Annotated in this window: 50 protein-coding genes and 1 pseudogene (1 of these 51 cut by a window edge); 27 read left to right on the forward strand and 24 right to left on the reverse strand. The window is 68.6% G+C overall.

Annotated elements, in window-relative coordinates; translation table 11 throughout:
- Window positions 1–199 (forward strand): hypothetical protein (locus tag ACO2Q2_RS10180; RefSeq protein WP_423255652.1); only part of this gene is annotated, 199 nt, incomplete at its 5' end.
- An 88-nt stretch (window positions 200–287) separates the two neighbouring features.
- On the opposite strand, the gene gorA is transcribed toward ACO2Q2_RS10180, so the two are convergent.
- The gene (gorA, locus tag ACO2Q2_RS10185; protein WP_423255653.1) at window positions 288–1634 is read right to left on the reverse strand and encodes a glutathione-disulfide reductase; all 1347 of its coding nucleotides are present in this window, start codon (window positions 1632–1634) and stop codon (window positions 288–290) included.
- A 149-nt stretch (window positions 1635–1783) separates the two neighbouring features.
- On the opposite strand from gorA, the gene ACO2Q2_RS10190 reads away from it, so the two are divergent.
- The 3 genes from ACO2Q2_RS10190 to ACO2Q2_RS10200 all read left to right on the forward strand — a co-directional run bounded on the left by ACO2Q2_RS10190 (window position 1784) and on the right by ACO2Q2_RS10200 (window position 4052).
- Window positions 1784–2170, forward strand: coding sequence for a BlaI/MecI/CopY family transcriptional regulator (locus ACO2Q2_RS10190; RefSeq protein WP_423255654.1), 387 nt, complete (start codon window positions 1784–1786; stop codon window positions 2168–2170).
- 1 nt (window position 2171) lies between these two features.
- Entirely contained in the window at window positions 2172–3422 is a 1251-nt protein-coding gene (locus tag ACO2Q2_RS10195; protein ID WP_423255655.1) for a TonB family protein, read from the forward strand.
- Window positions 3423–3521: 99 nt separating this feature from the next.
- Window positions 3522–4052, forward strand: a complete 531-nt coding sequence (locus tag ACO2Q2_RS10200; protein WP_423255656.1) for a C40 family peptidase — start codon at window positions 3522–3524, stop codon at window positions 4050–4052.
- Between the two features lie 88 nt (window positions 4053–4140).
- Here the strand turns inward: ACO2Q2_RS10200 and ACO2Q2_RS10205 are convergent.
- From ACO2Q2_RS10205 to miaA, 8 genes and pseudogenes are all read right to left on the reverse strand, one after another.
- Window positions 4141–4275 (reverse strand): annotated as a pseudogene (locus tag ACO2Q2_RS10205) (group II intron maturase-specific domain-containing protein); the annotation flags it as partial.
- 44 nt (window positions 4276–4319) lie between these two features.
- Entirely contained in the window at window positions 4320–4508 is a 189-nt protein-coding gene (locus ACO2Q2_RS10210) for a hypothetical protein (RefSeq protein WP_423255657.1), read from the reverse strand.
- 141 nt (window positions 4509–4649) lie between these two features.
- The gene (locus ACO2Q2_RS10215) at window positions 4650–5942 is read right to left on the reverse strand and encodes an adenylosuccinate synthase (RefSeq protein ID WP_423255658.1); all 1293 of its coding nucleotides are present in this window, start codon (window positions 5940–5942) and stop codon (window positions 4650–4652) included.
- A gap of 250 nt (window positions 5943–6192) precedes the next feature.
- Entirely contained in the window at window positions 6193–7059 is an 867-nt protein-coding gene (hflC, locus tag ACO2Q2_RS10220; RefSeq protein WP_423255659.1) for a protease modulator HflC, read from the reverse strand.
- The gene (gene hflK / locus ACO2Q2_RS10225; protein WP_423255660.1) at window positions 7056–8225 is read right to left on the reverse strand and encodes an FtsH protease activity modulator HflK; all 1170 of its coding nucleotides are present in this window, start codon (window positions 8223–8225) and stop codon (window positions 7056–7058) included. The genes hflC and hflK overlap by 4 nt, the downstream gene beginning before the upstream one ends.
- Before the next feature lie 168 nt (window positions 8226–8393).
- The gene (gene hflX, locus ACO2Q2_RS10230) at window positions 8394–9707 is read right to left on the reverse strand and encodes a ribosome rescue GTPase HflX (RefSeq protein WP_423255661.1); all 1314 of its coding nucleotides are present in this window, start codon (window positions 9705–9707) and stop codon (window positions 8394–8396) included.
- A gap of 87 nt (window positions 9708–9794) precedes the next feature.
- Entirely contained in the window at window positions 9795–10064 is a 270-nt protein-coding gene (gene hfq, locus ACO2Q2_RS10235) for an RNA chaperone Hfq (RefSeq protein ID WP_423255662.1), read from the reverse strand.
- Between the two features lie 152 nt (window positions 10065–10216).
- A complete protein-coding gene (miaA, locus tag ACO2Q2_RS10240; protein ID WP_423255663.1) occupies window positions 10217–11179 on the reverse strand; it encodes a tRNA (adenosine(37)-N6)-dimethylallyltransferase MiaA in 963 nt (320 codons plus the stop codon).
- A gap of 144 nt (window positions 11180–11323) precedes the next feature.
- On the opposite strand from miaA, the gene tdh reads away from it, so the two are divergent.
- Both tdh and kbl read left to right on the forward strand, forming a co-directional pair.
- Complete coding sequence (gene tdh / locus ACO2Q2_RS10245; RefSeq protein ID WP_423255664.1) at window positions 11324–12358, forward strand: L-threonine 3-dehydrogenase; 1035 nt, start codon at window positions 11324–11326, stop codon at window positions 12356–12358.
- Window positions 12359–12521: 163 nt separating this feature from the next.
- Window positions 12522–13718, forward strand: a complete 1197-nt coding sequence (kbl, locus tag ACO2Q2_RS10250; protein WP_423255665.1) for a glycine C-acetyltransferase — start codon at window positions 12522–12524, stop codon at window positions 13716–13718.
- 374 nt (window positions 13719–14092) lie between these two features.
- Here the strand turns inward: kbl and ACO2Q2_RS10255 are convergent, their stop codons facing one another.
- Window positions 14093–14440 carry a restriction endonuclease gene (locus ACO2Q2_RS10255; protein WP_423255666.1) on the reverse strand — a complete coding sequence of 116 codons (348 nt, stop codon included), beginning with the start codon at window positions 14438–14440 and terminating at the stop codon, window positions 14093–14095.
- 44 nt (window positions 14441–14484) lie between these two features.
- On the opposite strand from ACO2Q2_RS10255, the gene ACO2Q2_RS10260 reads away from it, so the two are divergent.
- Window positions 14485–15240 (forward strand): zinc-dependent peptidase, encoded by a 756-nt coding sequence (locus ACO2Q2_RS10260; RefSeq protein WP_423255667.1) that lies wholly within the window; start codon window positions 14485–14487, stop codon window positions 15238–15240.
- A 166-nt stretch (window positions 15241–15406) separates the two neighbouring features.
- Entirely contained in the window at window positions 15407–16000 is a 594-nt protein-coding gene (gene trmY / locus ACO2Q2_RS10265) for a tRNA (pseudouridine(54)-N(1))-methyltransferase TrmY (protein ID WP_423255668.1), read from the forward strand.
- 12 nt (window positions 16001–16012) lie between these two features.
- On the opposite strand, the gene ACO2Q2_RS10270 is transcribed toward trmY, so the two are convergent.
- The 4 genes from ACO2Q2_RS10270 to ACO2Q2_RS10285 all read right to left on the reverse strand — a co-directional run bounded on the left by ACO2Q2_RS10270 (window position 16013) and on the right by ACO2Q2_RS10285 (window position 22984).
- Window positions 16013–16597 carry a hypothetical protein gene (locus ACO2Q2_RS10270; RefSeq protein WP_423255669.1) on the reverse strand — a complete coding sequence of 195 codons (585 nt, stop codon included), beginning with the start codon at window positions 16595–16597 and terminating at the stop codon, window positions 16013–16015.
- Between the two features lie 315 nt (window positions 16598–16912).
- Window positions 16913–18610, reverse strand: coding sequence for a M28 family metallopeptidase (locus tag ACO2Q2_RS10275; protein WP_423255670.1), 1698 nt, complete (start codon window positions 18608–18610; stop codon window positions 16913–16915).
- Window positions 18568–18858 (reverse strand): hypothetical protein, encoded by a 291-nt coding sequence (locus ACO2Q2_RS10280; protein ID WP_423255671.1) that lies wholly within the window; start codon window positions 18856–18858, stop codon window positions 18568–18570. Before ACO2Q2_RS10280 ends, ACO2Q2_RS10275 begins: the two co-directional genes overlap by 43 nt.
- 376 nt (window positions 18859–19234) lie before the next feature.
- Window positions 19235–22984, reverse strand: a complete 3750-nt coding sequence (locus ACO2Q2_RS10285) for a methylmalonyl-CoA mutase family protein (RefSeq protein WP_423255672.1) — start codon at window positions 22982–22984, stop codon at window positions 19235–19237.
- Between the two features lie 214 nt (window positions 22985–23198).
- Here ACO2Q2_RS10285 and ACO2Q2_RS10290 point away from each other — a divergent pair, with 214 nt between their 5' ends.
- From ACO2Q2_RS10290 to ACO2Q2_RS10310, 5 genes are all read left to right on the forward strand, one after another.
- A complete protein-coding gene (locus ACO2Q2_RS10290; RefSeq protein WP_423255673.1) occupies window positions 23199–23996 on the forward strand; it encodes a M48 family metallopeptidase in 798 nt (265 codons plus the stop codon).
- 326 nt (window positions 23997–24322) lie between these two features.
- Complete coding sequence (locus ACO2Q2_RS10295) at window positions 24323–24658, forward strand: hypothetical protein (protein WP_423255674.1); 336 nt, start codon at window positions 24323–24325, stop codon at window positions 24656–24658.
- A gap of 225 nt (window positions 24659–24883) precedes the next feature.
- Window positions 24884–25987 (forward strand): Glu/Leu/Phe/Val dehydrogenase dimerization domain-containing protein, encoded by a 1104-nt coding sequence (locus ACO2Q2_RS10300; RefSeq protein WP_423255675.1) that lies wholly within the window; start codon window positions 24884–24886, stop codon window positions 25985–25987.
- 299 nt (window positions 25988–26286) lie between these two features.
- Window positions 26287–28434 carry a YccS family putative transporter gene (gene yccS / locus ACO2Q2_RS10305; protein WP_423255676.1) on the forward strand — a complete coding sequence of 716 codons (2148 nt, stop codon included), beginning with the start codon at window positions 26287–26289 and terminating at the stop codon, window positions 28432–28434.
- Between the two features lie 100 nt (window positions 28435–28534).
- Complete coding sequence (locus ACO2Q2_RS10310) at window positions 28535–29692, forward strand: isovaleryl-CoA dehydrogenase (protein ID WP_423255677.1); 1158 nt, start codon at window positions 28535–28537, stop codon at window positions 29690–29692.
- A gap of 80 nt (window positions 29693–29772) precedes the next feature.
- Here the strand turns inward: ACO2Q2_RS10310 and ACO2Q2_RS10315 are convergent, their stop codons facing one another.
- On the reverse strand, window positions 29773–32577 hold the full coding sequence (locus tag ACO2Q2_RS10315) for a S8 family serine peptidase (RefSeq protein ID WP_423255766.1): 2805 nt from the start codon (window positions 32575–32577) through the stop codon (window positions 29773–29775).
- A gap of 205 nt (window positions 32578–32782) precedes the next feature.
- Between ACO2Q2_RS10315 and ACO2Q2_RS10320 the strand changes: the two genes are divergently transcribed.
- The gene (locus ACO2Q2_RS10320; protein ID WP_423255678.1) at window positions 32783–33967 is read left to right on the forward strand and encodes a thiolase family protein; all 1185 of its coding nucleotides are present in this window, start codon (window positions 32783–32785) and stop codon (window positions 33965–33967) included.
- A gap of 162 nt (window positions 33968–34129) precedes the next feature.
- On the forward strand, window positions 34130–34537 hold the full coding sequence (locus ACO2Q2_RS10325) for a hypothetical protein (protein WP_423255679.1): 408 nt from the start codon (window positions 34130–34132) through the stop codon (window positions 34535–34537).
- Between the two features lie 169 nt (window positions 34538–34706).
- Here the strand turns inward: ACO2Q2_RS10325 and ACO2Q2_RS10330 are convergent, their stop codons facing one another.
- Together ACO2Q2_RS10330 and ACO2Q2_RS10335 are read right to left on the reverse strand one after the other, a co-directional pair.
- Window positions 34707–37127, reverse strand: a complete 2421-nt coding sequence (locus ACO2Q2_RS10330) for a TonB-dependent receptor (protein ID WP_423255680.1) — start codon at window positions 37125–37127, stop codon at window positions 34707–34709.
- A gap of 89 nt (window positions 37128–37216) precedes the next feature.
- On the reverse strand, window positions 37217–39259 hold the full coding sequence (locus ACO2Q2_RS10335) for a tetratricopeptide repeat-containing sulfotransferase family protein (protein ID WP_423255681.1): 2043 nt from the start codon (window positions 39257–39259) through the stop codon (window positions 37217–37219).
- Window positions 39260–39596: 337 nt separating this feature from the next.
- On the opposite strand from ACO2Q2_RS10335, the gene ACO2Q2_RS10340 reads away from it, so the two are divergent.
- Entirely contained in the window at window positions 39597–41204 is a 1608-nt protein-coding gene (locus ACO2Q2_RS10340) for a carboxyl transferase domain-containing protein (protein WP_423255682.1), read from the forward strand.
- Window positions 41205–41243: 39 nt separating this feature from the next.
- Here ACO2Q2_RS10340 and ACO2Q2_RS10345 read toward each other — a convergent pair whose 3' ends face one another.
- The 6 genes from ACO2Q2_RS10345 to ACO2Q2_RS10370 all read right to left on the reverse strand — a co-directional run bounded on the left by ACO2Q2_RS10345 (window position 41244) and on the right by ACO2Q2_RS10370 (window position 46094).
- The gene (locus ACO2Q2_RS10345; RefSeq protein ID WP_423255683.1) at window positions 41244–42032 is read right to left on the reverse strand and encodes a hypothetical protein; all 789 of its coding nucleotides are present in this window, start codon (window positions 42030–42032) and stop codon (window positions 41244–41246) included.
- Between the two features lie 298 nt (window positions 42033–42330).
- Window positions 42331–43194: an FTR1 family iron permease gene (locus ACO2Q2_RS10350; RefSeq protein ID WP_423255684.1), complete on the reverse strand. Its 864-nt coding sequence runs from the start codon at window positions 43192–43194 to the stop codon at window positions 42331–42333.
- A gap of 4 nt (window positions 43195–43198) precedes the next feature.
- A complete protein-coding gene (locus ACO2Q2_RS10355; RefSeq protein ID WP_423255685.1) occupies window positions 43199–43534 on the reverse strand; it encodes a cupredoxin domain-containing protein in 336 nt (111 codons plus the stop codon).
- A 165-nt stretch (window positions 43535–43699) separates the two neighbouring features.
- Window positions 43700–44005, reverse strand: coding sequence for a DUF6587 family protein (locus tag ACO2Q2_RS10360; RefSeq protein ID WP_423255686.1), 306 nt, complete (start codon window positions 44003–44005; stop codon window positions 43700–43702).
- Window positions 44002–45852 (reverse strand): ferrous iron transporter B, encoded by a 1851-nt coding sequence (gene feoB, locus ACO2Q2_RS10365; protein WP_423255687.1) that lies wholly within the window; start codon window positions 45850–45852, stop codon window positions 44002–44004. Before feoB ends, ACO2Q2_RS10360 begins: the two co-directional genes overlap by 4 nt.
- Window positions 45849–46094, reverse strand: coding sequence for a FeoA family protein (locus tag ACO2Q2_RS10370; protein WP_423255688.1), 246 nt, complete (start codon window positions 46092–46094; stop codon window positions 45849–45851). Before ACO2Q2_RS10370 ends, feoB begins: the two co-directional genes overlap by 4 nt.
- A 119-nt stretch (window positions 46095–46213) precedes the next feature.
- On the opposite strand from ACO2Q2_RS10370, the gene ACO2Q2_RS10375 reads away from it, so the two are divergent.
- The 8 genes from ACO2Q2_RS10375 to ACO2Q2_RS10410 all read left to right on the forward strand — a co-directional run bounded on the left by ACO2Q2_RS10375 (window position 46214) and on the right by ACO2Q2_RS10410 (window position 54136).
- Window positions 46214–47002 carry an enoyl-CoA hydratase-related protein gene (locus tag ACO2Q2_RS10375; protein WP_423255689.1) on the forward strand — a complete coding sequence of 263 codons (789 nt, stop codon included), beginning with the start codon at window positions 46214–46216 and terminating at the stop codon, window positions 47000–47002.
- Window positions 47003–47258: 256 nt separating this feature from the next.
- Entirely contained in the window at window positions 47259–49256 is a 1998-nt protein-coding gene (locus ACO2Q2_RS10380; RefSeq protein ID WP_423255690.1) for an acetyl/propionyl/methylcrotonyl-CoA carboxylase subunit alpha, read from the forward strand.
- A 266-nt stretch (window positions 49257–49522) separates the two neighbouring features.
- Entirely contained in the window at window positions 49523–50422 is a 900-nt protein-coding gene (locus ACO2Q2_RS10385; RefSeq protein ID WP_423255691.1) for a hydroxymethylglutaryl-CoA lyase, read from the forward strand.
- Window positions 50423–50661: 239 nt separating this feature from the next.
- Entirely contained in the window at window positions 50662–51999 is a 1338-nt protein-coding gene (locus ACO2Q2_RS10390) for an amidohydrolase family protein (protein WP_423255692.1), read from the forward strand.
- Window positions 51996–52493: a GNAT family N-acetyltransferase gene (locus tag ACO2Q2_RS10395; RefSeq protein ID WP_423255693.1), complete on the forward strand. Its 498-nt coding sequence runs from the start codon at window positions 51996–51998 to the stop codon at window positions 52491–52493. Before ACO2Q2_RS10390 ends, ACO2Q2_RS10395 begins: the two co-directional genes overlap by 4 nt.
- 13 nt (window positions 52494–52506) lie before the next feature.
- Window positions 52507–53094 (forward strand): YdeI/OmpD-associated family protein, encoded by a 588-nt coding sequence (locus ACO2Q2_RS10400; protein ID WP_423255694.1) that lies wholly within the window; start codon window positions 52507–52509, stop codon window positions 53092–53094.
- Window positions 53091–53570: a GNAT family N-acetyltransferase gene (locus ACO2Q2_RS10405; protein WP_423255695.1), complete on the forward strand. Its 480-nt coding sequence runs from the start codon at window positions 53091–53093 to the stop codon at window positions 53568–53570. Before ACO2Q2_RS10400 ends, ACO2Q2_RS10405 begins: the two co-directional genes overlap by 4 nt.
- Complete coding sequence (locus tag ACO2Q2_RS10410) at window positions 53567–54136, forward strand: GNAT family N-acetyltransferase (protein ID WP_423255696.1); 570 nt, start codon at window positions 53567–53569, stop codon at window positions 54134–54136. Before ACO2Q2_RS10405 ends, ACO2Q2_RS10410 begins: the two co-directional genes overlap by 4 nt.
- 80 nt (window positions 54137–54216) lie before the next feature.
- On the opposite strand, the gene ACO2Q2_RS10415 is transcribed toward ACO2Q2_RS10410, so the two are convergent.
- Window positions 54217–54327: an RcnB family protein gene (locus ACO2Q2_RS10415; RefSeq protein WP_423255697.1), complete on the reverse strand. Its 111-nt coding sequence runs from the start codon at window positions 54325–54327 to the stop codon at window positions 54217–54219.
- A gap of 199 nt (window positions 54328–54526) precedes the next feature.
- Between ACO2Q2_RS10415 and ACO2Q2_RS10420 the strand changes: the two genes are divergently transcribed.
- The 3 genes from ACO2Q2_RS10420 to ACO2Q2_RS10430 form a co-directional block, all read left to right on the forward strand.
- Window positions 54527–55294 carry an SDR family oxidoreductase gene (locus ACO2Q2_RS10420; protein WP_423255698.1) on the forward strand — a complete coding sequence of 256 codons (768 nt, stop codon included), beginning with the start codon at window positions 54527–54529 and terminating at the stop codon, window positions 55292–55294.
- A 136-nt stretch (window positions 55295–55430) separates the two neighbouring features.
- A complete protein-coding gene (gene yeiP / locus ACO2Q2_RS10425) occupies window positions 55431–55994 on the forward strand; it encodes an elongation factor P-like protein YeiP (protein ID WP_423255699.1) in 564 nt (187 codons plus the stop codon).
- A gap of 113 nt (window positions 55995–56107) precedes the next feature.
- Window positions 56108–56731, forward strand: the 5' end (the start) of a protein-coding gene (locus ACO2Q2_RS10430; RefSeq protein WP_423255700.1) for an FUSC family protein. It continues 1491 nt past the right edge of the window; only the first 624 of its 2115 coding nucleotides appear in the window; it begins with the start codon at window positions 56108–56110; its stop codon lies beyond the right edge, outside the window.

Consider the following 56731-nt stretch of genomic DNA (forward strand, 5'->3'; position numbering starts at 1 on the left):
TGCGCCCGCGCTTTACGTCACTGCGCTTCTTTTGTTCCATGAGAACCGTCCGCTCGTGAGACCTACGGCAGATTCTACAGGTTTGTTTTATTTTGTCGACACCCTCTCAGAGGCTGAGAAAAATTCGCCCGCCGTAGCGAGAGCGCCGCCAAGCGTTCGTGACAAGGTGCGCTGGGCGCAAATCCGGGGAGTTTGGTGAGCCAAATGACCCGGATTTGCGCCCAGCGCGCCGCCGGCATGGGCGTTTGGCGGCGGGCGCAGTAGGCGGGCGATTTTTTCTCAGCCTCTCAGCCCATCAGCACCAGTTCCTCGGCGGAGGTGGGATGGATCGCCACCGTCGCGTCCAGGTCGCGCTTGCGCAGGCCGAGCTTCATCGCCACGGCAAAACCCTGCAGCATCTCGTCGGCGCCCGGACCCAGCGCGTGGATGCCGACCACGCGCTCGTCCTCGCCCATGCATACCAGCTTCATCAGCGACGGTTCGCGCCGCCCCGCGAGCGCCAGTTGCATGGGCGTGAAGCGGCTGCGGTAGCAACGCACCGCATCGCCGTGCTGCTCGCGTGCCTGCGTTTCGCTCAAGCCCACGCTGGCCAGCGGCGGTTCGCTGAACAGCACGCTGGGGATGTTCTCGTAATCCAGTCGCGCCTCCGGCTGCCCGCCGAACAGGCGGTCGGCCAGCCGTCGTCCTGCCGCCACCGCTACCGGGGTCAACTCCACGCGATCGGTGACGTCGCCTACGGCATAGATGCCCGGGCATGCGGTGTTCTGGTAGTCGTCCACCGGCACGTGGCCGCGCCGGCCGAGTGCCATGCCCAATACCTCCAGACCAAGACCTTCGGTATGCGGGACGCGTCCGACCGCCCACAGCACGGCGTCATACGGACCGCCGGCATCCATGTCGTTGCCGTCGAGCAGCAGGCCATGGGCCTCACGCCGCGCCGCCTGCACCTCGATCGGGCGGATCATGCGGATGCCGTCGTGCTGCATGCGTTCGGCCAGCGCGTCGGTAAGTTCGGCATCGAAACCAGCCAGCAGGGGACCGCGCACCAGCAGGCTCACTTGGCAGCCGAACGCCCGCAGCAAACCGGCGAACTCCGCTGCCACGTAACCGCCACCGACCACCGCCACCCGCCGCGGCAGGGCGCGCAGCGCGAATATGTCATCGGATACCCAGCCCAGGTCGAAGCCCGGGATATCCAGTCTGCGCGGGCGTCCGCCGGTGGCGATCACCACGTGCGGCGCCTGCCAGCGACGGCCGTCCGCAGCCTCCACGAGGCCGGCGTCAACCAGCCGACCGGCGCTAGACACCCGCTGCACGCCGGCTTTCCGCAGGCGCTCTACGTAGCGGACGGTGATGTCGTCCACGTAGCCCTGGCGGAGCTGGCGGAAGCGCTCCCAGTCCAGCCTCCCGCCCGCACCGCCGAAGCCGTACTCGTGTGCCAGCGACTGCTGTTGCGCCAGCTGCGCGGCGTACCACAGCGCCTTCTTCGGCACGCAGCCGCGATGCACGCAGGTGCCGCCGGGCGGCGCCGGATCGAGCAGCACCACCTTCGCCCCGTGGTGCGCCGCGCGGAACGCCGTGGCCAACCCGCCGGAGCCGGCGCCCAGCACGATGAGATCGCAGACCTGCGTCATGAAGCTTTCTCCGAACGATGAGCGGACCGGGAGTATCGCCGGTTCAGCGTCAACGGTTCGGGATCTGGCGCCGGGCACTTGCGCGCCGATGAATTACGCCTGTAATCTCCGGATGAAGATTACAAACGTAATCCACAAGGAGGCCAGGCATGCGTCGCGAAGTCCCCGCCATCACCGAGGCCGAGAGCCAGGTCATGGCCGTGCTGTGGGACAACGCACCGCGCACTTCGGAGGAGATCGTCGCGGCGCTGGGCGAAACCACCGACTGGCACGAGAAGACCATCCGCACCCTGCTCAACCGCCTGCTCGGCAAGGGCGCGGTGAGTGCCGAGCGCGACGGCCGGCGCTACCTTTACAGCCCGCTCATCACCCGCGAACAGTGGCAGTCGAGCGAGAGCCGCAGCCTGCTCGACCGCGTGTTCGGCGGCCGCGTGGCGCCGCTGCTGGCGCACTTTTCCGCCCACGAGAAACTCGGCAAGCGCGACATCGCCGAGCTGCGTGCGCTGATCGACGCCATCGACCGGAAGGAGCGCTGAGATGCTCGCCAGCCTGATCGACCTCAGCGCCGGCCTGCTGCTCGTGCTGGCACTGCGCAAGCCCGCGCGGAGGCTGTTCGGCGCCGGCCCGGCCTTCACCCTCTGGCTGTGGCCGGTGCTGCTCGGCGCCCTGCCGTGGCTGCCGATGCTGCCGGTGAGTTGGCACGTGCTGCCGCCGGTGATTGCCATGCCGGCTGCATTCGCGGCCTCCGCCCCGCTGGCCCCAGCGGTATCCGGCAGCGTGCCGTGGATGGCGCTGTGGCTGGTCGGCGCCGTCCTCGCCCTGCTGCGTCTGGTGCTTGCCTATGCGCGGCTGCGCCGCCGCTGTCGCCCGCTGCCGCCGGAGTTGCTGGCGCACTGCCGTCATGAGCATCCGTCGCTGGACCCGCGCCGCCTGCGTCTGCATCCGCAGGGGCCGGCGGTGCTCTGGTCGTGGCACAGCCTGATCCTGCTGCCGGCGGATTTCGCCAGCCGCTTCGGCACCGAACAGCGCGCCCTGGTGCTGGCCCACGAGCAGACGCATCTCACCCGTCGCGACCCGCTGTGGAGCGTACTGGCCGAGGTCCTCTCTGCGCTGCTGTGGTTCCACCCGCTGGCGTGGCTGGCGCTGCCGCGTTTCCGGCTCGACCAGGAGCTGGCCTGCGACGAACGCACCCTGCGCCGCCACGCACACGACGCCGGCAGCTACGCCCGCACCCTGCTCGCCAGCACCGGCATGGACGCCGCGCCGGTGCTCATCCCCTGGCTCGCCGAGCCGCAACTGAAGGAGCGCCTGATGATGATTCGACGCGATCGCACCACTACCGCACGCCGCCTCGCCGGATATCTGGGTGCGGTCCTTTTCATCGCCGGCGTCGGCCTGGCCGCGCAGGCCGCGCCGCTGGCCAACGAGCCGAGTGCCAAGGCCACGCAGGATCTGCAGGTCAATACCCGCATGCAGCCGCGCTATCCGAAGGCTTCCATCATCAACAAGGAGCAAGGCACGGTGGTCTTGAAGGTGCTGGTCCATCCCGACGGCAGCGTGAAGACCGTCGACTACGACCCCAAGGCAAGCACCACGACCTCGGCGAACCTGATCGCCGCCGCCAGCGATGCGGCAATGCAGTGGCGCTTCCATCCGGCCATGAAGAACGGCCAGCCGATCGAGAGCTATGCGTTGGTGCCGGTGAAATTCAGCCTGCACGAACTGCCGGGAACCACGACCAAGGATGAAACCGAGAAAATGGCTGCTGAAATGCCACAAATACACTGATTTGAAAGTGTTTTGATGCCTTGGTAGGCTCGCCGCATCTCACGCCGGGCCTGCCGCATGACCTTCTGCCGCCACGCCAGTCTCCCCGCGCAACCGACCATGCCGCGTCGCATGTCGTGGGCGATCACGGGCATCGCGACCCTGCTGCTCGCCGCCTGCTCCAGCACGCCGCACCGGCGCGAGCCCACCTTCAAGGCCTCGCACTCCGGGCTGGCCGACCTGCCGGCGCGCGCACCCTCCGCAGCCAGCGCGCAGGTCGCCAACGACGTGCTGTTCCGCGCCATGGCGCTGGTTGGCACGCCGTACAAATGGGGCGGCAACACACCGGAGACCGGCTTCGACTGCAGCGGTCTGGTCGACTACATCTATCGCCATGCGGCCGACATCGCGCTGCCGCACAGCTCGCGCGCCATGTCCGAGCTGGGCCAGAAGGTGAAGCGCATGAAGGAGCTGGCCAGCGGCGACCTGGTGTTCTTCGGCAGCCGCGGCGGGATCAGCCACGTCGGCGTCTACGTGGGTCAGGGGCGCTTCGTGCACGCCCCCAATTCCGGCGGCACGGTGCGGCTGGACGACATCGACGGGCCGTACTGGCGCGAACATTTCGCGTTCGGGAAGCGGCTGCTGGATTGAGGGGGCCTCTGAGCATTGCGTATCGCGGCAACAGCGAGATCGGCTTGAGGCAAGTCCTGTCCCTCTCATCCCAACCCTTCTCCCAGCGATTCTTGCTCTCGCTGAGCTGGAAGTAGCCGATCCATCCACGCAGCACCGGATTGAGGGTCTCGATGGTATGGGTGAGGCTGCGCCCGCGCCCCTGCCGCAACAGCTCACGTACGCGGCCGGTCAGACGCGTCACGCTTTCCGGCGCAACCTTGAGCCTGATCCGACCACCCGCATTCGTCAGGGTGTAGCCCAGCGATCCCAGTCCGTGAGCAGGATGTTCGACAGCAACGGCGACAATGGCCCGCCTTGCGGCGTGCCCTTGTTCCGCGTCGCGGCCACCCCCTCACGCATCAGGCCCGCTTCCAGATAACGGCGGACCAGCTTGAGCACCCGCTCGTCGTCGGCGTGCCGGGCGACGCGCGACATCAGGATGAAAGTGGTTGACCCGGTCGAAGAACTTCTCCAGGTCCATAGAGGACTTTCACCTCCAAGCAGGTGCGCCCTGCCGGGCGCACACGAAAAAGCCCCGCGCTGCGGGGCTTTTTCGGGTCACGTCACACCCGCCGATCAGGCGAACGGATCATCCAGCACGATGGTGTCGTCACGGTCGGCGCCGGTGGCGACGAGGGCGATGCGGCAGCCGGAGAGTTCTTCCAGCGAGCGCAGGTAGGCGCGGGCGGCGGGCGGCAGCTTATCCCACTCGCGGATGCCGGCGGTGGACTCTTCCCAGCCAGGGAACTCCAGGTACACCGGCTTGCACTCGGCCCAGCCGTCGGCGTCCAGCGGCGCCAGCTCGCGACGCTTGCCGCGGTATTCGTAGGCGATGCAGACCTTGATGCTCGGCAAGCCGTCGAGCACGTCGAGCTTGGTGATGGCCAGGCCGTTGATGCCGTTGATCTGCACGGCGCGCTTGAGCGCGACGAGGTCGATCCAGCCGCAGCGGCGCGGACGGCCGGTGCTGGCGCCGAACTCGTTGCCGACCTTGCGCAGGCGCTCGCCCATCTCGTCGTTGAGCTCGGTGGGGAACGGGCCGCCGCCGACGCGGGTGGCGTAGGCCTTGCAGATGCCCAGCACGTAGTCGATGTCGCCCGCGCCCACGCCGGTGCCGGCGAGCGCGCCGCCGACGGTGGTGTTGGACGAGGTGACGTACGGGTAGGTGCCGTGGTCGATGTCCAGCAGCGCGCCCTGCGCGCCCTCGAACAGGATGTGGCCGCCGGCCTTGCGCACGTCGTGCAGGATGGTGGCGACGTCGTCGACCATCGGGCGGATGAACTCGCTGTAGGTCAGCGCTTCGTCCAGCACGGTCTGGTAGTCCACCGGCTCGGCCTTGAGCCACTGGGTGAGGATGAAGTTGTGGTAGTCCACGGCGGCCTTGATCTTCTCGGGCAGCTCGTGCGGGTACATCAGGTCGGCGACGCGGATGGAGCGGCGGGCGACCTTGTCCTCGTAGGCCGGGCCGATACCGCGGCCGGTGGTGCCGATGGCGCTCTTGCCGGCGGCGATCTCGCGCGCTTTGTCCACCGCGATGTGGTACGGCATGATCAGCGGGGTGGCGGGGCTGATCTTCAGGCGCGGGCGCACGTTGATGCCGTTGGCCTCCAGCTCCTCGATCTCGTGCTTGAGCGCGGCGGGCGACAGCACCACGCCGTTGCCGATCAGGCACAGCGCGTCGTCGCGCAGGATGCCCGAGGGGATCAGGTGCAACACGGTCTTCTTGCCCTTGATCACCAGCGTGTGGCCGGCGTTGTGGCCGCCCTGGAAGCGCGCGACGGCGCCCACGCGTTCGGTCAGCAGGTCGACGATCTTGCCTTTGCCTTCGTCGCCCCACTGGGCTCCAAGAATGACTACGGACTTGCCCATGGTGGTTTTTGCTCTCGTGTGGCGCCCCGATCGGCGGGGCGGATGAAACGGATGACTTGTCTTGCGACGCCCGACCCGCGTACCCGCGCCGCTCAACCGCCGTCATTCCGGCGGGCGCCGGAAGCGCTCTTCAACGGCGAACGCCGGTCATCCAGCACCGCTCCAGAGCGCCCAGGTCACTGGATCCCGGCGCCCGCCGGGATGATGCAACAGACGGGCTTCGCTCGGCGGACCGGAACTGGAAAGGGTCTCAGCGCTTTCCGGCGCTGTTCTGGAAATACTGCAGGAACGGATCGTCTGGCTTGACGATGAGCATGCTCTTGCCGTCGCCGAAGGCGTGACGATACGCCTCCATGGAGCGGTAGAACGCGAAGAACTCCGGATCCTGGCCGTAGGCCCGGGCGTAGATCAGCGCGGCCTGGGCGTCGCCCTCGCCGCGGGTCTTGGCCGCGTCGCGCTCGGCGTTGGCGCGCAGCACCTGGCCCTGGCGGTCGGCGTCGGCGGTGATGGTGGTGGCCATCTGCTCGCCGGTGTAGCGCAGCTCGTTGGCCAGTTGCAGGCGCTCGGCCTTCATGCGCTTGTAGACCGAGTCGCTCACCTCGTCGGGCAGGTCGATGCGCTTGATGCGCACGTCCACCACCCGGATGCCGAGGTTCTTGCGGGCGGCGGCGTCGGTCTGCTCGCGCACCTTGTCGGTGATGTCCTTGCGCCCGCCGGTGATCAGCTCCTGCAGGGTGCGGCCGTTGAACTCGAAGCGCAGCGCGTTCTTGACGATCGGGCTCAGCCGCTGCGCCGCTTGCAGCGGATCGCCACCGGTGGCGCGGTAGAAGTCGGCGTTGTCGGCGATGCGCCACTTCACGTAGAAGTCGACGTTGACGCTCTTCTTCTCGGAGGTGAAGTAGCGCTCCGGCTGCGCGTCCATGGTGAGGATGCGGTTGTCGAAGCGCATCACCTGCTGCACCAGCGGCAGCTTGAAGTGCAGGCCGGGCTGGTCGCTGGCGCGCACGATGCGGCCGAACTGCAGCAGCAGTGCGGTCTGCCCCTCGCTCACCACGTACATGCTGCTCAGGCCGAGCAGCGCGACCACGACGACGGCGACGATGGCGGAGATCTTCATGGCTGTTTCTCCCGGCCGTTGGCGTCACCGGTGACGGACACCCCGGCGCTCACCGGCGCGCTGAGCGCCGCGCCCGGCAGGTTGATGATGTTGCGGCCGTTGGAGCCGTCGACCACCTTGGCGTTGCGCGCCATCACCTCTTCCATGGTTTCCAGCCACAGGCGCTGGCGGGTCACGGCGGGTGCGGTCTTGTATTCCTTCAGCAGCAGGTTGAAGCGTTCGGCGTCGCCGGTGGCGCGGGCGACGCGCTCGGCCTTGTCGCCTTCGGCCCTGGCGATGATGCGCGAGGCTTCGCCGGTGGCCTGCGGGATCACCTGGTTGGCGTAGGCGTAGGCCTTGTTGACGGCGCTCTGCTTGTCTTCGCGGGCGGCGTTGACGTCGTCGAAGGCGGCTTTCACCTCGTCCGGCGGCGACACGTTCTGGAAGCTCACGTCGGTGACCACGAGGCCGGCGTCGTAGCTGTCCAGCGTGCGCTGCAGGGTTTCGCGGGTCTGCTGCTGCAGGGTGACGCGATCCTGGTCGCCGCTGGCCTTGCTGGCCACCGGCGCGGGCGCCGGCCTGGCGACGCTGGCCACGGAGGTGGCGCTGGCCGGAACGACCGCGGCCGCCGCCACATCCTCGCCCGGGCTGGTGAGGATGTCGTCCATCGAATGGGCACCGACCACCGAGCGCACCGCAGCCTCGGCGGCCTGCTTGAGGGTATCGTCCGGATCGTTGGTGGAGAACAGGTACTTGCGCGGATCGGACACCTGGTACTGCACGTTGAAGTTCACCGCGATGATGTTCTCGTCGCTGGTGAGCATGCGCACCTGGTCGACCATAGCGCGCACGCGGGTGGTCTCCACCTTGGACACGGTTTCCACAGGCGCCGGCAGCTTGAAGTGGAAGCCAGGGCCCAACGTGCGCGAGTACTGGCCGAAGCGCAGCACCACGCCACTCTGACTGGTGTTGATGATGGTGTAGCTGCTCAGCAGCATCCACGCGATCAGCAGCGCCAGCACGATGATGATCACGCCGCCGCTGCCGCCGCTGCCGCCGCCGAGGCGGCCCAGGCGGCTGCGTACGTTCTTCAGCAGCTGGTCGAGGTTGGGCGACTTGCCGCCGCCGGGGCTTTTCCTGCCCCACGGGTTGCGCTGCCCGTTGTCGCCGGGTTCGTTCCAGGCCATGGTCAGTCTCCTAAGGGCCGCTGGGAGGCCGGCAACAGCAGCCGGGACACAGGTGTGACGGGTTGGGTCATGACGTGCTTCGCGTGCGGGAATCGCAGGACCCGCCCCGCGCGGGTGCCGTGGGCACAAACGGGCACGATTCTACCAGAGCTGCCGCGGCGCTGCCGGTCACTCGACCGGCAGCGCGGTGCGTTCGAGCAGGTCGCGCAGCAGTACGGCATCGGCATCCAGGCCTCCGCTGAGCGGGGCGATCACGCTGCGCGGGGCATCGATGTCCAAGTGCCAGCCGTCCTCGTCGATCCGCTCGCCGACGATGGCGCCGGCGGCCTTGAGCCGTGCGTGCAGCCGGCCGGCGGACAGCGGCAGGCTGAGCGCGGACTGCAACCGCTCGCCGCCGAGCAGTTCGCCCAGCGCCTCGCGCAGCAGCGCCAGCCCCGCCCCGGTGGCGGCGGACAGCCACACCTGGGTGGGCCGCCCCTCGCCGTCGCGCACGATGTGCGGCTCGCTGCCGGCGAGGTCGATCTTGTTCATCACCTGCAGCTGCGGCAGGTCGCCGGCGTCGATCTCCTCCAGCACGCCATCGACCACCTGGCGCAGGCGCTCGCGGTCCTCGTCGGCGGCGTCGCAGACATGCAGCAGCAGGTCGGCGTCGCGCGCCTCGGCCAGAGTGCCGCGAAAGGCGGCGACCAGGTCGTGCGGCAGGTCGCGGATGAAGCCCACGGTGTCGGCGATCACCGCCGGGCCGCAGCTGAGGTCGTCGACCTTGCGCACGGTGGGATCGAGCGTGGCGAACAGCTGGTCGGCTGCGTACACGCCGCCGGTGGTGAGCGCATTGAACAGCGTGGACTTGCCGGCGTTGGTGTAGCCCACCAGCGCCACCCGCGGCACCGTGTTGCGCAGCCGCGCGCGGCGCTGCTGGCCGCGCTGGGTCTGCACTTTTTCCAGCCGCCTGGTGAGCTGCTTGACACGCTCGCCGAGCAGGCGGCGGTCGGTTTCCAGCTGGGTCTCGCCCGGGCCGCGGTTGCCGATGGCACCGCCGCGCTGGGCGTCCAGGTGGGTCCAGCCGCGCACCAGCCGGGTGGCGATGTGCTTGAGCTGGGCCAGCTCCACTTCCAGCTTGCCTTCGTGCGAGCGGGCGCGCTGGGCGAAGATGTCCAGGATCAGCCCGGCGCGATCGACCACGCGCACGCCCAGGTGCTTTTCCAGGTTGCGCTCCTGCACGGGGGTGAGCAGGTGGTCGACCAGCACCACGTCGGCCTCGACCGCGCGCGCCATCTCGGCGACCTCGTCGGTCTTGCCGGTGCCGATGTAGAAGCGCGGGTTGGGCGCCTCGACGCGGGCAGGGATGACGCCGAGGATCTCGGCCCCGGCGGATTTCACCAGCTCGGCGAATTCCTCGCCGCGACGCACGGCATCACCCTCGCCGCGCGAATGCGGAAGCACGAGGAGTGCACGGTCGCCTTTTTTCTGTCTGTCGAACACGGGTGCGGGAATATCCTGCCGGGCAAACCCCAGTCATGGGGGCTTGCCCGCGGCGATCAAGCCGGTGCGCGCCCGCGCAGGCCTGGATCAGGCTTCGGTTTCGGCCGGCGTGACCGGGGTTTCGCCGGGACCGTCGTGGCCGTTGCCGACGCGCACGTTGCGGCTGGGCACCACGGTGGAGATGGCATGCTTGTAGACCATCTGGCTGACCTGGTTGCGCAGCAGCACCACGAACTGGTCGAACGACTCCACCGTCCCCTGCAGCTTGATGCCGTTGACCAGATAGATCGATACCGGGATGCGCTCCCGGCGTAGTGCGTTGAGAAATGGATCCTGCAAGGACTGTCCTTTGGACATTGTTCTGATACCCCCGTCAAAGCTGCGGTCCGGATAAAAGAAGCGCGCCCGCTCCGGACCAAGTCCGCTCAATATTAACCGCTTTTAAATCAGACGCGAAAGCCGCGTGACCACACAAGCCGCGTGACCATACGGCGACAACACGGCGACCGTCACACCGGGCCGTCGGCGGCCGACCCGAGGAACAGCTCGAGCGCATCGACGGCCCGTCCGGCGAGGTCGGCGCGCTCCGGGTCGAGCGTCCGGGCGTCCAGCTCGCTGCGCAGCCAGGTGATCTGGCGCTTGGCCAGCTGGCGGGTGGCGAAGATGCCGCGATCGCGCAGCTCGGCCGCGTCGAATTCACCGTCCAGGTGCCGCCAGGCCTGACGGTAGCCCACGGCGCGGATCGCCGGCAGGTCGGCGTGCAGGTCGCCGCGGGCCTTCAGCGCGCGCACCTCGTCGAGGAAGCCGGCCGCCAGCATGGCGTCGAAGCGCGCGGCGATGCGCGCGTGCAGCGGCGCCCGCTGGGCCGGCAGCAGGGCCAGCTTGAGCACCCGCCACGGGAACGGCTCGCGACCCTGGCTGCCCTGCAGTTCCGACAGCGGCCGGCCGGTGAGCGCGATCACCTCCAGCGCGCGCTGGATGCGCTGGGTGTCGTTCGGGCCGATCCGCGCCGCGGCGACCGGGTCCTGCCCGGTCAGCCGGGCGTGCAGTTGCGGCCAGCCGATCTCGGCCGCCTCGGCGCCGAGCTGCGCGCGCAGCTCGGCGTGGGCTTCCGGCAGCGCCGACAGACCCTGCTGCAGCGCGCGGAAATACAGCCCGGTGCCGCCGACCAGCAGCGGCACGCGCCCGCGCGCGGTGATCGCGCGCATCGCGGCCAGCGCGTCGGCGCGGAAGTCGGCGGCCGAATACGGTTCGGCCGGGTCGCGGATGTCGATCAGCGCGTGCGGATGGCGCGCCAGCGTGCCGGCGTCGGGCTTGGCGCTGCCGATGTCCAGGCCGCGGTAGACCAGCGCCGAATCCACGCTGACCAGCTCGATCGGGAATCGCCCGGCCAGCGCGCAGGCGAGCGCGGTCTTGCCCGAGGCGGTGGGGCCCATCAGGAAGATCGCGAGCGGTCGGGTGTCGATAGCCATTCGGTGAAGTGTAGAGGCCAGCTGCCGGTGGACGGATCGGCGGCGCCATGCTGCGCTGCCGAAGCGACCCAACGGGTGCGGCCCGTATAATCGTCGGCTGATCCTGCGGCCTCCCTGCCGCATCACCCCTCGATGGATGCCCCCATGCCTCAGACGATGAAAGCCCTGGTCAAGCGCCGCGCCGAGCCCGGCATCTGGATGGAAAGCGTGCCGGTGCCCGAGGTCGGCCCGAACGAGGTGCTGATCAAGCTGGAGAAGACCGCCATCTGCGGCACCGACCTGCACATCTACAAGTGGGACGAGTGGAGCCAGCGCACGATCACCCCGGGGCTGACCATCGGCCACGAGTTCGTCGGCCGCATCGTGGAGATCGGCCCGGGCGTGACCGGCTACCAGATCGGCGACCGCGTCTCGGCCGAGGGCCACATCGTCTGCGGCCACTGCCGCAACTGCCGCGCCGGCCGTCAGCACCTGTGCCCGAACACGGTGGGCATCGGCGTCAACCGCAACGGCGCGTTCGCCGAGTACATGGCCATGCCGGCCTCCAACCTGTGGCCGATCCCCGACCAGATCCCGTCCGAGCTGGCCGCGTTCTTCGACCCGTACGGCAACGCCGCGCACTGCGCGCTGGAGTTCGACCTGATCGGCGAGGACGTGCTGATCACCGGCGCCGGCCCGATCGGCATCATCGCTGCCGGCATCGCCAAGCACGTGGGCGCGCGCAACGTGGTGGTCACCGACGTCAACGACTACCGCCTCAAGCTCGCCGCCGACATGGGCGCCACCCGCGTGGTGAACGTGGCCAACCAGTCGCTGCGCGACGTGGTGAAGGACCTGCACATCCAGGGCTTCGACGTGGGCCTGGAGATGAGCGGCAACCCGCGCGCCTTCAACGACATGCTCGAGGTGATGTACCACGGCGGCAAGGTGGCGATGCTCGGCATCATGCCGCGCGGCGCCGGCATCGACTGGGACAAGGTGATCTTCAAGGGCCTCACCCTGCAGGGCATCTACGGCCGCAAGATGTACGAGACCTGGTACAAGATGACGCAGATGGTGCTCACCGGCTTCCCGCTGCAGAAGGTGCTCACCCACCAGATCGCCATCGACGACTTCCAGCGCGGCTTCGACCTGATGGACGAAGGGCACTGCGGCAAGGTGGTCTGCAGCTGGAGTTGACGCCCTCCTGCAACAAGCCCACTTGACCGCCGTCATTCCCGCGAAGGCGGGAATCCATTTGCTGTCGCTGGCCCGAGAACCCGATGGATTCCCGCGTTCGCGGGAATGACGACGATGGAGCTCGCCACAAGCCACAAACTGCTTCCCCTTCACCGAGACAGCCATGACCTACACCGCCCGCGACCGCTATGCCGCCGAACTCGCATCCATCCGCGAACAGGGCCTGTTCAAGGCCGAGCGCATCATCGTCTCGCCGCAGTCGGCCGAGATCGAACTGGAAGGCGGGCGCAAGGTGCTCAACTTCTGCGCCAACAACTACCTGGGCCTGGCCGATCATCCCGAGGTGATCGCCGCCGCCAAGGAGGCGCTGGACACCCACGGCTTCGGCATGGCCAGCGTGCGCTTCATCTGCGGCACGCAGGACCTGCACAAGCAGCTGGAAGCGAAGATCGCCGAGTTCTTCGGCACCGAGGACACCATCCTCTACGCCGCCTGCTTCGACGCCAACGGCGGCCTGTACGAGCCGTTGCTGGGCGAGGAGGACGCGGTGATCTCCGACGCGCTCAACCACGCCTCGATCATCGACGGCATCCGCCTGTGCAAGGCGAGGCGCTTGCGCTACGCCAACTGCGACATGGCCGACCTGGAAGCGCAGCTGCAGGCCGCCGATGCCGCCGGCGCACGCACCAAGCTGATCACCACCGACGGCGCGTTCTCGATGGACGGCTTCATCGCCCCGCTGGACCAGATCACCGCGCTGGCCGAGAAGTACGACGCGATGGTGCACATCGACGAGTGCCACTGCACCGGCTTCCTCGGCGCCACCGGCCGCGGCGCGGCCGAGGTCAACGGCGTGATGGACAAGATCGACATCTTCACCGGCACCCTGGGCAAGGCGCTCGGCGGCGCGCTGGGCGGCTTCACCACCGGCCCGAAGGAAGTGATCGAACTGCTGCGCCAGCGCTCGCGACCGTACCTGTTCTCCAACTCGCTGCCGCCGCACGTGGTGGCCGCGGCGATCAAGGTGTTCGACATGCTCGACAGCGCCGGCGAGCTGCGCGCCAGGGTGCAGGAGAACACCGCCTACTTCCGCCAGCGCATGACCGCCGCCGGCTTCGACATCAAGCCCGGCGTGCACCCGATCGTGCCGGTGATGATCTACGACGCGCCCAAGGCGCAGGCGATGGCGGCCGGCCTGCTGGAAGAAGGCATCTACGTCACCGGCTTCTTCTTCCCCGTGGTGCCCAAGGGCCAGGCGCGCATCCGCACCCAGATGAGCGCGGCACACACCCGCGAACACCTGGACCGCGCGATCGACGCGTTCACCCGCATCGGCAAGCGGCTGGGCGTGATCGGCTGAGCCGACACGCCATCTTCCCGTCGCGGGAAAAGCTCACGCGCGGAACCTGGTCGTGGAAGGCAGACCGCGCTGCGCTGCCCCCCTGAACAGCTTCATCGTTCGAGGGGGACTCAAGCGCGGGGCATTGCGATGCGACGGAAGGAGCACGAACTTCGCGCGATCGAAGCCCTCTCCCCCTCGGGAAAGGGTTGGGTGAGGGACGGGTGCTCGCGCAGATGCCATGATTGGCGGCCGCAGACGGAACAGGCGCGAGGTGCACCGGGTGTCGCCGGGCCGGACCAGCTGGTGCCGAACGAGGCCGTTACCCGCGGCGCCAGCGCCGGGCAGGTCGGGCGAGATGCGGCAGGCCTCCGCGCAGCCATCACCCGCCCCGGCTATGGCACTTCCGGCAGTGGATTGCGGGAACGGCGCGGACGTCGTCCACGTCGCGCCGGCGACGCTACCCCATGCCAGGCAGGGATCGGTGGTGCTGCCGGCGCAGCCGCCGCCGCGTCCTCGGAGTGCAGCGCAAGCCCCACCGAATCCGTCCCCAGCATCCGACGCAATGCTGCGCCATCGATCAGTTGCACCCGCGGCTCCCGAGTCGCCGCGGCGCGTGCGGCGTGCGTGAATTCGCCGCTGGTAACCACGACGGCACCCGTCGCCCGATGAGCGTAGCCGGCCGCACGCCACAACCTCGCACCGGCGACGCAGCCACCCTGCGCCCGCTTGAGAAACCCCACTTCGCCCAGATGCTGGGAGCGCCGAAACTCCTCCGCGTGGGTCCATGTTCCGAAAGCTCAGACACTGGCGCGTGCGCCGCATCGTCGCCAGACACCCGATCCCCGAACCGCCGTGGCAGGCTGCGCTGGTGCGGTGCGCGCCGGCGCGTGGGTTGGGCGCGTCCGACCAGGCCGCGCTGCGCGTGCTGGCCACGCTGTTCCTGCGCGAGAAGTCGCTGGAGCCGACGCAGGGGCTGGAGCTGGACGTCGCCGACCGCGTGCTGCTCGCCACGCACGCGTGCATCCCCATCCTAAAACTGGGCATGGACTGGTACGACGGCTGGCGCAGCGTCATCGTCTATCCGGACGCGTTCGTGCCCCGTCGCACGCGCATCGACGAAGCGGGCGTGGTGCACGAGAGCCATTCGGCGATGGCCGGCGAGGCATGGGGGCGCGGGCCGGTGATCCTGTCCTGGGCGGATGTGCTCGCCGCCGGCCAGCGACCCGGGCACAACGTGGTGATCCACGAGATGGCGCACAAGCTCGACCTGCAGAACGGCGCGGCGAACGGCTTTCCGCCGCTGCACCGGCGCATGGATCGACGCGTGTGGACGAAGGTGTTCTCCAGCGCATGGGAGCGCCTGCGCGAGGCACACCACCAGGGCATTCCCCTGCCGATCGACCCGTACGGCCTGGAGAACCCGGCCGAGTTCTTCGCAGTGGTCAGCGAGCAGTTCTTCGAGGCCCCGGCCGTGTTGCGCGAGCACCTGCCCGAGGTGCATCGGCAGCTGGAGCTGTTCTATCGGCAGCATCCGTACTGAGCGCAGGGCGGAAACCGCAGCGTGGGACGATGCGACCGGCGTGTGATCGCCGGGTGGCCCGCGGAACGCGTGCGCCCTGCCCCTGTCTTCCGATCCGCTGGTTCGTGGACAATCGACGTTCGACGCGCCTCGCCGCGCGCAGCACCACGAATCGATCGGGACTCCCATGCGAACCTTTGTACTGCGCGCACGCGCCGCGCCCACCGACAGCCAGAAACTGCTGGCGGGCGTGGGCAGGGAGGCGCACACCGAGATCCTCGCGCACACGCTGATGAACGCCATCTTCGTGGCGCAGTCACATCGTGCGGACGTGATCGTCTACCTGGTGCTGGAGAGCACGCCGGACTACTCGCGCACCATCCGCGTCGAGGCCAACGCACTCACCGACATCGGCGGTTTCGACGAGCGCACCCTGCTGGGCGCAGTCGCCAGGGCGCTGGATGCCTCCATCGGCATGGGCAAGGAAGAGACGCGCGTGGTGGCATCGGGCGTCAGCGTACGCACGGTGAGCTTCGAGCGGCTGGTGCAGGAGCTGGCCGCAGATCATCAATTGTTCGTGATGGACCGCAAGGGCGCGCCGATCCGCGAACAGGCCTTCGGCGGCAACCCCTGCTTCCTGCTCACCGACCACATCCCGATGCCGAAGAAGACCTTCCACAGCCTCGAACGTCTGGGCGCGAAGAAGATCACGCTGGGCCCGACGATGCTGTTCGCGTCGCAGTGCGTGGTGCTGATCCATCACGAGCTGGATCGGCGCTGAAGACGCCGGCCATCACCCCGCGATGCGTGCCAGCGCCTCCCCCAGCCGCTGCAGCGTGCCGTCGACATCCTTGAGCTTGTCCAGCCCGAACAGGCCGCCGTGCGCATGCACCGCCGCTGCCACGCGCGCCAGATAATCGTCCGGCAGCAGCAAGCCCGCGGAGGTCTCCACGTGCGGCGCAAACACCATCGCCGGCTGGTGCTCGGCAATGGCGGCGACCACCTCGTCGATCGGCGGTGGCGCGAACGGCGCCTGATGCGCGCCGTGGGTCGCGCGAGCCTTGAGCACCGCCACCCGCGCGGCAATGCCACCCGCCTCGAAGATCTGGCTCCAGCGATAGCTGAACCATCCGTTGCGGATCACCAGCACGTCCCTGCCCTGCACAAACTGCCGCGCCACCGCCTCCATGCCGGCCGTATCGCCGCCGGGTACCAGCGCCACCGCATGCCCGCGGTAGACCGTCTTCAGCCGATCCGACAGCTCGCGCATCACCTGCTGGAAGCGCTGCGACATGTGGTTGAGCGCGCGGTCGGTGAACACCACCGAGTATTCGCGCAGGCCAGCGGGGTCGACGCGGGAGTGAGAGCCTGGTTGCATGGTGCTGCCCTGGCTGTGCGGGTAACGATATGCTCGATCGGATGCTCACCGGCGCACGATGGTCGCCGGACATGTGTCGAACAATTAACGAAACATGTAGGAGCGCACCCTGTGCGCGAATGCTCTTGGCGACGTGACGGAGAGCATTCGCGCACAGGGTGCGCTCCTGCGGTTCCGGATGCTGCTGAATTTCAGTGCCGAACACCAGCAAGGAGCGGACAATCGCTCGGCAGCGGGAAATAACCCTTGCAGGCGCAACCACGCTTGCACCGCCACCCTGCGCGGACGCGGCATGACATTGCGCCCGCGTGGGGATCAACCGGCCGGCTTTGCCGGCGCCATCATCTTTTCGCGCGCGTCGCGGAACGGACTGTCGCCATACCACTGCGGCCACACGCCGACGTGGCTCAGCTTGCGGCCCAGGTCGTACAGCGCCTGGGTGTCTTCGAGGATGCCCGAGTAATCCCAGCCCGGATCGAACACGTCGTTCGGTGTGTGGTAGCGGTGCGCGGTGTAATCCTCGGCGGCCTTTTCACCCGCGGCCTTGCCGCCGTCCAGCAGGTCCAGGCCCGAGCTGGGCAGCATCGCCGGCACGCCGGCCTTGGCAAAGTTGAAATGATCGGAGCGGAAGTAGAAACCGTTCTCCGGCGTGGTCTCTGGCGAGATCACCCGACCCTGGCTCTTCAGCACGCCGGCCAGCATGTCCTCCAGTTGCGACTGGCCCTTGCCGATCACCGTCATGTCGTGCGCGCGACCGATGATCGGCAGCGCGTCCACCGCGATGTCGGCCACCGTCTTGTCCAGCGCGAACACCGGCTTGGCGACGTAGTACTGCGAGCCGAGCAGGCCCGATTCCTCCAGCGTGGGCATGAAGAACAGCACGCTGCGCTGCGGCGGCGTCTTCTGGTGGGCAAAGGCGTCGGCCAGCTCCAGCAGCATGCTCAGGCCGGTGCCGTTGTCGATCGCGCCGCTGTAGACCTGGTGGCCTTTCAGGCTGGGATCGGTACCGAGGTGATCCCAGTGGGCCATGAACACCACCGCCTCGTCCGACTTGCGGCTGCCCTTCACCATCGCCAGCACGTTGTGCGATTGGATGTGGCCGATCTTGTCGTGCAGCGTCACCGAGGCGGTGGCATTCAGCGGCACCGGTTTGAAGCCGCGCTTGCCCGCCGCCGCCGCCAGCTGATCGAAATCGAAACCCGCCGCGGCGAACAGCCGCGTGGCCGCATCGTGCGTGAGCCAGCCGGCCACCGGGAGGCGCGGCGACGGGTCGACGCGGGTGGGCAGGCTCAGCTGCGGACCGTTGCCGCTGTTCTGCAGCACGCTGAACGGGTAACCGGCCGCGGCGTCGCTGGTGTGCACGATGAAGCAGGCCGCCGCACCCTTCAGCGCCGCCTCGGCGTACTTGTAGGTCCAGCGGCCGTAGTAGGTCATGGCGCGGCCCTGGAACAGCTTGGGATCGCCGCTGGCAAAGCCCGGATCGTTGACCAGCACGATCACCGTCTTGCCCTTCACGTCGACATCCTTGTAGTCGTTCCACTGCCAGTTCGGCGCATCCACGCCGTAGCCCAGGAACACCACCGGCGAATGCTTCAGGTCGATCAACGGCTTCGCCTGCAGCGTCTGCACCATCATGTCGGTGCGATAGGCGAAGGGGGTGTCCTTGCCCTGCGCCGTGATATGCAGTTGCACGTCGGGGTTGAGCAAGGTGATCGCGTCGGCCGGCACCGTCTGGAACCACGAGCCGTGGTTGCCGGGCTGGAGGCCCATGCGCTTGAACTGATCCACCAGCCAGGCCGTGGTGCGCTGCTCGCCGACGGTGCCGGGCTTGCGGCCGCCGAACGCATCGGAGCTGAGCGTCTTGTCGAACATCGCGAAGTCGGCAGCGTTGATCTGCGGCGCCAGCGCCACTGAAGGCGCTGCTGCGGACGAGGCTGCCGACGGCGAGCCGGCCTGCACGGTGCCTACCGCTAAAGCTGCGGCGACCAGGAAGACGGATGTCGCTGCACGCATGGAGAACTCCTCGACGACCGGCGGAAAGCGACCTTTCTAGCGCGCCGGCAGGCGGCTGTCCATGAGACCTTGCGACCGCTGCGGCACACGTGCGCACGAACCTTGATGCCACGCCAAGCCTGTGCAGAGCGCATCCCGGTATTCGTTTCGATGAACGTCGCGAAGTCATAGATGCCCGCGGTGCCGTCGGAGAACCGCAGCAGCAGTCGGTAATCGCCTTTCGGTTCGACGGCCTTGAGCTTGATCATGGTCGGCTCCCGGGATGCGGCTGAGCGGCTGCAGCGCCTGCGCTCTAGCCCAATTCTGCTCCGGCGTGGCCGGGTGGCCGAATGGCGAACAGGACCCTGGCGACAAGGAGCGATGCAGGGCAAAGACGCTGGATCCCGGCTTTCGCCGGGATGACGAGACATGGGGACTATACGCACGCGTGATCGGCGAAACACATCCGTACGTAGATGCCGAAGAAGCTCGAGATGATGGGCATGTCGCGGCCCATGCGGTGGGCTGCGCCCTGTTGCGGCCATGTTGGCCGGCTGCCCCTCACCCTGCCCCAGGATCGAGTCCGGGGCAGGCTCTCTCCCCCGCGAGCGGGGGAGAGGGTTCAAGCTCGCGCCGATGTAAGTCTTACATGTTCCGTCGGTACTCGCCGCCCACGTCGTACAGCGCGTGGCTGATTTGGCCGAGGCTGTGGGTCTTGACCGCTTCCATCAGCGCGTTGAACAGGTTGCGGCGGTCGCGGGCGGTGTTCTGCAGATAGGCCAGGCCGTGGCCGTCGTGGGCTTCGGCCGCGGCGGTGGCGTCTTCGGGCACGTGGGTGAGCTCGGTCTCTCCCTGCGGGGCGAGCTTGTTGCGCACGGCCTGCCAGGTCTTTACGTTGGCGATCTGCTGGGCCTTCTCTTCTTCGGTGGAGCGGATCAGTTCGATCTCGGTGGCGATCTCGCCGCCGTGGTCCTTGGGCAGGAAGGTGTTGACGCCGATCAGCGGCAGGCTGCCGTCGTGCTTCTTGTGCTCGTAGTACATCGACTCTTCCTGGATCTTGCCGCGCTGGTACATGGTGTCCATCGCGCCGAGCACGCCGCCGCGCTCGCTGATCGCCTCGAACTCCTTGTACACGGCCTCTTCCACGATGTCGGTGAGCTCCTCGACCACGTAGCTGCCCTGCCAGGGGTTCTCGTTGAAGTTGAGGCCCAGCTCCTTGTTGATGATCATCTGGATCGCCACGGCGCGGCGCACGCTCTCTTCGGTGGGCGTGGTGATGGCTTCATCGTAGGCGTTGGTGTGCAGCGAGTTGCAGTTGTCGAACAACGCGTACAGCGCCTGCAGCGTGGTGCGGATGTCGTTGAACTGGATCTCCTGCGCGTGCAGCGATCGGCCGCTGGTCTGGATGTGGTACTTCATCATCTGGCTGCGCGGGCTGGCGCCATAGCGCTCGCGCATGGCGCGGGCCCAGATGCGGCGGGCGACGCGGCCGATGACGGTGTACTCCGGGTCCATGCCGTTGGAGAAGAAGAAGCTGAGGTTCGGCGCGAAGTCGTCGATGTGCATGCCGCGCGCGAGGTAGTACTCGACGATGGTGAAGCCGTTGCTCAGCGTGAAGGCGAGCTGGCTGATCGGGTTCGCGCCCGCCTCGGCGATGTGGTAGCCGCTGATACTCACCGAGTAGAAGTTGCGCACCTTGTGGTCGACGAAGTACTGCTGGATGTCGCCCATCATGCGCAGCGCGAACTCGGTGCTGAAGATGCAGGTGTTCTGCGCCTGGTCCTCTTTCAGGATGTCCGCCTGCACGGTGCCGCGCACGCTTGAGAGCGTCTCGGCCTTGATCCTGGCGTAGGTCTCGGCGTCCACCAACTGGTTGCCGGTGACGCCGAGCAGGCCAAGGCCGAGGCCGTCGTTGCCGGCCGGCAGTTCGCCGGCGTAACGCGGACGCTCGCGGCCTTCGAACAGCCTGGCGATTTTCTTCTCGGCCTCGGCCCAGCGCGCGGCGTCGGCCTTGAGGTACTTCTCCACGTTCTGGTCGATTGCGGTGTTCATGAACATCGCGAGGATGATCGGCGCCGGGCCGTTGATGGTCATGGAGACCGAGCTGGTGGGCGCGGACAGGTCGAAACCGGAGTACAGCTTCTTCATGTCGTCCAGCGTGGCGATGTTGACGCCGGAGTTGCCGATCTTGCCGTAGATGTCCGGGCGCGGCGCCGGGTCCTCGCCGTACAGGGTGACCGAGTCGAACGCGGTAGATAAACGCGTAACCGGGCCACCCTGGCTCAGGTAGTGGAAGCGGCGGTTGGTCCGCTCAGGCGTGCCTTCGCCGGCGAACATGCGGGTGGGGTCTTCGCCGCTGCGGCGATACGGATACACGCCGCCGGTGTACGGGTAGTGGCCGGGCAGGTTTTCCTTGCCGAGGAACCGCAGCAGGTCGCCCCAGTCCCTGGTCTTGGGCGGCGCCACTTTCGGGATTTTCTGGTGGCTGAGCGAGGTGCGGTAGTTCTCCACGCGGATGGTCTTGCCGCGCACCTGGTACTCGTTGACCTCGGCGGTGACCGATTCACGCAGCGCAGGCCAATTGCGCAGCAGCTCAAGCGATTCCTTGCTCAGTTCGCCGAGGGCGGCGTTGTAGCGCTGGCGAAGGAGCAGGAGGGAGCGGTCCACTCTCCTCTCCCCGTGGGAGAGGGGTTGGGGGTGAGGGTTCGGGGATTGCGGGGATTGATTCGCTCCGGACGTACCCTCACCCTCGGTCCCTCTCCCGGGGGGAGAGGGATGCAGGGCATCGCTGCTGTAGAGGTCCAGCGGCCTGGGCAGCTTGTCGTCGCCCAATTCCTTCAGCGCCTCATAGCAATGCTGCGCCTTGCTGGCCTGCTCGGCCTGCCTGGCGATGGACGCGTTGATGCCGCGGCCCTGCTCGGCGATCTCGGCGAGGTAGCGCACGCGGTTGCCGGGGATCAGCACGGTGGCGCGCGGTTCCTTGAGCGAGGTGTCCAGCTGCGGCTGCCAATCGCAGCCGCCCTTGTTGTAGGAGCCCACCCTGTGGGCGACCGCCGTATCGTCGCCGCCCGAGGCATCCGGGTCGCGTACTGGGTGCGCTCCTACACCCAGGTGGAGCTTTTCGCGCATCAGGCGGCAGAGGTTGACGAACATCCAGGTGACGCCCGGATCGTTGAACTGGCTGGCGATGGTGGGATAGACCGGTATGTCCCCGTCCTTCAGGGCAAAGGCGGTGCGGTTGCGCTTCCACTGCTTGCGCACGTCGCGCAGGGCGTCTTCGGCGCCGTGCTTGTCGTACTTGTTGAGCACGATCAGCTCGGCGAAGTCGATCATGTCGATCTTCTCCAGCTGGCTGGCCGCACCGTATTCGCTGGTCATCACGTAGACGGGGAAGTCGACCAGGTCGACGATTTCAGAGTCGCTCTGGCCGATGCCGGCGGTCTCCACGATCACCAGGTCGTAGGGCTGGCTCTTGAGGAAGTCGATGCAGTCGTGTAGCACCACGCTGGTGGCCGCGTGCTGGCGACGCGTGGCCATCGAGCGCATGTAGACGCGGTGAGACCTCAAGGAGTTCATGCGGATGCGGTCGCCCAGCAGCGCGCCACCGGAGCGGCGACGGGTCGGGTCCACCGCCAGCACGGCGATGCGCATCTTGGGGAACGCCTGCAGGAAGCGCAGCAGCAGCTCGTCCACCACGCTGGACTTGCCGGCGCCGCCGGTGCCGGTGATTCCGATGACGGGCGTCGTCGGGCGGGACCCGGAAGAGGCCCGGGTCCACTGCTTGCGCAACATGGCCAGTTCGGCCTCGGAAAAGATGCCGTCCTCCAGCGCGCTCAGCATGCGGCCAATGCTGATTTCATCGTCGATATCCACGTGGCCGGTGAGCTCTGCCGGGTCCCGGGTCCCGGGTCCCGAGTCCCGCACCGCGCTTGCGCGCGCCATCACATCCTCGATCATCTCGACTAGGCCGAGCTTCATGCCATCGTTGGGGTGGTAGATGCGCTCCACGCCGTAGGCCTGCAGCTGCCGGATCTCTTCCGGCGTGATGGTGCCGCCGCCGCCGCCGAACACGCGGATGTGGCCGGCGCCGCGCTCGCGCAGCATGTCCACCATGTACTTGAAGTACTCGACGTGACCGCCCTGGTAAGAACTGAGCGCGATGGCGTCGGCGTCTTCCTGCAGCGCGGCACGCACCACGTCCTCCACCGAGCGGTTGTGGCCGAGGTGGATCACCTCGGCGCCCTGCGCCTGGATGATCCGGCGCATGATGTTGATCGCCGCATCGTGGCCGTCGAACAGGCTGGCGGCGGTGACGAAGCGCAGCGGCGTGGCTTCGTGCGGGGTGGGCGCGTGCTGCGAATCGCTGGCGGGAACGTGCTTGGCGGGCGAATTCATGGCGACTCCGGACTTCGTATGCTTGAACCGCATGATTCTAGTGGTGTTCACTTGCACACGCTTGCCGCAGTGCACGCAGAACGTGCGGTTCCGGGCTCCGGCGTGCCCGGGCGGCACTGCAGGCAAATACGGAACGATGCGCCGCTTCAGGTCTGCACAGGCCGACCACGCGCATCCGCACTATCCTGATCGCCCTGCCCCCGGAGTTGCCATCATGCGTGCCGCCCTTGTCGCTACCGCCCTCGCCGCAGTCGTGCTCGCCGGCTGCGCCACTTCGCCCACCGGACGCTCGCAGCTGATGATGGTGTCCGACGCGCAGATGAGCCAGATGGGCATCACCGCCTTCAACGACATGCGCAAGCAGGGCAAGTTCGTCGACGCCCCGCGCGAGCGCGCCTACGCCACCTGCGTGGCCAATGCATTGATCGCCCAGTTGCCGCCGCCGTGGAACGCCAACCAGTGGGAGGTGCAGATCGTCGGCGACGACAGCGCCAACGCGTTCGCCCTGCCCGGCGGTCGCATCGGCGTGAACCGCGGCATGTTCAAGGTGGCCACCGACCAGGACCAGCTCGCCGTGGTGCTGGGCCACGAGCTGGCGCACGTGGTGGCCCGCCACGGCGCCGAGCGCGTGTCGGACAACTACGCGGCGCAGGCCGCCGTGGCCGCCGGCACGATCTACGCCGGCACGCGCGGCACCAACGCCGGCTATGCCGCGGCGGCGCTGGGGCTGGGCGCGGAGGTGGGCATCCTGCTGCCGTTCTCGCGCACGCAGGAAAGCGAGGCGGACGTGCTGGGTCAGCGCTACATGGCGCAGGCCGGTTTCGACCCGCGCGCGGCGGTGACGCTGTGGCAGAAGATGGGTGCCCAGGGCGGCAGCAAGCCGCCGGCCTTCCTGTCGACCCACCCGTCCAGCGGCAAGCGCGAGCAGACGCTCGAAAAGCAGGCGCAGCAGCTGATGCCGGTGTGGCAGCAGGCGCGCGCCAACCACCACGATCCGCAGTGCCGTCTCTGAGGGCAGCTCGTCGCAGCGGGGCATTCCCGCGGAAGCAGGAGGCGCTTTATCAACAGCCGCGGGGCGTCATCCCGTGACTTTTACCTCCGAAGAGCAGACACCGGATTACAGGCCGCTCCTGCGGCCTGCCCTTCGGGCCGCCTTCGGCGTTCGCTCCGGCATCCTGCCTCCGCCGTCCAGCCTGCGCTGGGATGACGTGGGGAAACCTCGCACCACCACGCCTCCGACCGGCGGCTGAACGACTCGGCCGTGATCACGTCAACAGCAAGGCAGCCGCTTCGTTCTTCCGCCTGCCGCCGCGCCGCGCGGCGCTGACGGAGACCCGTATGACCCTGACAACCCGCAAGCTCGCCTTGCTCGCCGCCCTCGGCCTCGCCGCGGGCGCCGGCACCGGTTACACCCCGCCGGCCAGCGCCGCACAGGTATCGGTGGGCATTTCGGTGGGCGTAGCCCCGCCGCCGCCGCGCTACGTTCGGGTACCGCCGCCGCGCCACGGCTACATCTGGGCGCCGGGCTACTGGCGCTGGGAGCCGCGTGCGCATCGTCACGTGTGGGTGGGCGGCTACTGGGTGCGCGCGCGTCCGGGCTACCGCTACGTGCCGGAGCACTGGGTGCACCACGGTCGCGGCTGGCGCTTCGTGCGCGGCCACTGGGAGCACTGACCTGGAGTGCGCTGACCTGGCGCAGCCCGCTTGCTGCGCCGCGGCAGCAAGTCCCCGGGGGACGTACTAAACTGCCGGCCCCGAACCAAGCCCCAGCCCCCGCTGGGGCTTTGATTTTCAAGCTGTTGGATGCGTTTCCACCGGAGAGCGCCGCGCGCTGCGGCACTGTCCCACCCTGTGCGGCCGCCTTCCCCGGGCGCCGTCAAACCTGGAGTCACCGTTCGCATGATCTTTGAAACCATCGCCCAGACGGATCACGAGGAAGTCGTGTTCTGCCAGAACAAGGACGCCGGCCTGAAGGCCATCGTCGCGATCCACAACACGGTGCTGGGCCCCGCGCTGGGCGGCCTGCGCATGTGGCCGTACAAGACCGAGGCCGAAGCGGTGAACGACGTGCTGCGCCTGTCGCGCGGCATGACCTACAAGAACGCCGTGGCCGGCCTCAACCTGGGCGGCGGCAAGGCGGTGATCATCGGCGACCCGAGCAAGGACAAGTCCGAGGCGCTGTTCCGCGCGTTCGGCCGCTTCGTCAACTCGCTGGGCGGACGCTACATCACCGCCGAGGATGTCGGCATCGACGTCAACGACATGGAATACGTGTTCCGCGAAACCGAGTACGTGACCGGCGTGCACCAGGTGCACGGCGGCTCGGGCGACCCCTCGCCGTTCACCGCGTTCGGCACGCTGCAGGGCCTGATGGCCGCGCTGCAGTTCAAGCACGGCAACGAGGACGTGGGCAAGTACAGCTACGCCGTACAGGGCTGCGGGCATGTCGGCATGGAGTTCATCAAGCTGCTGCGCGAGCAGGGCGCCAAGGTATTCGTCACCGACATCAACAAGGAACTGGTGCAGCGCGCGGTGGACGAGCTCGGCTGCGAGGCGGTGGGCCTGGACGAGATCTACGACGTCGACGCCGACGTCTACTCGCCGTGCGCGCTGGGCGGCACGCTCAACGACAAGACCATCGACCGCATCAAGGCGAAGATCATCTGCGGCGCGGCCAACAACCAGCTGGCCACCAACGCGATCGGCGACGAGCTCACCCGCCGCGGCGTGCTGTACGCGCCCGATTACGCGGTCAACGCCGGCGGCGTGATGAACATCTCGCTGGAGATCGACGGCTACAACCGCGAGCGGGCGATGCGCATGATGCGGCAGATCTACTACAACCTCGGGCGCATCTTCGAGATCAGCAAGACCGAAGGCGTGCCGACCTACCTGGCCGCCGACCGCCTGGCCGAGGAGCGCATCGCGCTGATCGGCAGGATCAAGCTGCCGCACATGGGCAACGGCGGCACCCGCTTCCAGGGCCGCATGCGCGGCCAGTAGGCCACCGCTCCACCGCATGACGAAAACGCCGGCCTCGCGCCGGCGTCCCCCAGGTTCGTAGGAGCGCACCCTGTGCGCGAATGCTTTCGCTTCGATGGGGAACCGGAGCGAAGAGCATTCGCGCACAGGGTGCGCTCCTACAGGAAAAGAGGGAGCGAACGTCCTTCCGCGACGGGTGACGCCGGCATGCGGGCAAACCAGGCCCGGCGGCAGCACGGTGGCCGAAACACGGCAACGCGGTCACGTGGAGATTTGGACGGGCACTGAAGCGACAATGCGCGGCGTCGTATGCTGGTGCGATGCAGCAAGCCTCGTCCCTCTCATGGCACTGGCGCCGCTTCCGCGGCTCGGACCGCTACGCCGAATGCGTGCGGGTGTTCCTGGCGCTGGGCGGCATCGTGGCGTGGTGCCTGCTGCGCGGCGAGCGGGCCGCGGTGATCCCGGCCCTGCTCGGCGCCATCGCCTGCGCGCTGGCCGAGACCGAGGACCACTGGCGCAACCGGCTGGGAACGCTGCTGGTCACGCTGGGCTGCTTCGCCGCCGCCTCGATCGCCGTGGAGTGGCTGCTGCCCTCGCCGTGGCTGTTCGCGCTCGGCCTGCCGCTGGCTACCTTCGCGCTGGTGATGCTGGGCGCGGTGAGCGGCCGCTACGCCACCATCGCCGGCGCCACGCTGATCCTGTCGGTGTACACGATGATCGGCGTCGACGCGGCGCGCGGCGGCGCATTCGATCCGCTGCACGAACCCATTCCGCTGCTGGCCGGCGCCGCGTGGTACGGCGTGCTGTCGCTGCTGTGGAGCGCGCTGGCGCCGCAGCAGGCGCTGCGTCTGTCGCTGGCGCGGCTGTTCGACGCGCTGGCCGATTACCTGGACGGCAAGGCCGCGCTGTTCGCCCCGGTGCACGGGGTGGATCGCGACGCCCTGCAACTGGAACTGGCGATGCGCAACGAGCGTGTGGTGCAGGCGCTCAATGCCACCCGGCTGGTGCTGGTGGACCGCATCGGCACCCGCCACCCGCGCGGCCGCACGTCAGCGCGACTGCAGCTGTACTTCATGGCGCAGGACATCCACGAGCGTGCCAGCTCCACCCATCACCCGTACGACGCGCTGGCCGCGGCGCTGTTCCACTCCGACGTGCTGTTCCGCTGCGCGCACCAGCTGCAGCTGCAGGCCACCGGCTGCCGCGCGCGCGCCACCGCGCTGCGCCTGCGCACGCCGTTGCCGAAGTCGCAGCGCGCGCGCGTCGCGCTGATCGACCTGCGCGAGGCGATCGAGCTGGCGGCGCACCAGCCGCACGCACCGGCGGCGGACATCCAGCGCTCGCTCGACGCGCTGGCGCGCAACCTCGGTGCGATCCAGGCACGACTGGACGACGACGCCGGTGCTCCATCGGACGCAGAAACCGGCGGTGCACTGCAGGATCCGGCACCGCAGTCGCTGGCGCAGGCGTGGGCGCGCATCCGCATCCAGTTCACGGCGCGCTCGATGCACTTTCGCCACGCGGTGCGGCTGTCGCTGGCGCTGCTGGCCGGCTACGGCGTGCTGCTGGCGCTGCATCCGCGCAATGGCTACTGGATCCTGCTGACCACGCTGCTGGTGTGCCAGCCCAGCTACGGCGCCACGCGCCGCCTGCTGCTGCAGCGCGTGGCCGGCACCGTGCTTGGCCTGCTCGCCGGCTGGGCCACGCTGAAGCTCACGCCGTTCGGACCGTGGCAGATGGCGCTGATCGTGCTCACCGGCGTGGCCTTCTTCGCCACGCGCCAGCGTCGCTACACGCTGGCGACCGCCTTCATCACGCTGTTCGTGATGCTGTGCTTCAACCAGATCGGCAATGGCTACGCGGTGATGTGGCCGCGCCTGCTCGACACCCTGCTCGGCGCCGGCATCGCCGCGCTGACAATCTACACGGTGCTGCCGGAATGGCGCGGCCGTCGGCTCGACACGGTGCTGGCCGAGGCGATGCGATGCGACGCGCGCTACCTCGCGCAGATCCTCGAGCAGTACGCCAGCGGCAAGCGCGACGACCTCGCCTATCGCATCGCCCGGCGCGATGCGCACAATGCCGACGCCGCGCTCAGCGGCCTGCTCGCCGACATGCTGCGCGAGCCCGACCGCGCACCGGCCAGCCGCGAGGCGATGCTGCGCTTCCTCACCGACGCACACACGATGCTGGGGCAGCTGTCGTCGCTGGGCGCGCATCGGCCGGCGACACCGCGTGCGTCCGAGCCGGCGATCCGGCACCAGGGCGCCCGGGTGGTGGCCATGCTCGATGCGTTCGCCGAGGCGCTGGACGGACGCCTGGACCCGCCACGCGATGCCGCGGCCTCCCCCATCGAAGCCGCCGCGGACGGTGACGACGCCACGCGCTTCGTGCTCGCCCAGTTGGCCCGGGTGACGGCGCTGCACGAGCGTTTGCGCGAGCACGCGCAGGCCTTGCGCAGCACCTGATCTCGCCCGCGGATGGCCGCTGCGTTGTGCGTCGCGCCAAGGCCGGACACCCCGCGCGCGCTACCATGCGAGGAATTTTCCTGACATGGAGTTGCACCGCATGCGTCCGTTCCCCCTCGGCGAAGACATCGACCTGCTGCGCGAGACCGTGCACGCCTTCGCAGAGAAGGAAATCGCCCCGCGCGCCGACCAGATCGACCGCAACAACGCGTTCCCGGACGACCTGTGGCGCAAGTTCGGCGACCTCGGCCTGCTCGGCATCACCATCCCGGTGGAGTACGGCGGCAGCGGCATGGGCTTCCTGGCGCACACGGTGGCGATGGAGGAGATCTCGCGCGCATCGGGCTCGGTCGGCCTGTCCTACGGCGCGCACTCCAACCTCGCGGTGCAGAACATCTTCCACAATGGCAACGAGGCGCAGCGGCAGAAGTACATCCCGAAACTGTGCTCGGGCGAGTACGTGGGCGCGCTGGCGATGAGCGAGCCGGGCGCCGGCTCCGACGTGGTCGGCTCGATGAGCTGCAAGGCCGAGCTGAAGGGCGACGTGTGGGTGGCCAACGGCTCGAAGATGTGGATCACCAACGGCCCCGACGCCGACGTGCTGCTGGTATACATGCGCACTGCGCCGCGCGCCGCCGGCAGCCGCTGCATGACCGCCTTCATCGTCGAGAAGGGCATGAAGGGTTTCACCACCGCGCAGAAGCTGGACAAGCTCGGCATGCGCGGCTCCAACACCTGCGAGCTGGTGTTCGACAACTGTGAGATCCCGACCGGGAATATCGTCGGCGAAGTGAACGAAGGCGTGCGCGTGCTGATGAGCGGCCTGGATACCGAACGCCTGGTGCTCTCCGGCGGCCCGCTCGGCCTGATGCAGGCGGCGCTGGACCTCACCCTGCCCTACGTGCGCGAGCGCAAGCAGTTCAATGCGCCGATCGGCACCTTCGGCATGATGCAGGCGAAGGTGGCCGACATGTACACCGCGCTGCAGTCCTCGCGCGGCTTCGCCTACATGGTCGCGCAGCAGCTCGACGCCGGATACAAGTCGCGCATCGATCCGGCCGCCTGCCTGCTCAACGCCTCGACCAACGCGGTGAAGGTGGCGCTGGAGGCGATCCAGGCGCTGGGCGGCAACGGCTACATCAACGACTACCCGGCCGGCCGCCTGCTGCGCGACGCCAAGCTGTACGAGATCGGCGCCGGCACCAACGAGATCCGCCGCATGCTGATCGGCCGCGAGCTGTTCCACGGCAAGAGCTGAATCATCCGAAGCCGATGCCCGAATGAAAACGGCCCGCGCAATGCGGGCCGTTTCCGTTGCACAGCGGCGATGGATGTCGCTCAGAACGCCAGCCGGTAGTTCAGCGTCGCCATGCGCGCATGGTCGCGCTGGCCCAGGTATTGGTCCACGCCCAGCCCGAAGCTGCTGCGCGGGGAGATCGTCCAGTCCAGCCCGGTGCCGATCATGCCGCCGTAGCGCGCGACCCCGACGCCGCCCACCGGCGCCCACTGATTCACGCCGGTGAAGCTGGCCTCGAACACGTCGCCGCGCAGGCCGAACGTGCGCTGCCACTGCAGGCGGCCGGTCCATTCCAGGCGCGAGCCGTTGCCCAGCGTCCAGTCCTGGCTGGCGCGCAGGCCCGCACCCGCCTGCCAGCGCGCGATGGTCTGCGCGGGCGTCTTCAGGCCGAAGCCGAAGCCGCCGGTTTCGCTGAAGGCATCGCGGCGGATCTGCGCGTACTGCAGGTTGGCGTAGGGCGTCAGGTGCATGCCGCCGACACCGAAGCGGTAGCCGCTTTCGCCATAGGCCACGCCGTAGCGGCCGTGGGTGTTGCTGGCCACGCCGCTGCCGAAGCTGCCGAGCTGCACCGAGCGGCGCATGGTCTCGCGATACTGCCCCGCCCCGAAGCGGCCCACCACGTACCACGAGCCCTTCACCACACCGCCGTAGAGCATCGCTTCCATCGCGTGGCTGCGGCCCTGGTCGACCGACTCGGCGAGGCGACCGAGACCGTCGGTCTGGCTGATCGCGTAGCCGGCGAAGCCATGCGTGTCGAATCGGCGGTCGGCGCCGGTCATCCAGCCGTTGAGGTCCACGCCCACGTTGCCGTAGCCGGCACGCGACATCGCGCCGTGATAGCCGAGGCTCTGGCTCCACGCGCTGGCCTGCGGGCCGTCGAGCAACTGGTCGACGTGGTCGGACAGCGCGCGCGTGCCCGCGTCGATCGCCTCGAAGGTCATCGCCGCGCTGGCCGCATGCAGCTGGCCGGACAGGCTCTGCAGCGAGCTCTGCAAGGCGGCCGTGCTCATCACATGCTGCAGGCTGGCGGCGCCGGCGACGAACTCGCTGCCCACCGGCGAGACCGGGCTGACGCCACCGCCGAACTGCGCGTTGAGCTGCTCGAACGCGCCCTGCACCCGCTGCGCCGCGCCGAACGAGGCGGCGGTGTAGCTGGCGCCGGACACCTGGATGACATTCACCTGGGTCACGTCGAGCCAGGCGCTGGTGGCATCGTAATTGAGCGTGGCGGTCAGCAGCACGTTGCTCGGCGTGTTGAGCGCGTCGAAGGTGCCGCTCAGGCCCTGTCCGGTGGTGAGCACGTTGGTGTGTGAACTGATGGTGTAGTTGCTGTTCTTGTCGTAGACGTAGAGGTCGCCGCCGTTGAGCGTGGCGGTGCCGGTCACCGTGAGCGACGAGCCCAGCGACAGCGCGAGCCGCCCGCCGGCCTGCTGCACGTAGTTGCCACCCACGGTGGTGCCGCCGGCGTTGCCCAGGTCCAGCGTGCCCGCGTTGGTGACGTTGCCGCCGACGTGGTTGGCGCCGAAGGCGGCGAGCGATGCGATGTCGACGCTGCCGACCAGCGAGTCGGCGATCAGCCCGCCCCCCTGCACCCGGGTGAGGCCGGTGTAGGTGGCGGGCTGGCTCAGCGTGAGCGTGCCCGAGCCCTGCTTGATCAGGCCGCCGGCGCCGGAGATCGGGTTGTCCCAGCTCGACGAGCCACTGAAGCTCACGGTGACGTCGCCCCAGTTGAACTGCGCCGGTCCCTTCACTGCCTTGCCCACGTCGAGCAGGCCGTAGCCGAAGGTGGCATCCACGCCCGGCGCGCCGAGATCCTTGGCGGTGCCCAGCAGGGTCTGCCGCACCAGGTCGTTGTTGAAGTACGGGAAGGCCTGCCACACGTCGGCCGCCGCACCGGCCACCGCCGGGGTGGCGAACGAGGTGCCCGAGACCACGTAATAGGTGGGGTGCCCCGCGGTGTCGTCCGCACCGGTGACGACCACGTCGCCCGGCGCGACCAGGCAGTAGTTCATCGCCTTGCCGCAGGCGTTGGAGTAACTGGCCAGTTGGGTGGGATGCAGCGTGTCGAGCGCCGCCACCGTCAGCCAGCCGCGCTCCAGGTCGGGCGCGTAATACGGAATGGCCGCGGTATCGGAGGGCTCGCCGAGACTCTCATTGCCGGTGGCGAACACCACCAGGCCATCGTGGTCGACCACGAACGGACGGAACGCATTGCCGAACGCGGTGCCCACCGCCGCCGCGTTGGACGGGTCGAAATACAGCCCGCCCCAGGAATTGTTCATCACCTGCACGCCTTGGGTGATCAGGTCCGGCAGCAGGTACTGGCCGAAGAAATCCGCATCGGACGGCATGACCTTGTTGCCCAGGCCCGAACCGTCGTCCTTCGGCGGCGTGTCGTTGATGATGCGCGCGGAGACCAGCCCGGCATCCGGCGCGATGCCGCCCGGCCACTGGCCGAACGGCCGGCCGGCTGCGATCTGCGAGACCCAGGTGCCGTGGCCGACCACGTCGCCCCTGGTGGTGTCGTTGGTCGCCGGATCGACATAAAGGAGCAGCGCCTTGACCCGCCCGGTGAGCGCCGGGTGGGCAGGGTTGATGCCGGTGTCGACGACGCCGATGGTCACGCCGGCGCCAGTGAAACCGGCGGCGTGCGCGGCGTAGGTGTCGGTCAGCGCCAGGTGCGAATCGATATCCGGCTGCGCCGTCGGCGTCGATGCCGGTGCCGGCGGCGGCGCACTGGTCGGACGCACGTTGCCGCCACCGCCTCCGCAGCCGGCCAGCCCGAGGGCGGCGGCAATCATCAACGGCATGCGGCGCGGCATCGGCGCCCGTCCTGGCTTGCTCATCATGGTGTCTCCCCCGGCAGCGTGATCGTGAGAACGGGCGGCCCCTCCGCCAACCTGTCTACAACGCGACCGGTTGCATTACACCCTACCGCCGTGGGACGCACCAGCTCGTCGCGAACGATGGTTTGCCGCCCTCCGCCGACGGCTGCGATAATCGCAGGGTTCCTACCGCGCCATCGCGCCCCAGGTTTCCCCGGAGAATCCCATGTCTGTCGTCAGCGTAGTGATTGCCGGTGCCAAGCGCACCGCCATCGGTTCCTTCCTCGGCCAGTTCACCGGCGTGCCTGCGCCCAGGCTCGGTGCCACCGCGATCAAGGCCGCGCTGGAGCAGTCCGGCGTGCCGGCCGCCGACGTCGGCGAGGTGATCATGGGCTGCGTGCTGCCGGCCAACCTCGGCCAGGCGCCGGCCCGCCAGGCGTCGATCCACGCCGGCCTGCCGCTGTCGGTCGGCGCCACCACCGTCAACAAGGTGTGCGGCTCGGGCATGAAGGCGATCATGCTCGGCCACGATCTGATCAAGGCCGGCTCGGTCGGCGTGGTGGTGGCCGGCGGCATGGAGTCGATGACCAACGCCCCGCACATGGTCAACGCCCGCACCGGCATCCGCTACGGCGACGGCCAGCTGGTCGACCACATGGCATGGGACGGCCTGACCAACCCGTACGACGGCAAGGCGATGGGCGTGTTCGGTGAACTGTGCGCCGACAAGTACCACTTCACCCGCGAGGAGCAGGACGCGTTCGCCACCACCTCGGTGACCCGCGCGCTGGAGGCGCAGAAGAACGGCGCCTTCGCCGGCGAGATCGCTCCGGTCACGGTGACCGGCCGCAAGGGCGACGTGGTGGTGGATACCGACGAGCAGCCCGGCCGCTCGGACGTCAGCAAGATCCCCACCCTGCGTCCGGCATTCAGGAAGGACAACGGCACCATCACCGCCGCCAGCTCGTCGAGCATCTCCGACGGCGCCGCCGCCGTGGTGCTGCTCTCGGCCGACGACGCCAAGGCGCGCGGCCTCGCGCCGCTCGCCCGCATCGTGGCGCACGCCACCCATTCGCAGGAGCCGGAGTGGTTCACCACCGCGCCGGTGGGCGCGATCCAGAAGGTGCTGGCCAAGGCCGGCTGGAAAGTCGGTGACGTGGACCTGTTCGAGATCAACGAGGCGTTCGCCGTGGTGGCGATGGCGCCGATCAGGGAGCTGGGCATTTCGCACGACAAGGTCAACGTCAACGGCGGCGCCTGCGCGCTCGGCCACCCGATCGGCGCCAGCGGCGCGCGCCTGGTGGTGACCCTGCTCAACGCGCTGGAAGTGCGTGGCCTCAAGCGCGGCATCGCCACGCTGTGCATCGGCGGCGGCGAGGCGACGGCCATTGCAGTGGAGCGCATCGACTGAATCGTCACGCACCCGGATCGACAATCCAGGCGCCCCCCAAGGCTGATGCTTAACAGACACGTTAATGTGCATTACGGCGTATCAAGAAAGCGGTAGCGACTTTCATCCGAACGAGCTATTAATACGCGGCCATACGGCATTCCACGGCAAAGGAGATCCACTATGAAGTTCACGCGTACCCTACTCGCCTCCGCGCTCGTCGCGCTGCTGGCGGCTTGCAGCAACGGCGCGCAGGATTCCGCGCAGGACGCCCAGAAGTCCGCTGACCAGGCTCAGCAGGCTTCCGACCAGGCCCAGAAGGCTGCTGCAACTGCCCCGACGGCGGCGACCGAGCAGGCGGCTGACCAGGCCAAGATGGCCTCGGACACGGCCTCCATGGCTGCCGAGCAGGCCAAGCAGGCCGCTGCTGCGGCTTCCGCTGGCGCCCCGGCGTCGAGCATGACCGCGTCCGGCGACGGCATGACGAAGGATGCCAAGGACGCTGCCTCCAACGCTGCGAACCAGGCCGATAAGGCTGCGGACGCCGCCAAGGACGCCGCCGACAACGCGAAGGACGCTTCGGGCAAGTAATCCGCCCGCGGGTTTTTCGATACAGGAAACCGGCCACCCCAGGGTGGCCGGTTTTTTTGTGACGCCATGAGACAGGCTGCCGAGCCGGGGCGTTCGGCCATGTATTCCACCGGGTAAAAAAGCCCCGGTTGCACCGGGGCTTCGACCGCGCATGGCGAATGTTCCGGAACTAGAAGTTCTGGGTGAAGCGCACGCCGATCGTCCGCGGCTGGTTGGTGACCGTGTAGACCTGGCCGTTGGGATACTGCGGCACCACGCCGTGCGCCGCGCATGTCGCCGCGGCGCACTCGGCGTACCTGTAGAGCGCCGCCCGTTCGTCGAACACGTTGTTGACGTACAGGTCCACCGAGAAACTGCTCCAGTTGAATCCGGCGGAGAGATCGAAGGTGGTGTAGGCCGGCAGATTGCCGATCAGACCGTTTTCGACGGTGCGCAGGTCGGAACGGCGCTGGCCGACATGCACCACCGCCCCCTGCACGAAGGCCTCGTTTTGACCGACGTCCCACGAATAACGGGCCACCAGGTTGCCCTTGAACTTCGGCGTCACGGGCAACCGGCTGCCCTTCGGGGCTTGCGGCGTGGGGCACTCGGTGACCGGCTTGCCGGTGGCATCGGTAAAGCCGCAGTAGTTCGCCGTGAGCTTGGCGTCGTAGAAGGCCAGGCCACCGCTGAGCTGCAGGTTGTAGGTGGCCGCCCAGGTCAGCTCCGTCTCCATGCCGCGGACCCGGGCCTGGTTGGCGTTGCGGATCTCGGTCAGGCCGTTGGCGCCCAGGATGCTGAACTGGAAGTCCTTCCATTCCTCCTGGAACACCGAGCCGTTGAACGACAGCCGGTTGTTGAGCCAGGTGGTCTTCCAGCCCAGCTCGTAGTTGGTCAGGTAGTCCGACTTGTACGGCGGCAGCGAACCGCGGCGGTTGATGCCGCCGGGGCGGTAGCCTTCCGAACGGGTCGCGTAGACCATCTTGGTCGGCGTGATGTTCCAGGTCAGGTTGATCTTGCCGAGCGAACCGGTTTCCTTGACGTTCTTGTTGAAGTCCAGGCACGGCGCGCCGCGATACGGCATGGGCGAGATGCAGCCCGCCTCGCCGTAGCTCGATCCCGGGGAGAAGCCTTTGCTGAACCCGTAGAAACCGCCCAGGCTGTTGTCGGCGCGGAAATAGCGCCCGCCGATGGTCGCCGTGAGGGTATCGGGGATGAGGTCGTAGGACAGCTCGCCGAAGACGGCCTCGTCCTTGTCGGTGCGTACCTGCTCGGTGAGCCAGATGGTGCTGGGCCAGCCGGGCACGGTGAGCGCGTCGGACAGGCCGTCGATCTTGTAGCGCTGTTCGATGTCGTGCACCGACTTTTCCCAGAACAGTCCACCGACCACGCGCAGGCGGTCCTCCTTCGGCGACGCCAGGCGCAGCTCGTGGCTGTCCATGGTGTAGTGGTCCTTGCCGATGATGTACTGCGACGGATTGATCAGCGCGCCGCTGTTGTCGTAGATGTATGCGCCGTAGCCGTACAGCGTGTCATACCAGAACGAATAGTCGCTGTAGTCGTTGTGCTCTTCCTGGTCACGCTTGAGGTGCGCGTAGGCATAGGTCAGGTCGAAGTTGCCGATCTTGCCCTGCACCGTCATCGCCGCCTGCCACCAGCGATCGGTCGAACGCTCGGGGTAGAAGTGGGTGATCGAGAGATCGCCAAGCGTCTCGTCGCTGGCCATGTTGCCGTGGGTGGTGGTCTTCTGGCCCATGAAGGTGCCGTTGATCGACCAGTCCTCGTTGAGGTCGACCTTCAGCGCCGCACGCGCGCCGTTGATGTCGTTGCTGTTGTAGTTCTTCCTGGCCGCATGCGTGCACACCAGCAGGCTGCCGGGCGTGCACGTGGGGGCATTGCTGACCGTGCCGCCCCAGCTTGGATAGGTGCGCGTGCCGGCAACGTTGTCGACGTAGCCGGCATCACGCTCGTGCCAGCCGACCAGGCGGATCGCGGCCGTCCTGGAGATCGGCACGTTGACCATGCCTTCCACCACGTGACCGATGCCGCCGTTGGCAACCGAGTCGATGCCGGCCGAGTAGCTGGCGGCGAAACCGCCGGGATCGGGCTTGTTGGTGATGATGCGCAGGGCACCGGCCTGGGCACTGGCACCGTAGAGCGTACCCTGCGGGCCGGCCAGCACCTCGACGCGGGCGATGTCGTACATGTGGATGTCGAGCGGACCGGTGACGGTGGTGACCGGCTGCTCGTCCAGATACACGCCCACGCTGGGCCTTGAAGCGGAGTGGTTGCCGTCACCGCCGCTGGCGATGCCGCGCATGTAGATCTCGGAGAAGCCGGGCGCCAGGCTCTGGTAGGACACGCTGGGCAGGTACTTCACGTAGTCGTCGAAGTTGCTGATGTGCAGCTGCTCGATCTTCTCGGTGCCCAGCACCTGGATGCTGATCGGCACCTTCTGCAGGTTCTCCGTGCGCTTCTGCGCCGTCACCGTCACGGCGCTGAGCTGGGCCACCTTCTGGTCCTTCGGCGGCGCGGTGGGCGACGGCGTACTGGCGTCCTGGGCGAACGCGGGCGCGGCGATGGCCAGGCAGATCGCGGCGGCCAACGGCATGCGGGACAGGCGCCTGCGCACGTTCCCGGAAACTGGTGTATTGCGGTATCGATGCATCGGTTCCCCTCCCTCAAGTAAACAACCTGGATTTATGGATTGCGGTGTTGCCAGACTTCCCCGTCTTGCGGCACCGCGGGATAGGCCCGCAGCACCGCTCCCAAACTCTGCTCCAGCGGTTCCAGCCACGGCGCGTAGTGCCGCCACTGCTCCACGCTCTCGCGATAGATCGGCCGGCGCACCTGCTCGGAGCTGGCGGTGCGCACCGGACGCGCGTTCTCGAAGAAGCGCAGGCACGCCTCCTCGAACGGCAGCCTGCAGTGCGCCAGCAGCCGGCGCACCTCGCCCTCGGTGTCGTCCACCATCCGCTCGTAGATCACCCGGTGCACGCGCCCCGGCAGCACCGCGTCATAGTGCGCCATGAGCGCCACGTAGTCGCGGTAATAGCGCCCCATGTCGCTCAGGCTGTAGCTGAAACTCTGCCCGCGCGCGAAATGCTGCTTGAAGCCGGAGAAGCAGCACGCCATCGGATGCCGCCGCGCGTCGATGATGATCGCGTTGGGCAGCATCAGCTGGATCAGCCCGATGTGCATGAAGTTGTTCGGCATCTTGTCGATGAACAGCGGTGCCGCGGTCTTGCGCTGGATGCGCGTATGCGCCAGATAGCGCTCGCCCAGCTCGCGCAGCGCGTCGGGGTCGAGCCGGGCCAGCGCGTCGTGGTACGGCATGGGACTGTCGTCCCCGGCCTGCTCGCGCAGCAGCCGGGTGATCGAGGTGATCTCCGGCAACTCCATCGTGCCTTCCACCTGGCTGTGGCTGGACAGGATCTGCTCGATCAGGGTGGAGCCCGAGCGCGGCAGGCCGACGATGAAGATCGGATCGCGCGCGTCGCAGCCGCTGCCGGCACGCTCGGCAAAGAATTCGCGCGTGTACTGGCGGCGGATGTGCTCGACCCGCGCATGCGTCTCGTCGGCGTCGTAGCGCAGCTGCGCACGACGGCGGGCGTTGCCGGCAGCGTAGTGGCGGAACGATCCGGCGTAATCGCCGGCATCTTCCAGCGCCTTGCCCAGCGCGAAATCCAGATGCAGGCGGTCGTCGTCGGACAGGTCCGTGCGGGCCAGCTGCGCGCGCATGGTGGCCACGTCGTCGCCGCCGAAGCGAAAGGTCTTGAGGTTGGCCAGGCTCCACCAGGCTTCGCCGAACGACGGCGCGCTCGCCAGCGCGCGCCGGTACGCATCAATCGCGCGACCGGTGAGGCCGGCGGTCTTCAGCGCATGGCCGTAGCTCATCCATACCGGCGCGTTGTCCGGGTATTCGGCAAGCAGGTCGGCGTAGAGGTCGATTGCGGTGTGGTAGTCGCCGATCCGGCACAACACCACCGCCTTGAGATTGCGGTGCGCCGGGTGCCCCGGCTCGGCCGCCAGCAGGCGCTCGATCTCGACCAGCGCCTGCTCCGGCTGGTTGCTCCGGTGCAGCAGCAGCGCGTAGTTCTGCCGGGCGGCATGGAAGCCCGGCGCCAGTTCGAGGCAGCGCTCCAGCAACTGCCGGGCTTCGTCGGTGCGACCGACCCGGGCCGCCAGCTCGGCGAACATGCGGATCGCCGCCACGTCGGTCGGCGCCTCGCGCAGGTGCTGGCGCAGCAGACCTTCGGCTGCGGGGATGCGCTCGTCCGCCAGCGCGGCGCCCGCGGCGATCAGGCGCGGGTCGGCGGCCGCGTGGCGCACATGGTTGAGATAGGCCTCGCCAGCGCCGTCGACGTCGCCGATCGCGTGCAACTGGTCGGCCAGCACGCGCCAGGCCTGCGGCAGATCAGGCTTGAGCGTCAGCGCCCGGCGCATCGCCGACACCGCCTCGGCGTACCGCCCGAGCTGGGCCAGGGCCAGGCCCAGCTCGAACTGCAGCATCGCCCAGGCGGGCTGGCTCGCGGCCAGCGGTTCGAGTACCGCCAGCGCGCCGACCCCGTTGCCCTGCGCCGCGCGGGCCGCGGCCAGCAGGCGCAGGGCGGCCGGATGTCCCGGCACCGCCTTGAGGATTTCGCCCACCTGCTCCTCCGCCAGCGCCGGATCGCGCACGAGCAGGCGCTCGGCGTGCGCGAGCGCCTGCTCGACCGAACCGGTGGCGGCCGCTGCCGTCATCGACAGCACGGTTGCAAATGAAACTGCGGAAACACGCGACAAGGCATGACGACGAGAATCCCCCCTGGACTTCCCGGCAATCTATCGTCGAAATCGGGCGACGCATAGAGGTCAGCCGCCGACGCGCTCGCAATCGTTTGCGATGGACGCGTTCGCCGGACGTGCGGCACCCCTTCCGACATCCCGCCCGGCACATGCCCTGCCGCACCGGCGCAGGGGACATGGCCGGCCCCTGCAGGTGCTTCGCCACAGCGCCCCGCTTTGCGGCGGTGCGTAATGGGCCGCTCGCGCCGCGCCGCTATCATCGCGGTTTTCCTTGTGCACGGCAGCCTTGCCCATGAGTGTGATCGCCTCGCAGATCGACCCCCGGTCGCCCGAGTTCCAGGCCAACGCGGCGCAGCTGCGCACGGCGGTGGACGACCTGCAGCGGGAGCTGGCGAAGGCCGCCGAGGGCGGCGGCGCCAAGGCGCGCGACAGGCACGCCACGCGCGGCAAGCTGCTGCCGCGCGAGCGCATCCGCGCCCTGCTCGATCCGGGCTCGCCGTTCCTGGAGCTCTCCGCGCTGGCCGCGCACGGCATGTACGACGATGCCGCGCCCGCGGCCGGCCTCATCACCGGCATCGGCCGCGTCGCCGGCCTCGAGGTGGTGGTGGTGGCCAACGACGCCACGGTCAAGGGCGGCACCTACTTCCCGATGACGGTGAAGAAGCATCTGCGCGCGCAGGAAGTGGCACTGGAAAACCGCCTGCCCTGTGTCTACCTGGTCGACTCCGGCGGAGCGTTCCTGCCGCTGCAGGACGAGGTGTTTCCGGACAAGGAGCACTTCGGCCGCATCTTCTACAACCAGGCGCGGATGTCCTCGCTCAACATCCCGCAGATCGCCGTGGTGATGGGCAGCTGCACGGCCGGCGGCGCCTATGTGCCGGCGATGAGCGACGAGACCATCATCGTGCGCGAACAGGGCACGATCTTCCTCGGCGGCCCGCCGCTGGTGAAGGCCGCCACCGGCGAGGTGGTGGACGCCGAGACGCTGGGCGGCGCGGACGTCCATACGTCCATCTCCGGCGTGGCTGACCACTATGCGGAAAATGATGCGCACGCGCTGGCGATCGCCCGCGACATCGTGGGCCATCTCAACCGCACCAAGGAGATGCCGCTCGCCCTGCGCACCCCGATCGAACCGAAGTACCCGGCCGAGGAACTGTACGGCGTGATCCCGCAGGACACCCGCCGCCCGTTCGATATCCGCGAAGTGATCGCGCGTATTGTCGACGGCTCGGAGTTCCACGAATTCAAGGCGCGCTACGGCAAGACCCTGGTCTGCGGCTTCGCGCACATCCACGGCTACCCGGTGGGCATCGTCGCCAACAACGGCATCCTGTTCGCCGAGAGCGCGCTCAAGGGCGCGCACTTCATCGAGCTGTGCAACCAGCGCAACGTGCCGCTGGTGTTTTTGCAGAACATCACCGGCTTCATGGTCGGCAAGAAGTACGAGCAGGCGGGTATTGCCAAGGACGGCGCCAAGATGGTCACCGCCGTGGCGTGCTCGCACGTGCCGAAGTTCACCGTGGTGATCGGCGGCAGCTTCGGCGCCGGCAACTACGCGATGTGTGGCCGCGCCTACGGCGCGCGTTTCCTGTGGATGTGGCCGAACGCGCGGATCAGCGTGATGGGCGGCGAGCAGGCGGCCAGCGTGCTGGCCACGGTCAAGCGCGATGGCATCGAGGCGGCCGGCAAGCGCTGGAGCGCGGAAGAAGAGGAGGCGTTCAAGGCGCCGATCCGCGAGCAGTACGAACGCCAGGGCCATCCCTACTACGCCAGCGCGCGGCTGTGGGACGACGGCATCATCGACCCGGTCGACACCCGGCGGGTGCTGGGCCTGGCGATCTCCGCCTCGCTCAACGCGCCGATCGAGCCCGGACGCTTCGGCGTGTTCCGCATGTGATCGCGCGCGTCCCGGCCAGGCGGGGCGCGCGCAGCACGATCAGAAGAACTCGTAGGCCAACTGGGCCACCCAGGTTCGACGCGGCGCCGCCGCATTGATGCCCAGAAGCAGGCCGACGCGATATTCCAGGTTGCCCTGGCTGCCGGGCACATGCCATTCGCCACTGACGGTCGGACCCGCGTGATAGGCATTGTCGGCCTCCCGGCCGTACGCCTCGATGCCGGGGCGGAACGCCCTCGATACCGCGTAGCTGCCGGCATAGCTGTAACGGAATCCGGTGCCGCGTGGCGCGCCGGCGCCAATCTTGCGCTCCCAGATCAGGTTGATGCGGTGATCGAAACGGCCCACCGCTTTTTCGAACAGCGGCCCCACCTCGATTTCGGCCGGGCCACCGCCTTTGGGACGACCGTAGGACGCGAGCATGCCGACGTCCGCCCAGTAGCGGCCCGGCTCGGTGAACTGGAAGGTGTTCTCGAATTCGTAGCCGATCAGCTTGCCTCTGGCACCCGGTTCCTTTTTGTATTCGGCCACGTACAGCTCGGGCTTCCACCAGCCGTTGAATGCATGTGCGAAGGAAAGCTCGGCCGCGCGCTCGCCGTTGATGGCGGCACGCCCGTCGCTGAAACCGTAGCCGCGCACCTCGATTTCGCTCTGGGTGGCGGTCACGTGTGGCGAATAGACGATGAAGTCGTCGGCATGTGCGAAGCTCGCGGCGACCCAGAGCGGCAACACCAGCATCGGCGCCAACCGTCGCCGCGAAGTCGGCCGATGGCCCGATGGCGGTACCGTCCCAGGAGCGGCGATGCGGGGGGCAAGGATGGAAGACATGCGTGGGTTCCTCAAAAGTCGAGAGATGGAGACAGCGTGCGAAGGTGGAACGGCGTGGCGCGCAGCGCCCTCCCGCGCGCGGCCGGACCGCACGGCGCGGGTACGCAACGAATGGAGTCAGAGGCTGAGAAAAATTCGCCCGCCGTAGCGAGAGCGCCGCCAAGCGTTCGTGACAAGGTGCATTGGGGGCAAATCCGGGGAGTTTGGTGAACCAAATGACCCGGATTTGCCCGCAGCGCGCCGCCGGCACGGACGTTTGGCGGCGGTCGCAGTAGGCGGGCGATTTTTTCTCAGCCTCTCAGTGCTGCGGTTGCGGCGTGCCGGCCGAAGCCGCCGACGCGCCGCGCGGCGCAGCCTGCGCAGGCGGTGTACCCAACCAGCGCATGCCGGCGAACAAGGCGATCGCGGTGACCGCGTAGAACGCCAGCTGGATGCCGGCGGGCGAGGCGTCGTAACCCACCAGCACGCCCAGCGTCTTGCCGGCGAGCGAACCGTTGGAAAGCAGCGCCGAGGTGTCCCACAGCTGTTCGCCCCAGGCCGGCAACTTGTTGGCCTGCACCAGGAAGCGCGCCGCGCTGGAGGCCAGCCCGGCCGCGAGCAGCACCAGCATCACGTTGGTGGCGCGGAAGAAATGCTTCATCGGAATGCGCAGCAGGCCGACGTACAACCCGTAGCCCAGCAGCACGCCGCTGGCCACGCCGAGCGCGATGCCGCCGACCAGGCCGGCGACGCCGATGCCGCCCATCGCCATCGAATAGACGAACAGCACCACCTCGGAGCCTTCGCGCAGCACCGCCAGCCCCACCACCGCGAGCAACAGGGTGAGCGAACTGGAACCGGCCTTCACCGCCTGCCCCACCGCGCCCATGTGCTGGGCCAGCTCACGCGAGTGGCGCGCCATCCACACCACGTGCCAGCCGATCATCGCCACCGCCGCCAGCAGCACGGTAGCGTTCATCAGCTCCTGGCCGACCCCATGCGCCAGTTGCGCGATGGCCCCGGCACCCAGCGCCACCAGTACCGCGCCGAGCAGGCCCAGGCCAATGCCGCCGGCCACGTACAGCCCGCGCCGGTCGATGCCGCGCGTGGCGGCACAGATGATGGAGATGATCAGCGCCGCCTCCATCACCTCGCGAAAAACCAGCAACGCTACGCCGGGCATGGCATCACTCCGCGATCAGACGGCCCTGGGCCGTGTCCTGGTGGAAGTCGCCGAAGAAGCGGTAGCTGCCGGCCTTCAGCGGACCGACGTAGACACTGGTCGTGCTGTTCGGCAGCACGATCTTCTCGCGGCTGAAATCGGTGCTCTCGAACTCTTCCGGACTGGCGTCGCGGTTCTCGATCAGCAGCTTGAAGCGCACGCCGGCCGGCACTTTGAGCTCGGCCGGCTGGTAGACGTGGTTCTGCAGCACGAGCCTGAATTCCGGCTGGTCGTCGGCGTGCGCCGCGGACGCCAGCGCGGCCAGGCAAAGTGCAGAGGCAAGGACAAGGATTCGGGACATGGAATGTTTCACCGCATTCGTGAGTTCTGTAAATGATAGTAGTTATCATTCGGATGTGCAATACGATGCAGGCCGCTGCGGGCACGGCGCGTCGGGGCCGGCCATGCCGCCGGATTCAACGGTGACCACGAGACCGCGACCCGCCCGGCCCGTATCCAGGCCGGATCAGCGCGAGCGCGACTTGAACTCCAGCGGCTGCCTCTGGACCGACGACGGTACGGCCGATCCACAACCGCCGCAGGCATCGCAGCCGTCACCGCTGCCGCAAGCGCCGGCCCTGGCCTCGGCGGGCCGCAGCCAGCGCGCCAGGCGATGGGCCACGGGGCCGCGCTGCGGCGACTCCAGCGCCGCACAGAGCCGCGCGAGCAAGCGCTTGCTGGTCGCCGGCATCAGCTTGCGGAAGGCCACCCACGCGCTGGCCGCCAGCACGCCGGCCAGCACCACTGTCTGCACGACGGCGAACGCGCTCACCAGAGCACCCGCGCCAGCTGGTAGGTGATGAACGAAGCGAGATACGCCAGACCGAACAGGTAGCCGGCGGCGATCGCCACGTTGCGCCAGGAGTTGGTCTCGCGGCGGATCACCGCCAGCGTCGACATGCACTGCGGCGCGAACACGTACCACGCCAGCAGACTGAGCGCGGTGGCCAGCGACCACTGGTGGGCGATCAGCGGGCCGAGCTGGCTGGCGATGGAATCGTCGCCGCCGGACATCGCGTACACCGTGCCCAGCGCCGACACCGCCACCTCGCGCGCGGCCAGCCCCGGCACCAGCGCAATGCAGATCTGCCAGTTGAAGCCGATCGGCGCGAACACGTAGTGCAGCGCGTGGCCCAGCCGCCCGGCCAGGCTGTAGTCGATCGCCGGCCCGGTGGCGCCCGGCGGCGGCCCCGGGAAACTGGAGAGAAACCACAGGATCACGGTGAGCGCGAGGATGATCCCGCCGACCCGCTTGAGGAACACCTTGGCCCGCTCCCACAGCCCCAGGGCCACGTCACGCACGTTGGGCAGGCGATACGAGGGAAGCTCCATCAGCAGCGCATGCTCGCTCTTGTCGCGGCCCAAGCGCTTGATCACGAACGCCACCGCCAGCGCGCTGGCCACCCCGGCGAAGTACAGCGTGAACAGCACCACGCCCTGCAGGTTGAACACGCCCCACACCGTGCGCTGCGGGATGAACGCGGCAATCAGCAGCGTGTACACCGGCAGGCGCGCCGAGCAGGTCATCAGCGGCGCCACCAGGATCGTGGTGAGCCGATCGCGCGGGTCGGTGATGCTGCGCGTGGCCATGATGCCGGGGATCGCGCAGGCGAAGCTCGACAGCAGCGGAATGAACGCCCGCCCGGTGAGCCCGGCCTTGAACATCAGCTTGTCGAGCAGGAAGGCCGCACGCGGCAGGTAGCCCGACTCCTCCAGAATCAGGATGAACAGGAACAGGATCAGGATCTGCGGCAGGAACACCAGCACGGCGCCGAGCCCGGCGAAGATGCCGTCGTTGAGCAGGCTGTGCAGCGCGCTGCCGGCCGGCAGCGCCGAGCTGACCCAGCCGCCCAGTGCCGTCACCCCGGCCTCGATGCCGTCCATCAGCGGCTGTGCCCACGAGAACACCGCCTGGAAGATCAGGAACATCAGCACCGCCAGGATCGCCAGCCCGAACACCGGGTGCAGCGCCCAGCGGTCGATCGCGTCGTCCAGCCGATCGGTCGCCGAGGGCATCACCACCGTGGCGGCGAGCAACTCGCGCACCAGCGCATGCAGGTCGGCGCGGCTGGCCGGGTCGTCCGCCTGCACCGGCGCGGCCGGCGGCACCTCGCCGTCCACGCGCGCGATCAGCGCGCGGGCGCCGCCGCGACGCACGGCCACGGTTTCCACCACCGGCATGCCGAGCCGGCGCGAGAGTTCCGCCACGTCAATGGCGATGCCGCGGCGGCGCGCGGTGTCCATCATGTTCAGCGCCAGCACCACCGGGCGTCCCAGTCGCTTCACCTCGAGCACGAAGCGCAGGTGCAGGCGCAGGTTGGTGGCATCGGCCACGCACACGATCAGGTCCGGCGCCGGCTCGCCCGGGTAGATGCCGGCGCAGACGTCGCGGGTGATCTGCTCGTCGGGGCTGTTCGCATCCAGGCTGTAGGTGCCGGGCAGATCGAGCAGATGCAGCACGCGGCCGGACGGCGCGGTGAAACGGCCCTCCTTGCGCTCCACCGTCACGCCGGCGTAGTTGGCCACCTTCTGCCGGCCGCCGGTGAGCTGGTTGAACAGCGCGGTCTTGCCGCAGTTGGGATTGCCGACCAGGGCGATGCGCAAGGTGCTGGCGCTCACGCCGCCTCCTGCAGTCGCACCGTGACGCGCGCCGCCTCGCTGCGCCGCAGGGCGAAGCGGGTGGAACCGATCAGGATCAGCAGCGGATCGGCCCCCAGCGGACCGCGCGCCACCAGGCGCACCGGTTCGCCCGCAACGAAGCCGAGATCGCGCAGGCGCTGGGCGATCGCATCGTCCAGATGGGCGTCATCCACGCGGTCCACCACGGCAGGCGAACCCTTGGGCAAGTCGGACAGGCGCACAGGCTTTGGCCTAAATAGGAATGGTTCGCATTGTATATCGTTCCCTGCAGCGCCGCACTCAAGCCCGTTTCCCGGTGTGCGGGCGTTTATCATCCCGGTTCTTTGCCAGGGACTTCGCCATGACGAGCCGCCTCTCGATCACCGACCAGGACCGCGTGCGCCGCATCGCGCTGAACCGGCCCGAGGTGCACAACGCCTTCGACGACGCGCTGATCGCCGAACTGACCGCCGCGATCGACGACGCCGGCCGCGACCAGAACGTGCGCACCGTGGTGCTCACCGGCGAAGGCGAAAGCTTCTCCGCCGGCGCCGACCTGACCTGGATGCGCTCGATGGCGCAGGCCGGTGAGCGCGAAAACCGCGAGGATTCGCTGCGCCTGGCCCGCCTCATGCGCCGCCTGCAGTTCTGCCCCAAACCCACCATCGCCCGGGTCAACGGTGCAGCCTTCGGCGGCGGCGTGGGCTTGATCGCCTGCTGCGACATCGCCATCGGCGTGGAGGGTGCCAGGTTCGGGCTCACCGAAGTGAAGCTCGGCCTGGTGCCGGCGGTGATCTCGCCCTACGTCATCGCCGCGATCGGCCTGCGCCAGGCGCGCCGGCTGTTCCTCACCGGCGAGTTCTTCGACGCGGCCGCCGCGGCGCACATCGGCCTGCTGCACGAGGCCGTGCCGCGCGAACAGCTGGACGATGCCGTGCAGCGCGTGCTGGGCTTCCTCGCCAAGGCCGGCCCGGCCGCACAGGCCGAGGCCAAGACACTGGCGCTGGGCATGGCCGGACTGGACGAGGCCAGCGCCGAGCGCATCGACGAGGCGAACGCCGCGCTGATCGCCCGGCTGCGGGTGTCGGCCGAGGGGCAGGAAGGGCTGGGCGCCTTTCTCGCCAAGCGGGCGGCGGCCTGGGTGGTGTAGTCATCCAACATGCACCGCGTAGGAACGCACCCTGTGCGCGACCACCCTGTGCCCTGAGGCTGCATCCGTCGCTCACAGGGTGAGCTCCTACAGGCGGGGTCCCCGTAGCACCCTGTGCGCGACCATCCCTCGCGCCGCAACAACACCCGATCCATCTCCACGACGCCCCCTTGCTGCGCTGCGCATCGGCTGAAAACCGCCGTTCTGCTACCGTTTCGGACTTTGCATCGCGGCGCACGCCATCCAGGGACTTCGCATGTTCGAGCGCGTTTTGATTGCCAACCGCGGCGAGATCGCCTGCCGCGTGATCCGCACCTGCCGCCGGCTCGGCATCCGCACCATCGCGGTCTATTCCGAAGCGGACGCCGACGCCCAGCATGTGCGCCTGGCCGACGAAGCGTTCCCGATCGGCGGTCCGCGCCCGGCCGACTCCTACCTGCGCGGCGCGGCGATCCTGGCGGTGGCGAAGAAGGCCGGCGCGCAGGCCATCCACCCCGGCTACGGCTTCCTCTCCGAGAACACCGGTTTCGCCCGCGCCTGCAGCGACGCCGGCATCGCCTTCATCGGGCCGCGGCCGGAGAGCATCGAGGCGATGGGCTCCAAGGCCGCCGCCAAGGCGCTGATGGAGCGCCACGGCGTGCCGCTGGTGCCCGGCTACCACGGTGACAACCAGGACGGCACCTTCCTCGCCGAACAGGCGTGCGCCACCGGCTTCCCGCTGATGATCAAGGCCGCGGCCGGCGGCGGCGGCAAGGGCATGCGCATCGTGCGCAAGGAAGCCGAGTTCGCCGACGCGCTGGCCTCGGCGCAGCGCGAGGCGCAGTCCTCGTTCGGCGACGCGCGGGTGATCCTGGAGCGCTACGTCGAGCATCCGCGGCATATCGAGTTCCAGGTGTTCGGCGACAGCCAGGGCCGGGTCATCCACCTCAACGAGCGCGAATGCTCGGCGCAGCGCCGCTACCAGAAGGTGCTGGAGGAAACGCCCTCGCCCTTCCTCGACGAGGCGCGACGCGCGGCGATGGGCGAAGCCGCCGTAGCGGCGGCCAGGGCGGTGAACTACGTTGGTGCCGGCACGGTGGAGTTCATCGTGGCGCCGACCGGCGAGTTCTTCTTCATGGAGATGAACACGCGCCTGCAGGTCGAGCATCCGGTCACCGAGCTGACGCTGGGGCTGGATCTGGTCGAATGGCAGCTGCGCGTGGCCGCAGGCGAGCCGCTGCCGCTGGCGCAGGAGCAGATCCGCGCCCACGGCCACGCCATCGAGGTGCGCCTGTACGCGGAGGATCCGGAGCAGAACTTCCTGCCCGGCTCGGGCAGGCTGCTGCGCCTGCGCCTGCCCGAGCCTTCGAGGCATGTGCGGCTGGATGGCGGCGTGATCGAGGGCGACACGGTCACCATCTTCTATGACCCGATGATCGCCAAGCTGATCGTGTACGACGCCGATCGCCCGCGCGCCCTGCTGCGCCTGCGCGAGGCGCTGGCCGCGTGCGAGATCGCCGGGCCGAAGTCCAACATCGCCTTCCTCGAACGGCTGGCGCGCCATCCTTGCGTGATCGAGGGGCGCATCGACACCGGCTACCTCGACCGCCACCTGGACGAGTTTCTCGTCGGCGACGTCGCCCCGCCCGATCGGGTGTTGTTCGCGGCGGCGACGGCAGCATTGCTCCACGACGAATGCGCGGCCGCCAGCCGGGGCCTGCACGGCCACGACCCGCATTCGCCCTGGGCGCGGGCCGACGCCTGGCGCATCGGGCATGCCGGCAGGCGTGTGGTGGCGCTGTCGCTGCGCGACCATCGGTACGAAGTGGATGCCCACGGCCACGATGGCGATTACTGCTTGCGTCATGGCGAAAACCGCTGCGAGGTTCGCGGGGCACGCCACGACGGCGAGATCCTGAGCGCGCGCTTCGACGACGAGTCGATACGCCTGCCACTGCGTGCCGATGCCAGCCGCGTTCTGCTGCACGACCTCGACGGCCAGCGCTACCGCCTCGCTCGCGCCGCCGCGTACGCCTGGTCCAGCGAAGATGCCGCCGTCGGCAACCAGCTCCTCGCACCGATGCCCGGCCGCATCGTGCTGGTGAAGGCCGCAGCCGGCGACCACGTCGAGCAGGGCCAGGAACTGCTGGTGATGGAAGCGATGAAGATGGAACTCGCCTTGAAGGCGCCACGCGCCGGCACCATCGAAAGCGTGAGCGCCAACGAGGGCGAGTTCGTCGAGGCCGACGCGGTGCTGGTCCGCTTCAGCGAATGAGCCGGCACCCTGGGCGCGAACGCTCTTCGCTTCGTTGCGGCATCGGTCGCCCACAGGGTGGGCTCCTACCCACCATCCGCGTGTAGGAGCGCACCCTGTGCGCGAACGCTCCTCGCTTCGTTGCCGCATCGATCGCCCACAGGGTGGGCTCCTACCCACCATCCGCGTGTAGGAGCGCACCCTGTGCGCGAACGCTCTTCGCTTCGTTGCCGTATTTATCGCCCACAGGGTGGGCTTCTACCGAATTTTGAGACCGGAGAACCGCGATGGACCCTTCCAACCACGTCCGCATCGTCGAAGTCGGCGCCCGCGACGGCCTGCAGAACGAGAAGACCCTCCTGCCGACCGCGGTGAAGATCGCACTGATCGACCGGCTGTCTTCCACCGGCCTGCAAACCATCGAGGCCACCAGCTTCGTCAGCCCGAAGTGGGTGCCGCAGCTGGCCGATGCGGCCGAGGTGTTCACCGGCATCCGCAAGGTGCCGGGCGTGAGCTATCCGGTGCTGGTGCCGAACCTGCAGGGCTACGAGCGCGCCCGCGCCGTGGGCGCGACCGAGGTGGCGGTGTTCTCCGCGGCCAGCGAGGCGTTCAACCGCAAGAACATCAACGCCTCGATCGACGCATCGATCGAGCGCTTTCTGCCGGTGCTGGAGCGCGCGCAGGCCGACGGCGTGAAGGTGCGCGGCTACGTCTCCACCGTGCTCGGCTGCCCGTACCAGGGCGAGGTGCCGGTGGCCGACGTGGTGCGCGTGGCCCGGCGGCTGCACGCGGCGGGCTGCTACGAGGTGTCGCTGGGCGACACCATCGGCGTGGGCACCCCGGCGAAGGCGCGCGCCATGCTGCGCGCGGTGGCCGCCGAGGTGCCGATGAAGGCGCTTGCCGTGCATTTCCACGACACCTACGGCCAGGCGCTGGCCAACATCCTGGCCTGCCTGGAGGAAGGCGTGCGCGTGGTCGACAGTGCCGTCTCCGGCACCGGCGGTTGCCCGTACGCGAAAGGCGCCACGGGCAACGTGGCCAGCGAGGACGTGGTCTACATGCTGCACGGCATGGGCCTGCACACCGGCGTGGATCTGGACCTGCTGGTCGCCACCGGCGCATGGCTCTCGGCGCAGCTGCACAAGGAAACCGCCAGCCGGGTGACCCGCGCGCGTACGGCGGCCTGAGCCGCCGCACAAGCGCCCGACCATCGGGTAGGAGCGCACCCTGTGCGCGACCCCGGCCCCGGAGATCGGGATCCCGGCGATGGGGTTGGACTGAACACGCAATCTCAGCGGGAGCGGCGCATGTTTGATCAGCTCTGCGGGTGGTCGCGCACAGGGTGCGCTCCTGCCATGGTCGGGCGAAACATCACGGCGGGCGCCGCTAGAATCGGCAAGGAGAGAACATTTCAAGGGGAAATCCGATGCGCGTACGTCACGACGTCTGGTCTGCGGTCTGCGCCGCACTGCTGTCCATCGCACCCGGGGCCACGGCTGCCGAAGCGCCGGCAAAGGACACCCTGCTGCTGCCCGACCGCGTATGGACCGCCGATGGCGACGCCGCGCACGCCGGCTGGGCGGTGCTGGTGCATGACGGCAAGGTGGCCGCGGTCGGTCCGATCGACACGATCAAGGCGCCCGCCGGCGCCGAACGCATCGCCCTGCCCGGCAGCACGCTCACGCCCGGCCTGATCGACCTGCACTCGCACCTGTTCCTGCATCCGTACAACGAGACGCTGTGGAACGACCAGGTGCTCACCGAGCCGCAGGACTACCGCACGCTGGAAGCCGCGGGCCATGCGAAAGCCACGCTGCGGGCCGGCTTCACCGCGCTGCGCGACCTGGGCACCGAGGGTGCCGGCTTCGCCGACGTGTCGATCAAGCGCGCCATCGACGACGGGCTGATCCCCGGCCCGCGCATGTTCGTCGCCACCCGCGCCATCGTCGCCACCGCCAGCTACGGCCCGGGGCCGCGTGGCTTCCGCCCCGACCTCGACCTGCCGCAGGGCGCGCAGTCGGTCACCGGCGTGGATGCCGCCGTGGCCGCCGTGCGCGAGCAGGCCGCGCGCGGCGCGGACTGGATCAAGCTGTACGCCGACTACCGCGTGGGCGACCACGGCGAGACCATGCCCACGCTGTCGCCGGCGGAGATCCGGGCGATCGTCGACGCCGCGCACCAGATCGGCCGCCCGGTCGCCGCCCATGCCGCCAGCGAGGCCGGCGTGCGCAACGCGGTGGAGGCCGGGGTAGACACCATCGAGCACGGCTACGGCACCAGCGAGGCCACCTTCCGCCTGATGAAGCGCAAGGGCATCGCCTACGAGCCCACGCTCACCGCGGTGGAAGCCACTTCCGAATACTTCCAGCACTACGTGCCGGGCCAGTCCGCCCCGACGCCAGCGATGAAGGAGGCTGAGCACGCCTTCCGCACCGCACTGAAAGTGGGCGTGACCATCGGCAACGGCAGCGACGTGGGCGTGTTCGCGCACGGCGAGAACTGGCGCGAGCCGGCGCTGATGGTCGCCGACGGCATGACGCCCGCGCAGGCGCTGCACGCGGCCACCGACGTGGCCGCGCGCGTGCTGCGCGAGCAGGACCACTTCGGCCATATCGCGCCGGGCCAGTTCGCCGACCTGGCCGCGTTTGCCGGCGACCCCAGCCGCGACATCCAGGCGCTGCGCCACCCGGTGTTCGTGATGAAGAACGGCACCGTCTATCGAATCCCCGCATCCCCGACCACACCATCCCCGACGACACCATGACCGAACGCACCACCTCCTTCGCCATCCGCCCCATCGAGACGCGCGACGACGCCGCCGTCGCCCAAGTGATCCGTACCGTGATGCCGAGCTTCGGCGCCGACGGCCCCGGCTTTGCCATCCACGACCCCGAGGTCGACCACATGACCGAGGCCTACGCGCAGCCGCGCTGCAGCTATTTCGTAGTCGAGCGGGACGGCCGCGTGGTCGGCGGCGCGGGCGTGGCGCCATTGCAGAACGCCGAGCCGGACGTGTGCGAGCTGCGCAAGATGTATTTCCTGCCCGAAGCCCGCGGCATCGGCGCCGGCACCGCCATGATGCAGCGCTGCCTGGACGCCGCGCGCGCCCACGGCTTCGCCCGCTGCTACCTGGAGACGCTCACCGGCATGGACCAGGCGCAGGCGCTGTACCAGCGCACCGGCTTCAATCCGCTGGGCGCACCGATGGGCGGTACCGGGCACTTCAGCTGCGATCGTTACTTTCTGCTGGACCTGTAGAGGGAGGTGCACCATGAACACCGACGCGCGCGTGGATGGCTACATCGCTGCCGCGGCACCGTTCGCGCGCCCGGTGCTTGAGCATCTGCGCGCGGTGGTGCATGCCGCCTGTCCCGATGCCGCCGAAACGCTGAAGTGGCGCATGCCGTTCTTCGAATACCGGCGCCGGCCGCTGTGCATGATGGCGGCGTTCAAGCAGCACTGCGGCTTCGGCTTCTGGCAACCGGAAGCGAAAGGCGGCGATGCCGATGGCATGGGCCAGTACGGCAAGCTCACCGCGATCGGTGACCTGCCGCCCAAGCGCACCTTGATGGCCGCGGTGAAGGCGGCGATGCAGCGCATCGAAACCGGCGCACCATCACCGCGTTCGCGCGCCGCCGCCAAGCCTGCGCCCGCCGTGCCGGACGATCTTGCCGCCGCGCTCGCGCTGCGCAAGCATGCCGCGGCCAAGCGGCATTTCGAGGCGTTCAGCCCCAGCGCGCAGCGTGAATACACCGACTGGATCACCGAGGCGAAGAACGCCGCCACCCGCGGCAAGCGCCTCGCCACCACGCTGGAATGGCTGGCCGAGGGCAGGCACCGCAACTGGAAATACCTGTGAGCCCCGATACCCCCGCCCCGCCCCGTCTCGAATTCCGCATCGACGATCCGGCCCGCCCCGAGCTGCGTCCGCTGATCGAGCCAAGCGACGGCTACCTCGCCGAGCTGCATCCCACCGGCAACATCGAGCCGGTGTCGCTGGCTGCGCTGCAGCGCCCGCAGGTCACCCTGCTCACCGCCCGCGTGGACGGCGCTCCGGTGGCCTGCGGTGCCTGCATCGACGAGGGCGAGTACGTGGAGATCAAGCGCATGTACGTGCTGCCGGCCTGTCGCGGACTGGGCCTGGGCAAGCAACTGCTCGAAGCGATGGAAGCACACGTGCGCAGCCGCGGCGGCCGCATGGTGAAGCTGGAGGCCGGCACCGCACAGGCCGAGGCGCTGGAACTCTACGAACGCGCCGGCTACCGCCGCTGCCCGCCGTTCGGCGAGCATCACGCCAATCCCCGCAGCGTGTGCATGGCGAAGGTGCTCGCATGATCCGCATCGCCACCGGTGCCGACGCCACCGCGTTCCACGCCATCTATCTGCCGCACGTGCTCGAAGGGGCAGCCACCTTCGAGACCGTGCCGCCGTGCGTCGAGGCGATGCGCGAGCGCGTGCTGGCGCGGCTGGAGCACTACCCGTGGCTGGTCTGGGAGGAGGCCGGCGAGGTGCTGGCCTACGCCTACGCCAGCCGCTTCCGCGAACGCGCCGCCTACGACTGGATTGCCGAGACCTCGATCTACGTGCGCCCCGAGGCGCAGCGCCGCGGCATCGCGCGCCGGCTGTACGGCACGCTGCTCGACGCGATGCGCATGCAGAACATCTACCAGGCGGTGGGCGTGATCACCCTGCCCGGCGCGGTGAGCGTGACGGCGCACGAGGCGATGGGTTTCACCCCCGCCGGCGTGTGGCGCCAGGCCGGCTACAAGCTGGACCAGTGGTGGGACGTGGGCGTGTGGCAGAAGACGCTCGGCGAACCGGCGAATCCGCCCACACCGCTGATTCCGTTCCGCGCGCTGCGTGCCTCCCGTGCATGGCAGCGGCTGTCCGTGGCTGGCTGATCGCGCGCGCCCCGCACCATCAAAGAACCCCGCTTGCGCGGGGTTCGAAAGTGGCCTCTCCGGCCCTTGCAACCGGACGCTCAGTTGCCGGCGATGATGCTGGCGATCACGCCGGTAGCCGCTGCAATCAACAGGTACTCGCCGTTGTCGCTGCGCACGTATTCGTAGCCGAGCGATTTCTTGATGTTCATGTACACACTCCAGGTGGAAACGGCCCCGCCCTGTCTCTCGTGCAACGCGACTGGCAGGAGACCGGCACCGTGGTCCTGATGTGTGGAATTTGGCGTGAAAACGTGAACGTCGCGTGGCGAGGCGTTCAGACTCGCCGCATGGCTGTGCCGGCAATGCCTCCATTACCATGGCGGTTTTCCACGCTCCAGGGATACCTCCATGCAGCTCGCTCAGGTCAAGGCCGTCATCACCGGCGGCGCCTCCGGACTCGGCCACGCGGTCGCCCAGCACCTCGTCGCGCACGGCGCGACCGTGGCGCTGTTCGACGTCAACGAGGAGAAGGGCCAGGCCGCCGCCGCCAGCCTCGGCAAGGCGGCCCGCTTCCATCGCACCGACGTCACCTCCGAAGACGGCGTGAGCACCAACGTGGCCGCCGCGCGCGAGGCGATGGGCGGGCTGAACGCGGTGATCAACTGCGCCGGCATCCTCGGCGCCGGTCGCATGCTCGGCAGGGAAGGCCCGATGCCGCTGGGCAACTTCGCCACCACCGTGATGGTGAACCTGGTGGGCAGCTTCAACGTGGCCAAGGCCGGCGCGGCGCTGATGCAGGGCAACGAGGCGGGCGAGGACGGCGAGCGCGGCGTGATCATCCACACTGCGTCCGTCGCGGCGTACGAGGGCCAGATCGGCCAGGCTGCGTACTCGGCCTCCAAGGGCGGCGTGGTCGGCATGACCTTGCCGATGGCGCGCGAGCTGGCGCGCTTCGGCATTCGCGTGGCGACGATCGCGCCGGGCATCTTCTGGACGCCGATGGTGGACTCCATGCCGCCGGCGGTGCAGGAATCGCTGGGGGCCTCGATCCCGTTCCCCTCGCGGCTGGGCAAGCCGGAAGAGTTCGCCGCCACCGCCGCCTTCATCCTCACCAACCGCTACATCAACGGCGAGACGATCCGCCTCGATGGCGGCGTGCGTTTGCAACCGAAATAAGCCGACACTTCAACGCTCCGTCATTCCCGCGAAAGCAGGAATCCATTGTTCTTCATGGACCGTCCAAAGTGGATTCCCGCTTTCGCGGGAATGACGATCAGAAAAGCTCCGACTCCAACCCATCATCTGGCTCCCCATGAAAGCTTCCGACGTCAAGAAAGGCAACGTGGTCGAACACGACGGCACCGTCTATCAGGTGCGCGACATCGAGCGCAGCGCGCCCACCGCGCGCGGCGGCAACGTCACGTTCCGTTTCACCATGTATTCGATCCCCGGTGGCCGCAAATACGATCTCAGCCTGCGCGCCGACGACGACCTGAAGGAGATGGACCTGGTGCGCCGCGCCGCCAACTTCTCCTACATGGACGGCGACGCGTTCGTCTTCATGGATGCCGAGGATTACACCCAGTACCTGCTCAGCCCCGAACTGGTCGGCGACAACGCCGGCTACATCGTGGAAGAGCTCGAGGGCTACTACGTGCAGCTGATCGACGACGTGCCGGTCGGCCTGCAGGTACCCACCAGCGTGGTGCTGACGGTGGTCGACACCGCGCCGGAAATGAAGGGCTCCAGCGCCACCAAGCGCGCCAAGCCGGCCCGGCTCGACACCGGCATCGAGATCCAGGTGCCCGAGTACATCGGCAACGACGAGAAGGTGTGGGTGAACACCACTACCGGCGAATTCGCCGGCCGCGCCTGAGCGCCGGCTGACGCAGGGACGACCGTGGCGCAGGCGCGCACCGCCCGTCTGCACCGGTTTGACCGGGGCTGGTGCAGAATCACCCTGCATCCCCCCGATGGAACCGACGCGGCATGACCGCCCGCAGCTACTCGCTCCGCAGCAACGTGGTGGAAAGCCTGACCCGCACGCGGCGTCCGGACGTGCCCCCGAGCGTGGTGCTGCGCAATACCGCCGCGGTGATCCTGCCGCTGGCGGTGGGCATGGCCACCGGGCACACGGCGATCGGCCTGGGCGTGGGCGTGGGCGCGCTCAACACGATGTTCTCCGACCAGCCGGGGCCGTATCGCCAGCGCATCTGGCGGTTGCTGCTGGCGGCGCTCGCGGCGGCGCTGGCCTCACTGGTGGGCATGCTGATCGGCGATCAGTTCGGCCCGATGCTGGTCGCCACGGCGGTGGCGGGCTTCCTCGGCGGCATGCTGGTGCTGTTCGGCGCGGACATCGCGCGCGTGGGCATGACCAGCATGATCCTGCTGGTGGTGACCGCCGCCACGCCGATGCCGAGCGTGGCGAGTGCGTTCGGTGGCGCCGCACTGATCTTCGCCGGCGGTCTGCTACTGGCGATGTTCTCGGTGGCCGCCTGGCCGCTGCAGCGCTACCGGCCCGAGCGCCTGGCGCTGGCCGAAGTGTTCCGCGGCCTTGCCCGGCTGGCCCGCCAGCAGGCGCACGACGAGGCCGACGTGCCCGCGCTCACCGAG

The organism is Dyella sp. KRB-257 (genome assembly GCF_049445995.1).
Lineage (GTDB): Bacteria > Pseudomonadota > Gammaproteobacteria > Xanthomonadales > Rhodanobacteraceae > Dyella_A.

What these genes read in the sequence shown, in the direction of transcription:
- ACO2Q2_RS10400 (WP_423255694.1), top strand. Translation starts at nt 52,507, where the DNA reads ATGAACACCGACGCGCGCGTGGATGGCTACATCGCTGCCGCGGCACCG.
- kbl (WP_423255665.1), top strand. Translation starts at nt 12,522, where the DNA reads ATGACCTACACCGCCCGCGACCGCTATGCCGCCGAACTCGCATCCATC.
- ACO2Q2_RS10415 (WP_423255697.1), bottom strand. Translation starts at nt 54,327, where the DNA reads ATGAACATCAAGAAATCGCTCGGCTACGAATACGTGCGCAGCGACAAC.
- ACO2Q2_RS10345 (WP_423255683.1), bottom strand. Translation starts at nt 42,032, where the DNA reads ATGTCTTCCATCCTTGCCCCCCGCATCGCCGCTCCTGGGACGGTACCG.
- ACO2Q2_RS10260 (WP_423255667.1), top strand. Translation starts at nt 14,485, where the DNA reads ATGTTCCGAAAGCTCAGACACTGGCGCGTGCGCCGCATCGTCGCCAGA.
- ACO2Q2_RS10210 (WP_423255657.1), bottom strand. Translation starts at nt 4,508, where the DNA reads ATGTCGCGCGTCGCCCGGCACGCCGACGACGAGCGGGTGCTCAAGCTG.
- ACO2Q2_RS10335 (WP_423255681.1), bottom strand. Translation starts at nt 39,259, where the DNA reads ATGACGGCAGCGGCCGCCACCGGTTCGGTCGAGCAGGCGCTCGCGCAC.
- gorA (WP_423255653.1), bottom strand. Translation starts at nt 1,634, where the DNA reads ATGACGCAGGTCTGCGATCTCATCGTGCTGGGCGCCGGCTCCGGCGGG.
- ACO2Q2_RS10270 (WP_423255669.1), bottom strand. Translation starts at nt 16,597, where the DNA reads ATGCAACCAGGCTCTCACTCCCGCGTCGACCCCGCTGGCCTGCGCGAA.
- ACO2Q2_RS10300 (WP_423255675.1), top strand. Translation starts at nt 24,884, where the DNA reads ATGATCTTTGAAACCATCGCCCAGACGGATCACGAGGAAGTCGTGTTC.
- ACO2Q2_RS10390 (WP_423255692.1), top strand. Translation starts at nt 50,662, where the DNA reads ATGCGCGTACGTCACGACGTCTGGTCTGCGGTCTGCGCCGCACTGCTG.
- ACO2Q2_RS10195 (WP_423255655.1), top strand. Translation starts at nt 2,172, where the DNA reads ATGCTCGCCAGCCTGATCGACCTCAGCGCCGGCCTGCTGCTCGTGCTG.
- trmY (WP_423255668.1), top strand. Translation starts at nt 15,407, where the DNA reads ATGCGAACCTTTGTACTGCGCGCACGCGCCGCGCCCACCGACAGCCAG.
- ACO2Q2_RS10355 (WP_423255685.1), bottom strand. Translation starts at nt 43,534, where the DNA reads ATGTCCCGAATCCTTGTCCTTGCCTCTGCACTTTGCCTGGCCGCGCTG.
- hflK (WP_423255660.1), bottom strand. Translation starts at nt 8,225, where the DNA reads ATGGCCTGGAACGAACCCGGCGACAACGGGCAGCGCAACCCGTGGGGC.
- ACO2Q2_RS10330 (WP_423255680.1), bottom strand. Translation starts at nt 37,127, where the DNA reads ATGCCGTTGGCCGCCGCGATCTGCCTGGCCATCGCCGCGCCCGCGTTC.
- yccS (WP_423255676.1), top strand. Translation starts at nt 26,287, where the DNA reads ATGCAGCAAGCCTCGTCCCTCTCATGGCACTGGCGCCGCTTCCGCGGC.
- ACO2Q2_RS10420 (WP_423255698.1), top strand. Translation starts at nt 54,527, where the DNA reads ATGCAGCTCGCTCAGGTCAAGGCCGTCATCACCGGCGGCGCCTCCGGA.
- miaA (WP_423255663.1), bottom strand. Translation starts at nt 11,179, where the DNA reads ATGGCTATCGACACCCGACCGCTCGCGATCTTCCTGATGGGCCCCACC.
- ACO2Q2_RS10325 (WP_423255679.1), top strand. Translation starts at nt 34,130, where the DNA reads ATGAAGTTCACGCGTACCCTACTCGCCTCCGCGCTCGTCGCGCTGCTG.
- hfq (WP_423255662.1), bottom strand. Translation starts at nt 10,064, where the DNA reads ATGTCCAAAGGACAGTCCTTGCAGGATCCATTTCTCAACGCACTACGC.
- ACO2Q2_RS10295 (WP_423255674.1), top strand. Translation starts at nt 24,323, where the DNA reads ATGACCCTGACAACCCGCAAGCTCGCCTTGCTCGCCGCCCTCGGCCTC.
- ACO2Q2_RS10315 (WP_423255766.1), bottom strand. Translation starts at nt 32,577, where the DNA reads ATGAGCAAGCCAGGACGGGCGCCGATGCCGCGCCGCATGCCGTTGATG.
- ACO2Q2_RS10215 (WP_423255658.1), bottom strand. Translation starts at nt 5,942, where the DNA reads ATGGGCAAGTCCGTAGTCATTCTTGGAGCCCAGTGGGGCGACGAAGGC.
- yeiP (WP_423255699.1), top strand. Translation starts at nt 55,431, where the DNA reads ATGAAAGCTTCCGACGTCAAGAAAGGCAACGTGGTCGAACACGACGGC.
- ACO2Q2_RS10275 (WP_423255670.1), bottom strand. Translation starts at nt 18,610, where the DNA reads ATGCGTGCAGCGACATCCGTCTTCCTGGTCGCCGCAGCTTTAGCGGTA.
- tdh (WP_423255664.1), top strand. Translation starts at nt 11,324, where the DNA reads ATGCCTCAGACGATGAAAGCCCTGGTCAAGCGCCGCGCCGAGCCCGGC.
- hflC (WP_423255659.1), bottom strand. Translation starts at nt 7,059, where the DNA reads ATGAAGATCTCCGCCATCGTCGCCGTCGTCGTGGTCGCGCTGCTCGGC.
- ACO2Q2_RS10320 (WP_423255678.1), top strand. Translation starts at nt 32,783, where the DNA reads ATGTCTGTCGTCAGCGTAGTGATTGCCGGTGCCAAGCGCACCGCCATC.
- ACO2Q2_RS10340 (WP_423255682.1), top strand. Translation starts at nt 39,597, where the DNA reads ATGAGTGTGATCGCCTCGCAGATCGACCCCCGGTCGCCCGAGTTCCAG.
- ACO2Q2_RS10190 (WP_423255654.1), top strand. Translation starts at nt 1,784, where the DNA reads ATGCGTCGCGAAGTCCCCGCCATCACCGAGGCCGAGAGCCAGGTCATG.
- ACO2Q2_RS10350 (WP_423255684.1), bottom strand. Translation starts at nt 43,194, where the DNA reads ATGCCCGGCGTAGCGTTGCTGGTTTTTCGCGAGGTGATGGAGGCGGCG.
- ACO2Q2_RS10375 (WP_423255689.1), top strand. Translation starts at nt 46,214, where the DNA reads ATGACGAGCCGCCTCTCGATCACCGACCAGGACCGCGTGCGCCGCATC.
- ACO2Q2_RS10200 (WP_423255656.1), top strand. Translation starts at nt 3,522, where the DNA reads ATGCCGCGTCGCATGTCGTGGGCGATCACGGGCATCGCGACCCTGCTG.
- ACO2Q2_RS10280 (WP_423255671.1), bottom strand. Translation starts at nt 18,858, where the DNA reads ATGATCAAGCTCAAGGCCGTCGAACCGAAAGGCGATTACCGACTGCTG.
- ACO2Q2_RS10385 (WP_423255691.1), top strand. Translation starts at nt 49,523, where the DNA reads ATGGACCCTTCCAACCACGTCCGCATCGTCGAAGTCGGCGCCCGCGAC.
- ACO2Q2_RS10285 (WP_423255672.1), bottom strand. Translation starts at nt 22,984, where the DNA reads ATGAATTCGCCCGCCAAGCACGTTCCCGCCAGCGATTCGCAGCACGCG.
- ACO2Q2_RS10310 (WP_423255677.1), top strand. Translation starts at nt 28,535, where the DNA reads ATGCGTCCGTTCCCCCTCGGCGAAGACATCGACCTGCTGCGCGAGACC.
- ACO2Q2_RS10380 (WP_423255690.1), top strand. Translation starts at nt 47,259, where the DNA reads ATGTTCGAGCGCGTTTTGATTGCCAACCGCGGCGAGATCGCCTGCCGC.
- ACO2Q2_RS10410 (WP_423255696.1), top strand. Translation starts at nt 53,567, where the DNA reads ATGATCCGCATCGCCACCGGTGCCGACGCCACCGCGTTCCACGCCATC.
- ACO2Q2_RS10395 (WP_423255693.1), top strand. Translation starts at nt 51,996, where the DNA reads ATGACCGAACGCACCACCTCCTTCGCCATCCGCCCCATCGAGACGCGC.
- ACO2Q2_RS10290 (WP_423255673.1), top strand. Translation starts at nt 23,199, where the DNA reads ATGCGTGCCGCCCTTGTCGCTACCGCCCTCGCCGCAGTCGTGCTCGCC.